Source organism: Psychrobacter sp. NG27 (assembly GCF_016106655.1).
In the GTDB taxonomy this organism is placed as follows: domain Bacteria; phylum Pseudomonadota; class Gammaproteobacteria; order Pseudomonadales; family Moraxellaceae; genus Psychrobacter.
Genome location: NZ_JADGIN010000002.1, coordinates 576713 through 634383, shown reverse-complemented (window position 1 = coordinate 634383; position 57671 = coordinate 576713). Strand labels below are relative to the sequence as shown.

At 44.2% G+C, this 57671-nt stretch carries 45 protein-coding genes (2 of these 45 running past the window's edge); 25 read left to right on the top strand and 20 right to left on the bottom strand.

Going from position 1 to position 57671, the window contains the following annotated elements; all coding sequences use genetic code 11:
• Both IP485_RS06060 and IP485_RS06055 read right to left on the bottom strand, forming a co-directional pair.
• Positions 1 to 40, bottom strand: the 5' end (the start) of a protein-coding gene (locus tag IP485_RS06060) for a peptide chain release factor 3 (protein WP_194363721.1). The gene continues 1556 nt to the left of window position 1, outside the view; 40 of the gene's 1596 nt are visible here — the first part of the coding sequence; its start codon is at positions 38 to 40; the stop codon falls past the left edge of the window.
• Positions 41 to 256: 216 nt separating this feature from the next.
• A complete protein-coding gene (locus IP485_RS06055; RefSeq protein ID WP_198326441.1) occupies positions 257 to 1183 on the bottom strand; it encodes a hypothetical protein in 927 nt (308 codons plus the stop codon).
• Positions 1184 to 1667: 484 nt separating this feature from the next.
• On the opposite strand from IP485_RS06055, the gene IP485_RS06050 reads away from it, so the two are divergent.
• The 3 genes from IP485_RS06050 (at position 1668) to IP485_RS06040 (ending at position 6038) form a co-directional block, all read left to right on the top strand.
• Entirely contained in the window at positions 1668 to 2081 is a 414-nt protein-coding gene (locus IP485_RS06050; protein ID WP_198326440.1) for an organic hydroperoxide resistance protein, read from the top strand.
• Positions 2082 to 2312: 231 nt separating this feature from the next.
• Positions 2313 to 5297, top strand: coding sequence for a DNA polymerase I (gene polA, locus IP485_RS06045; protein ID WP_413787015.1), 2985 nt, complete (start codon positions 2313 to 2315; stop codon positions 5295 to 5297).
• 204 nt (positions 5298 to 5501) lie between these two features.
• Positions 5502 to 6038: a hypothetical protein gene (locus tag IP485_RS06040; protein ID WP_198326439.1), complete on the top strand. Its 537-nt coding sequence runs from the start codon at positions 5502 to 5504 to the stop codon at positions 6036 to 6038.
• 41 nt (positions 6039 to 6079) lie between these two features.
• Here the strand turns inward: IP485_RS06040 and IP485_RS06035 are convergent, their stop codons facing one another.
• Positions 6080 to 7330: a NosD domain-containing protein gene (locus tag IP485_RS06035; protein ID WP_198326438.1), complete on the bottom strand. Its 1251-nt coding sequence runs from the start codon at positions 7328 to 7330 to the stop codon at positions 6080 to 6082.
• A 192-nt stretch (positions 7331 to 7522) separates the two neighbouring features.
• Here IP485_RS06035 and IP485_RS06030 point away from each other — a divergent pair, with 192 nt between their 5' ends.
• Positions 7523 to 7873 carry a hypothetical protein gene (locus IP485_RS06030; protein WP_198326437.1) on the top strand — a complete coding sequence of 117 codons (351 nt, stop codon included), beginning with the start codon at positions 7523 to 7525 and terminating at the stop codon, positions 7871 to 7873.
• 130 nt (positions 7874 to 8003) lie between these two features.
• Here IP485_RS06030 and hemH read toward each other — a convergent pair whose 3' ends face one another.
• Entirely contained in the window at positions 8004 to 9023 is a 1020-nt protein-coding gene (gene hemH, locus IP485_RS06025; protein WP_198326436.1) for a ferrochelatase, read from the bottom strand.
• A gap of 431 nt (positions 9024 to 9454) precedes the next feature.
• On the opposite strand from hemH, the gene metX reads away from it, so the two are divergent.
• From metX to IP485_RS06005, 4 genes are all read left to right on the top strand, one after another.
• Complete coding sequence (gene metX, locus IP485_RS06020; RefSeq protein ID WP_198326480.1) at positions 9455 to 10819, top strand: homoserine O-acetyltransferase MetX; 1365 nt, start codon at positions 9455 to 9457, stop codon at positions 10817 to 10819.
• Complete coding sequence (gene metW / locus IP485_RS06015) at positions 10816 to 11433, top strand: methionine biosynthesis protein MetW (RefSeq protein ID WP_194363714.1); 618 nt, start codon at positions 10816 to 10818, stop codon at positions 11431 to 11433. Before metX ends, metW begins: the two co-directional genes overlap by 4 nt.
• Positions 11434 to 11818: 385 nt before the next feature.
• Positions 11819 to 12400 (top strand): tetratricopeptide repeat protein, encoded by a 582-nt coding sequence (locus tag IP485_RS06010; protein WP_198326435.1) that lies wholly within the window; start codon positions 11819 to 11821, stop codon positions 12398 to 12400.
• A 323-nt stretch (positions 12401 to 12723) separates the two neighbouring features.
• Positions 12724 to 13809: a rhodanese-related sulfurtransferase gene (locus IP485_RS06005; RefSeq protein WP_198326434.1), complete on the top strand. Its 1086-nt coding sequence runs from the start codon at positions 12724 to 12726 to the stop codon at positions 13807 to 13809.
• A gap of 103 nt (positions 13810 to 13912) precedes the next feature.
• Here the strand turns inward: IP485_RS06005 and serA are convergent, their stop codons facing one another.
• Positions 13913 to 15139 (bottom strand): phosphoglycerate dehydrogenase, encoded by a 1227-nt coding sequence (gene serA, locus IP485_RS06000; RefSeq protein WP_194363712.1) that lies wholly within the window; start codon positions 15137 to 15139, stop codon positions 13913 to 13915.
• 418 nt (positions 15140 to 15557) lie between these two features.
• Here serA and IP485_RS05995 point away from each other — a divergent pair, with 418 nt between their 5' ends.
• On the top strand, positions 15558 to 16934 hold the full coding sequence (locus IP485_RS05995) for an FAD-binding oxidoreductase (RefSeq protein WP_227686448.1): 1377 nt from the start codon (positions 15558 to 15560) through the stop codon (positions 16932 to 16934).
• A 101-nt stretch (positions 16935 to 17035) separates the two neighbouring features.
• On the opposite strand, the gene IP485_RS05990 is transcribed toward IP485_RS05995, so the two are convergent.
• Positions 17036 to 17665, bottom strand: coding sequence for a BLUF domain-containing protein (locus tag IP485_RS05990; RefSeq protein ID WP_194363711.1), 630 nt, complete (start codon positions 17663 to 17665; stop codon positions 17036 to 17038).
• 911 nt (positions 17666 to 18576) lie between these two features.
• Between IP485_RS05990 and IP485_RS05985 the strand changes: the two genes are divergently transcribed.
• The 4 genes from IP485_RS05985 (at position 18577) to lspA (ending at position 24850) form a co-directional block, all read left to right on the top strand.
• Positions 18577 to 20214: a carbon-nitrogen hydrolase family protein gene (locus IP485_RS05985; protein WP_198326432.1), complete on the top strand. Its 1638-nt coding sequence runs from the start codon at positions 18577 to 18579 to the stop codon at positions 20212 to 20214.
• 180 nt (positions 20215 to 20394) lie between these two features.
• Positions 20395 to 20934, top strand: coding sequence for a protein disulfide oxidoreductase (locus tag IP485_RS05980; protein WP_198326431.1), 540 nt, complete (start codon positions 20395 to 20397; stop codon positions 20932 to 20934).
• Positions 20935 to 21363: 429 nt separating this feature from the next.
• Positions 21364 to 24213 (top strand): isoleucine--tRNA ligase, encoded by a 2850-nt coding sequence (ileS, locus tag IP485_RS05975; RefSeq protein WP_198326430.1) that lies wholly within the window; start codon positions 21364 to 21366, stop codon positions 24211 to 24213.
• Complete coding sequence (gene lspA, locus IP485_RS05970) at positions 24206 to 24850, top strand: signal peptidase II (RefSeq protein ID WP_198326429.1); 645 nt, start codon at positions 24206 to 24208, stop codon at positions 24848 to 24850. Before ileS ends, lspA begins: the two co-directional genes overlap by 8 nt.
• 96 nt (positions 24851 to 24946) lie before the next feature.
• On the opposite strand, the gene IP485_RS13905 is transcribed toward lspA, so the two are convergent.
• Entirely contained in the window at positions 24947 to 25615 is a 669-nt protein-coding gene (locus tag IP485_RS13905; protein ID WP_320159117.1) for a DUF1294 domain-containing protein, read from the bottom strand.
• 167 nt (positions 25616 to 25782) lie between these two features.
• Here IP485_RS13905 and IP485_RS05960 point away from each other — a divergent pair, with 167 nt between their 5' ends.
• Both IP485_RS05960 and IP485_RS05955 read left to right on the top strand, forming a co-directional pair.
• Complete coding sequence (locus IP485_RS05960; RefSeq protein WP_198326427.1) at positions 25783 to 26280, top strand: FKBP-type peptidyl-prolyl cis-trans isomerase; 498 nt, start codon at positions 25783 to 25785, stop codon at positions 26278 to 26280.
• Positions 26281 to 26356: 76 nt separating this feature from the next.
• The gene (locus tag IP485_RS05955; protein ID WP_198326426.1) at positions 26357 to 27397 is read left to right on the top strand and encodes an aldo/keto reductase; all 1041 of its coding nucleotides are present in this window, start codon (positions 26357 to 26359) and stop codon (positions 27395 to 27397) included.
• 121 nt (positions 27398 to 27518) lie between these two features.
• Here IP485_RS05955 and IP485_RS05950 read toward each other — a convergent pair whose 3' ends face one another.
• Positions 27519 to 28319 (bottom strand): lysophospholipid acyltransferase family protein, encoded by an 801-nt coding sequence (locus IP485_RS05950; protein WP_198326425.1) that lies wholly within the window; start codon positions 28317 to 28319, stop codon positions 27519 to 27521.
• A gap of 306 nt (positions 28320 to 28625) precedes the next feature.
• Between IP485_RS05950 and hflX the strand changes: the two genes are divergently transcribed.
• The 4 genes from hflX to IP485_RS05930 all read left to right on the top strand — a co-directional run bounded on the left by hflX (position 28626) and on the right by IP485_RS05930 (position 32749).
• A complete protein-coding gene (gene hflX, locus IP485_RS05945; protein WP_198326424.1) occupies positions 28626 to 30053 on the top strand; it encodes a ribosome rescue GTPase HflX in 1428 nt (475 codons plus the stop codon).
• 350 nt (positions 30054 to 30403) lie between these two features.
• Positions 30404 to 30853: a CidA/LrgA family protein gene (locus IP485_RS05940; RefSeq protein ID WP_198326423.1), complete on the top strand. Its 450-nt coding sequence runs from the start codon at positions 30404 to 30406 to the stop codon at positions 30851 to 30853.
• A 16-nt stretch (positions 30854 to 30869) separates the two neighbouring features.
• The gene (locus IP485_RS05935) at positions 30870 to 31559 is read left to right on the top strand and encodes an LrgB family protein (protein ID WP_198326422.1); all 690 of its coding nucleotides are present in this window, start codon (positions 30870 to 30872) and stop codon (positions 31557 to 31559) included.
• 389 nt (positions 31560 to 31948) lie between these two features.
• Entirely contained in the window at positions 31949 to 32749 is an 801-nt protein-coding gene (locus IP485_RS05930; RefSeq protein WP_198326421.1) for a lytic transglycosylase domain-containing protein, read from the top strand.
• 215 nt (positions 32750 to 32964) lie between these two features.
• Here IP485_RS05930 and tsf read toward each other — a convergent pair whose 3' ends face one another.
• The 10 genes from tsf to IP485_RS05880 all read right to left on the bottom strand — a co-directional run bounded on the left by tsf (position 32965) and on the right by IP485_RS05880 (position 46652).
• Positions 32965 to 33846, bottom strand: coding sequence for a translation elongation factor Ts (tsf, locus tag IP485_RS05925; RefSeq protein WP_198326420.1), 882 nt, complete (start codon positions 33844 to 33846; stop codon positions 32965 to 32967).
• A gap of 313 nt (positions 33847 to 34159) precedes the next feature.
• Entirely contained in the window at positions 34160 to 34954 is a 795-nt protein-coding gene (rpsB, locus tag IP485_RS05920) for a 30S ribosomal protein S2 (protein ID WP_194363697.1), read from the bottom strand.
• Positions 34955 to 35363: 409 nt separating this feature from the next.
• Positions 35364 to 35813 (bottom strand): chemotaxis protein CheX, encoded by a 450-nt coding sequence (locus IP485_RS05915; RefSeq protein ID WP_198326419.1) that lies wholly within the window; start codon positions 35811 to 35813, stop codon positions 35364 to 35366.
• A 41-nt stretch (positions 35814 to 35854) separates the two neighbouring features.
• A complete protein-coding gene (locus tag IP485_RS05910) occupies positions 35855 to 36304 on the bottom strand; it encodes a chemotaxis protein CheX (protein ID WP_198326418.1) in 450 nt (149 codons plus the stop codon).
• Between the two features lie 30 nt (positions 36305 to 36334).
• The gene (locus IP485_RS05905) at positions 36335 to 36697 is read right to left on the bottom strand and encodes a response regulator (RefSeq protein WP_194363694.1); all 363 of its coding nucleotides are present in this window, start codon (positions 36695 to 36697) and stop codon (positions 36335 to 36337) included.
• 62 nt (positions 36698 to 36759) lie between these two features.
• Positions 36760 to 38955 (bottom strand): ATP-binding protein, encoded by a 2196-nt coding sequence (locus IP485_RS05900; protein WP_198326417.1) that lies wholly within the window; start codon positions 38953 to 38955, stop codon positions 36760 to 36762.
• Between the two features lie 12 nt (positions 38956 to 38967).
• Positions 38968 to 39837 (bottom strand): transporter substrate-binding domain-containing protein, encoded by an 870-nt coding sequence (locus tag IP485_RS05895; protein WP_198326416.1) that lies wholly within the window; start codon positions 39835 to 39837, stop codon positions 38968 to 38970.
• Between the two features lie 530 nt (positions 39838 to 40367).
• Positions 40368 to 41627, bottom strand: coding sequence for a multidrug effflux MFS transporter (locus IP485_RS05890; RefSeq protein WP_198326415.1), 1260 nt, complete (start codon positions 41625 to 41627; stop codon positions 40368 to 40370).
• 382 nt (positions 41628 to 42009) lie between these two features.
• Complete coding sequence (locus IP485_RS05885) at positions 42010 to 42822, bottom strand: crotonase/enoyl-CoA hydratase family protein (protein WP_198326414.1); 813 nt, start codon at positions 42820 to 42822, stop codon at positions 42010 to 42012.
• A 308-nt stretch (positions 42823 to 43130) separates the two neighbouring features.
• Entirely contained in the window at positions 43131 to 46652 is a 3522-nt protein-coding gene (locus tag IP485_RS05880; RefSeq protein ID WP_198326413.1) for an ATP-binding protein, read from the bottom strand.
• A 505-nt stretch (positions 46653 to 47157) separates the two neighbouring features.
• Here IP485_RS05880 and cysM point away from each other — a divergent pair.
• The 6 genes from cysM (at position 47158) to IP485_RS05850 (ending at position 55495) form a co-directional block, all read left to right on the top strand.
• A complete protein-coding gene (gene cysM / locus IP485_RS05875) occupies positions 47158 to 48117 on the top strand; it encodes a cysteine synthase CysM (RefSeq protein ID WP_198326412.1) in 960 nt (319 codons plus the stop codon).
• Between the two features lie 198 nt (positions 48118 to 48315).
• A complete protein-coding gene (locus tag IP485_RS05870; RefSeq protein ID WP_198326411.1) occupies positions 48316 to 49140 on the top strand; it encodes a 3'-5' exonuclease in 825 nt (274 codons plus the stop codon).
• A gap of 67 nt (positions 49141 to 49207) precedes the next feature.
• Complete coding sequence (gene rlmD / locus IP485_RS05865; RefSeq protein ID WP_198326410.1) at positions 49208 to 50749, top strand: 23S rRNA (uracil(1939)-C(5))-methyltransferase RlmD; 1542 nt, start codon at positions 49208 to 49210, stop codon at positions 50747 to 50749.
• A 423-nt stretch (positions 50750 to 51172) separates the two neighbouring features.
• On the top strand, positions 51173 to 53716 hold the full coding sequence (locus IP485_RS05860) for a RelA/SpoT family protein (protein ID WP_198326409.1): 2544 nt from the start codon (positions 51173 to 51175) through the stop codon (positions 53714 to 53716).
• 53 nt (positions 53717 to 53769) lie between these two features.
• Complete coding sequence (gene mutM, locus IP485_RS05855) at positions 53770 to 54711, top strand: bifunctional DNA-formamidopyrimidine glycosylase/DNA-(apurinic or apyrimidinic site) lyase (RefSeq protein WP_198326408.1); 942 nt, start codon at positions 53770 to 53772, stop codon at positions 54709 to 54711.
• 343 nt (positions 54712 to 55054) lie between these two features.
• A complete protein-coding gene (locus tag IP485_RS05850) occupies positions 55055 to 55495 on the top strand; it encodes a hypothetical protein (protein ID WP_194363683.1) in 441 nt (146 codons plus the stop codon).
• 79 nt (positions 55496 to 55574) lie between these two features.
• Here IP485_RS05850 and mscL read toward each other — a convergent pair whose 3' ends face one another.
• Both mscL and typA read right to left on the bottom strand, forming a co-directional pair.
• Positions 55575 to 56030 (bottom strand): large conductance mechanosensitive channel protein MscL, encoded by a 456-nt coding sequence (mscL, locus tag IP485_RS05845; protein WP_197174580.1) that lies wholly within the window; start codon positions 56028 to 56030, stop codon positions 55575 to 55577.
• Positions 56031 to 56309: 279 nt separating this feature from the next.
• A protein-coding gene (gene typA / locus IP485_RS05840) for a translational GTPase TypA (protein ID WP_198326407.1) crosses the window boundary here: on the bottom strand, positions 56310 to 57671 show its 3' portion. 489 nt of this gene lie beyond the right edge of the window; only the last 1362 of its 1851 coding nucleotides appear in the window; the start codon falls outside the window, past its right edge; its stop codon occupies positions 56310 to 56312.

The window sequence follows — 57671 nt, the reverse complement described above, 5'->3', positions numbered from 1 at the left end:
TGGCCACTTCTTTGTTCAGTTTCTTTGGATCTACACTCATAATTTTTGGCTTCAACCTTAACTTCAAAAAGGCTGTCTTTTAGACAGTAATCTAAATAAATAGAATAAATAATGGGCGTATTGTAGCCGATTTAGCATCAGGGTGCAGAATTAGCACACAAAAAACACGCTCTCTCGTTCGCGCGGAACGCGTCAGTATAGTTTCTAACACGCAGCGTGACACTTAGCTTGCATTGCAAATAATGCTTGATAACGCTCAATAATAGCGCTCAATTTGTGCTTCTAAAAAGTCTCCAGCCACCTCATTGACGAGGGTGCAATTTACCACGCCGCGTTGACTGTCAGTATTTGGAGCAGTGTTGCCTTTAGCCACATAGTTGGCTTCATAGATATTTTTTGCATATTCAAGGCCGCTGTATTCATAAGCGGGCTCATCGTCATATTCAAAAAACATGACTTGGGCGGCTTTATGCTCATTGCCTACGCCAACGGCAAACTGCGAGGTGCGGTGGTCTCTATCGTCACTAAAGCGCTGTCTGGCAGCATCAATCCAATTATCTAACGAGGCATAGCCTGTTTTGTTTTTATCGTTGAATGCCAAAAACGAGCGCTCGCTTGTGACCACAGGGATATAGCAGACCGAGCCTTCTGGAAAGGCAATATCTGTTGGAATCTCAGGATAGTTGTTCAAGTCGGTAAGGATACCGCGACTATCACTAGTCATGCCAGCACTGACGTTTGTATTCGTGCCAACATTATAACTATTGGCACGAACCCCTGATAAATCGAGTGTCTTATAAATTGTTTTATACTCTAGCTTATTATTGCTATTTTTCTCATAAATAGGACGTTTGACGGTACGGCCATCGACCTCGATGTCTTTATTTTCGAGTCGACCTTCAAAGTTATCTGCCAGCACTTTTCTGTCCAAATCATTGAGACTCTGATTGCTGTAACTGTTGATAATATTGGCCGTTTTGATGTTGCGGGCACCCGTGCGGTAGGTTTCATCGATTCGTGCAATAGCGCTGGCATTGGCATTACTGTCATAGCTATTGGCAAAGCTTGTCAGCATAATCTTACTGCTACCAGAACCATACTGGCCATCGTCTTCTTGGCAACCCAAAAGAGTCACCATCGTCAACAAGCAAACACTCGGTATCGCAATCATTCTCTTCATCAAACACTGTCCTTATGATTCAGATTGTCATCATCTATCTGGATGATACTGTCTAACCAACTATATTATTCATTCTCTTTTTTCTGTCTATGCACACTACTAACTTTAGCAGCCAGTCATTGGCACTAGACTGATACTGGATGACACTATTAGTACTCATTAGCTGAACATAATGAAACTCTACTTCTGCATCCGGTACTCATAAAGCCTCATTAAAAGCCTACTTACAAACTTGTTGCAAATATTTACTACTCACGCACTAACCTATACAGATAATTTGCTATGCTGTGTTGTGCGTTCATTCTTATGTATAAAGCCTAGATGTACATGGATGCACATGAAAAAATAGCAAGGAAATACACACTGTCTGAAGTACAGATTATCTACTATATAAAATGTAAATTACTTAAAATATAAGTCATTTAAAATATAAGTCATTTAAAATATAAATTATTCAAATACAAAAACGCAAAATAAAGGACCTATTATGAAAACGCTATATTCTACCAAAGCAACTGTTACTGGCGGCCGTGCAGGTACAGCCAGCTTAAGCGATAACGATCTTAGCATCAACATGGTACCACCAGGTTCTGGCAAAGAAGGCAACAATCCAGAGCAAATGTTTGCAATAGGCTACAGCGCCTGCTTTGATGGTGCTCTTGGTGCTGTCAAACAAATGGAAAAAGCAAAATTTGACTCAACCACCCAGATAGAAGTCGATCTCTTGCAAGGTGAAGGCCACGACTATAACATTGCGGCCAGAATCCATGTGATCGGTGAAAACACTGAACTGTCTGCCGATGAGTTTCAAGCATTGGTCGAAAAAGCACATCAAGTATGCCCATACTCTAAAGCCACACGCGGCAATATCGATGTTAGCGTAACGTCAGAAGTCAAATAACCTACTTATCGACCCACTATCCAATAGACAGCTATCAAGTAGATAACGATTAAAGTGATAGTAGGTTAATTATAAAAGAACTCAGCTGGTCTGGGTTCTTTTTTTGTTTGAAATTTTGGTGAAAAAATATTATCGCTACAACATCTCGTAACGCTTAAGCAGTTCGGCATATCCTGATTTTATCGTTATAATAACCGTATATTTTTATCTAATAGCTGATAAGTGACCTTTATGACTGATCCTATGACCAACTCCAACACAGACAGTGACCATAACTCCCATCAAGCGCTCGACCCAAAGGCCATGCCAAATTTTGACACCATGCCCAATGTGGCGACCATGGACACCAGTCATGTGGACAAAGATCAGCCGCCATTCATCTTGGTTGATGGCTCGTACTATCTGTTTCGCACTTATCATGCCCTACCAAAAACCATGCAAAACTCACAAGGCCTGATAACCAATGCCATTCGCGGCACATTGAACGCACTACTCAAGCTGATGCGTCGTTATCACCCCACTCATATGGCGGTTTGCTTTGATACCAAGTCACCAACGTTTCGTCATCACATGTCGACCGACTATAAAGCCGCGCGTCCACCCATCGATATTGAGCTAGTAGAGCAGATTCCTTATATTCATCGCTTGGTCACGGCACTGGGGATTCCGCTGTTACGTATCGAGGGCGCAGAAGCCGATGACATCATCGGCACGTTGGCCCATCGCGCCGTCGAGCAAGGTCATCACGTCGTCATCTCAACCGGTGATAAAGACATGATGCAACTGGTCAATGACTGCGTGATATTGGAAGACAGCTTTACGGGAAAAGTGACGGACACTCAGGCCGTCGTCGACAAACTTGGTATTAACCCTAATCAAATGATTGATTTTTTGACCTTGATGGGTGATGCATCAGATGGTATTAAAGGTGTGCCTGGCATCGGCAAAAAAACCGCCAAAGATTTACTCGTTGAGTATGGTGATATCGGTAACATGTTAAAGCATATTGGCTTCATCAAAGGTCGCGGTGCAAAAGGCTTGATCGAGCACGCTGATGATATTCCGTTCAATCGAAAACTGGCCACTATCGTGACAGATCTGGCCATCGGCCAAGACTGGAATGACCTTAAAGTCAATACTGACCCTCGCGCTCATATAGACGAGTTACGTGCGCTCTATAATGAGCTTGAGTTTAGAAATGAGCTGGCATCTCTTGATCACCCAAATCATCCCGCGAATGGGAACGGCGCACAAAGTGGCGCTGACAGTCGCGCCGAGGCCGAATCGCAAGCACAAATCGCCAAATCTCTACAATCGACCAATAGTGGACACATCACAGACCGCAAACATCAGGATAAGGCGTGGCACACTATCTTGGATATGCCTGCCTTTGATAGTTTGCTGACGTCATTAGAGGCGGCGCCGCACTTTGTTATCGATACCGAAACCACCAGTGTTCATTGGCGTGAGGCACAAATAGTCGGCCTGTCTTTTGCCATGCAAGCCCACGAAGCCTACTACATTCCGCTGACGCACAGTCTAGAAGGTGATGAGCTAACCGCAAAGCAGATCGACCGCGATACGGTACTGGCACGCTTAAAACCTGTATTAGAAAATCCAAATATCGGTAAAATTGGTCAGCATCTAAAATACGATGCCCACATTCTCAGTCATTATGATATCGATTTGGTCGGCACAATACACGAGCAACCGAACAACTGGGCCATGGACACCATGCTTGCCAGCTATGTGATTAATGCAGCGGCCACTCGCCACGGCATGGATGATTTGGCGCGTCATTATCTACAAACACAGACCATCAGCTTTGAGGAAGTGGCTGGTAAAGGCGCTAAACAAGTCACCTTTGACCAAGTGGCCATCGATATCGCTAGCGACTACGCTTGTGAAGATGCCGATATTACCTATCAGTTGTTTGATGTGTTCAGTGTTGAGCTCGCTAACGATGACAATAATGCCAAATTGCTACACGAGTTAGAGATTCCAACAGCTGAGATTCTGTGCCAAATGGAAGCAAACGGTATCTTAATCAAGCGTCCGTTTTTAAACGAGTTATCAAAACGCTTTGATGAAGAAATCATTGCATTAGAAAAACGTGCCTATGAAGTGGCTGGTGAAGAATTCAATCTTGGCTCGCCAAAACAACTTGGCGAGATGCTGTTTGAAAAGCTTGGCGTACCGGGTGGCAAAAAAACCAAATCCGGTCAGTACTCGACTGGTGAAGCCGTATTGTCAAAAATTGATCACCCATTGGTCGATATCACGTTGGAATATCGCAGCCTATCTAAGCTCAAGAGCACTTATACCGACGCGCTAGACAATGTGGCAGATAGCAAGACCGATCGTGTACACACCAGCTATCATCAAGCACTGACCAGCACTGGACGTTTATCTTCGACTGATCCCAATTTACAAAACATCCCGATTCGTACGGCAACTGGTCGCTTGATTCGTCAGGCCTTTATTGCACCAGAAGGTCGCGTTATCCTCGCAGCGGATTATTCGCAAATCGAGCTTCGATTGATGGCGTATTTCTCAGGCGATCACGCGCTTACTCATGCTTTTAACGAAGGGTTAGATATTCATGCTGCCACCGCTGCTGAAGTGCTGGGCAAGGATGTCGCTGACGTCACCTCGACTGAACGTCGCAATGCTAAGGCCATTAACTTTGGCCTGCTATATGGTATGAGTGCATTTGGTCTAGCCAAACAGCTGCAAATGAGCCGTAACGAGGCGCAAGACTATATCGATATGTACTTTGAGCGCTATCCAGGCGTCAAAAACTATATGATCAATACGCGCGCCAGTGCGTACGAGCAAGGCTATGTAGAGACGATATTGGGCCGTAAGCTCTACACGCCTGATATCAATCACAGCAACCGTATGGTCAAGCAAGGCGCTGAACGCGCAGCCATTAATGCACCTCTACAGGGTTCAGCCGCTGATTTGATTAAGCTTGCCATGATCGCGGTCGATAAAGTTCTGCCTAAAGAGCATGCCAAAATGCTACTGCAAGTCCATGATGAACTGGTGTTCGAAGTCGATGCAGATAAAGTAGATGAGGTGAGCCAGTTGATTACTGATGCGATGCAAGATGTCTTAACGACAACCGCTATCAATAAAGGCTGGCATGTAGACTTTGCCGTACCGTTACTGGTTGAGACAGATAGCGGTCAGAACTGGGATGAAGCGCACTAATCATTGATTTGGGTAAATGAGATAGAGTGTGGGTTGTTTTTTTTATACTTGGCACCACTAAAGTTGCTATTCAGCCCACCATCAGTATTACAACATTGCTGATGGCACGGATGATATTAACCCCATATACGCATTACACAGTGTTCGGTCTAGAGTGAGCCTTTGAGCTCACTTTTTTGCCCTTAAAATCAGGAGTGTTTTATTTTGAATACAGATGGCATTATCGAAGCGCCTGGTATTATCCTGTTGATAGCCTGCCTGCTGCGCAGCTTACAGTACGTCATGCAGAGTCACATTAAACAGATTCAGGCTTTTTGGCTGGCAACTGTACTCGCGTTCATCGCTGTGATTCGCCGCGAGCTGAACTACTTACCAGACTTATTGGTTCCAAACGACTTCTCCTTTCTCAGTCAGTCTTATGACTGGTGGGAAGACATCGTTCTGACCGTTATTTACCTTGTCGCCCTTGGTTTATTTGCTTATTCAAGACGCTACCTATGGGCCGTATTAAAAAGCGTTCATGTTTCTGTCTATCTTAGTGTCACTGCACTCGCTATCGTACAATATATGGGAGAGAACGCGATCGGGTTTCCTCATACGCTGGGCGGTATCGTTGAAGAACTGGCTGAAACCGCGATTTATGCCATTGCCTTAACTTATATTTGGTGCTTCAATTTGACAGAATCTGCAGCAGGTTTTGGCTATCCCTCAGACTATGCGCTAAACCACAGCAGTAAATAACACTCGTCAATGTTTTATAAGTATTAAAGAAATATTTACGGCTACTCGATATGGGTAGCCGTTTTGCTTGCAGCGCGGATATGAATCGCTTGCTCGATAGATTTATCGATAAAAATATTGCTTTTAATCCGTGTGTTTTTAATCGCGCCTGCCGTGCTTTCTTCACGAATCTCAGAACCCACAGCGATAGGCATACCTACCGTCGCTGCAAACCTATTCCCCTCAATCAGTGTGCCGTCATCTTCTACGATAACGCCCTTCTCTACCTGCTCAAAACGGTTATCAACAATTTGATTGTTTTTGGCACTGTCCAAATGGTAGCTAGCAAATGGTGTTTGCTTGACTAAATAAGCACCGCATTCAAAACCTTTGAGATTGCGGGACTGTCTTGATGCTACCCAAACACCAACTGGCTCGTCTTCAAAGACATTATTGGCAATAATATTGTCTCGGCTCGATTCAGTACGTTTAAAATGATTGCCCCGCGTTGGATCATCGGCATGCTCGAAGCAATTGCGATATAGCAGTACACTGCCTGCGCCATTATGAATAAAGTGATTGTTTTCGATACGGTTGTTGCTCGATGAATCGACAGCAATGGCTTCACGATTGGGCTTAAATGTACGAAAACCATTGCCGACAAACACAGAGTTTTTGATCACATTATCGCGGCTACCGAATTCTAAATACAATCCCACTGTGCCTGCGTTTTGGATACGTACTTTGTCAAAAGTGATGTCATGTACATGATCACCGATGAACATGCCACTATTGATACTATTGCGACTGCTAACATTAATGATGCGAATACCATTTGGAGCAAGGGCGCGATTGGCAGCAGGATTGATAAAGCCGCGTGCGTAACGCTGATTTGGGTTGCTATATTGGCGAATGTGTAGTGCATGACCATAGCCCGTCACATGACAATTTGCAACGGCAATATTTTTTATAGCCTTATCTGTTTTAGGCTTAATCATAATCGCGCTGGCCTTTGAGTTATCATCACTCATCGTGCTGAGCAACGTACCACCACAGTCGAGTGAGCTGTTTGATTGGTTCAGCTCAAAACGTATCGATTGCCCTGTCAAATCACAGCCATTACTAAGTGTGCTATGGCCTTTTACCACAACCGTTTGCTTGAGTTCTAGTTGTGCGCAGTCGATTATCGTTGTGGCTGTCGGCAGTTTGCCATCAATAACAAGCGGCGGCTGTGAACCGACAGTACCTTCAGTGCTATCTGAATGGGTCACAGGCAGGCGCTTGCATGCTGTTAAACCAATGGCAACGCTCATTAAAGATACTGCTATTAGACTATTAGCGCTCACTATCATTGTGCATCTCATTTTTATTGTTTGTCTTACATTTTTTGAACATCCTGTGACACCTTACTACTATCAGTGATAATCATAACCCGTCAAACTTACCTTAATAAATGAAATTAACAACAACCATCAATAATAATCGTAAATAATAAGGAAGCTATCATGGAAAACTCAAAAAACCCGTTACCAGAAGAAATGGATCATATTGACGGTAATGGCCGCAATAATAATGACAGCACAGATGAACAAGACAACCAACTTGTCGATTTAGACAACCCCATGCTACACACTATCGACAACGATGATGTGATTGATAACAGCGTAGGGTTTAATAATTCAGAAGTCGGTACAGATGCTATCCAAGGTCTGACACCTGCACATCGTCAAAACATAGATGAGTCACGTGTTGATGAGATTTTGGTGCAAGACAACTTGGATGATCGTGATTATCCAGATTCGATGGATATCGTGGACAGAGAAGCCGCCGAACGCAGTAACGATGATGACTTCTAGAAATCATTGCTATTGTTAATACAGCCTTTTAAAAGAAAAAGCACGCTTAACTATATTAAGCGTGCTTTTTTATGACGTACTCTTTCATCAATAAATTTTTTCATTAATAAAAAGATATATTTACCACAACCTAAGCCCAACCATCCAACGTGCCAGCCCAGCCTTTCACTAGTGGCAAACTCAATGCTTCTAGCAACTCAATGTGTGCCTCATCAAGGTTCAGTGCTGGGATATAGTGATACTCTTGCCCGCCTGCGTGCAGGAAGTTTTCACGGTTCTCAATTGCCAGTTCTTCTAGTGTCTCAAGACAATCGGCTGAAAATGCAGGGCTAATCACTTGCACCGAGCGCACGCCTGATTTGCCCCAGTCTTCTAATACCACGTCAGTATACGGCTTGACCCATTCCTGCTTACCAAAGCGCGATTGGAAACTGATAATCCATTCGTCATCGTTCAAACCAAGCGCATGTGCCACTTGCGCAGCCGTACACTTACACCGTTTAGGATACGGATCCCCTTTATCGGCATAAGGCTGCGGGATACCGTGAAAGCTAAACATCAACTTTTCAGGCTTGCCATGCTTTTCTTGGAAACGGCGAATAGAGTCAGCCAATGCCTGTATATATAGCGGATGGGCAAAGTAGTCTTTGACAATCGTATAATTTGGCAAGTTGCGCTGCTTGAGCGTCCACTTTGTCAGCGCATCATATACCGCACCGCCTGAAGAGGCTGAATACTGCGGAAACAATGGCAGAATGACAAAGTGATCGACCCCTTCGCCGCGCAGCGTGTCCATGACATCGGGCAAACCAGGATTGCCATAGCTCATCGCTGGATGCACAGAGACGCGAAATGGCGCCACACTATTCGCCAAACGGGGCTCTAACAGCTCAACTTGGCTCTTTAATATCTTACGAATCGGCGAATCACCCTCCCAAATACTAGCGTAAGCCTTTGCTACTCGCTTAGGGCGACTTGGTAAGACAAATAGATTCAGAATAATCGCCCATAGGAATTTTGGAATTTCAATCACTCGTGGGTCTGACAAAAACTGTTTAAGATAGCGACGTACGGCAGGTGCCGTTGGCTCATCTGGCGTACCGAGATTCACTAGCAAAACGGCAATACGTGGGGGCAATTTAGGTTTCATAGTGGCACTTTATTAGCAGTAAATGATTAAAGATGATTTCACCATTATAAGAGGTAAAACGGTTAAGACAAGATTGAATAGGTATCTCATTAGTGTCGCACTTTATATATTAGTGGCACGCGCGAAAAACGCACTCACTACGATTTGATTCACAGTGGCTATTTTTTAGATGTTTGTTCATTACTAGTTGTCTACGGCTCCTATACTTCCCCTCGTCCAAAAAACTGTACCTGAAAGGCTCGCATGACGGTTGTACTCCTACGCGCATCGCCATACAATAGGCAGGCTCAGTTTATAAAAACTGCGTAGGTAAAATAGTCTGTCAACATCTTGCCATTTTGCTTTTATTTTATTGATGATTGTTGTCTTGCGAGGTAGCTTTGAACGCACGCTCTGATAATACCAGTGACCAGCCCCTTAATTCTGAGGCCATGTCTGATAGCTCAGCCCATACTACGGCAGGTTCAGTGGGTATCGTTACGCCCCAAAACTTCCATTTCGCTGAGCCATTGACCTTGGAGTGTAACCGTACCCTGCCCTCGTTTGATTTGATGGTAGAAACTTACGGCACGCTCAATAGCGACAAATCAAATGCAATTCTGATTTGCCACGCGTTATCGGGCAATCATCATGCAGCGGGCTTTCATAGCAGCGATGAAAAAAAGGCAGGCTGGTGGGACAATATGATTGGGCCCAACAAAGCCATCGATACCAATCAGTTTTATGTGGTGTGCGTCAATAATATCGGTAGCTGCTTTGGCTCAACAGGGCCTACCACCATCAATCCTGATAGCGTTGGTGTGGATGACAGCGATGAGCCGCAGGTGTATGGCCCTGACTTTCCGCTGATCACAATCAAAGACTGGGTAAAAACCCAAGCCATGCTCTCAGACCGTCTAGGAATTGACGTTTGGCACGCTATCGTTGGCGGCTCGATGGGCGGTATGCAGGCGCTGCAATGGTCTGTTGATTATCCAGAGCGGCTAAAACGCTGTGTGGTTATTGCCAGTACCCCCAAGCTCTCTGCGCAAAACATTGCCTTTAACGAAGTCGCACGTCAGTCGATACTATCCGATCCTGATTTTAAAGATGGTCGCTATTTACAAGCAGGCACTTATCCGCGGCGTGGGCTCATCCTCGCACGCATGGTTGGTCATATCACTTATTTGACTGATGATGCGATGAAAGCCAAATTTGGTCGTGATTTAAAATCTGGCAAGTTTATGTATGGCTATGATGTTGAATTTCAAGTTGAGAGCTACTTACGCTATCAAGGCGAGCGCTTTAGTGAAAACTTCGATGCCAATACTTACCTGCTGATGACTAAAGCCTTAGACTATTTTGATCCGACGCGCGACTACTCTTCAGACCCATCAACTGTAACAAAAGAAAATATAGAATCAGAAGTGCAAATAGAAGACTCAATCGCAGCGTCTGTCGAGTCTAGCAAAGCGAATGCACAGAATGAATTAGAAGATGCAGTAACGACGATTGAAGATATTGAGTCTGATCGTCAGCAAGAGCTTTCTGCGCTCAAAGCAGCCTTTGCTCATACTCAATGCCAGTATCTGGTGGTGTCATTCACTACTGACTGGCGCTTTGCCCCTGAGCGCTCACAAGAAATCGTTGATGCACTGATGGCTACTGGCAAACCTGTCAGCTATATCAATATTGATGCACCGCACGGACATGATTCGTTTTTGTTCGATATTCCGCGTTATATGGGTGCCGTAAAAGGCTTTTTGACTGCCCCATCTATTACCCAAAGTCGCCCAGTAACAGGAGAGTGCTCATGAGAATGGACTATCAATTGGCGGAGCGCTGGATTGCACCGCAGGCACACATACTTGACTTGGGCTGCGGTAATGGCGAGCTGCTCGCGCATTTACAACAGAACCTAGGCGTCACTGGATATGGCCTCGAGATCGATGAAGATAAAATCAATGAAGCCATCGGCAAAGGATTATCCATCGTCGAACAAGACCTCAATGATGGCTTAGCGCGTTTTGCTGACAATAGCTTCGATACGGTGGTGATGGCACGCGCGCTACAGGCAGTCAAATCACCTGATGTCTTGCTGCTCGACATGCTACGAGTGGCACGCGAGGCCGTCATCACATTCCCCAACTTTGCTCATTGGCAAAACCGTGTTCATCTGGGTCTCAAGGGCATCATGCCTGTCTCTGAAGCACTGCCTTATGAGTGGTATAACACGCCAAACATTCATTTATGCACGTTCAAAGACTTTGAAAAACTGTGTGCGCAGCATGATATCGATATCATTAACCGCTTTGCTGTGAGTGATTCTGAAAAAGGTCACACGCCATTAATGAAAGCATTAATACGCCGAGCACCTAATTTGTTAGCAGATGTTGCCATCTATCGCGTGACTAAGAAAAGTATCAAGTAAAAGCTGATATCACTTTTTATCAGACAGCCAAAACTGATGTAAAAGTCATGTTTTTAGACTTAATAGAGTATTAATTCCTTGTCATTTTTAGTAACTGTATGATTTTGTTGGGGCAAATTAGGTATAAATGCCTAGGGTACTGTGTAATTAGTATTTGAGTTTCGTAAGTTTGGGTGTTAAGCTAGCAAAATATTGTCAGCTACCCCGCTATTACGACCGTTTGTCTAATCAGTTAAGGGTTTATCTACGATACAAATACACTAGATCAAATTGCTAACGATTGGGTACGTTCATGTTGCACGACTCTACCTAATGGTTATCACCGCCTAAAATCCTTTAGCGGTACAATTTTTTTGCTTACTCATTGCCTAATTTTGGAGCTGCTATGAAATTACTAAAAGCTGCGTTGTTTACTGCATTATTTTCTTGTGCTGGTTTGGCCAATGCTGAGTTGATATCTAACGTACCGCTTGATACCTCGCGTTTTGAGCTGATGCCTGTCAGCGAGCTATCTAGCCGTGCCAGCCAAGGTAACGACCACGCTCAGTTCTACTTAGCCAAACGTCTGCAAAAAGGCGAAGGCATTGCCCAAAATACCCAGCAAGCACTACAATGGTATACCAAAGCCGCTCAGCAAGGCGTTGCCCCTGCTCAGTTAAATCTGGCCATCATGTATTTGCGCGGTGAAGGCGTACAGCCGAACTTGCAACAAGCACGCGTTTGGTTAGAGAAAGCTGCGATGCGCGGTGATAACCGTGCCAGCTATACCCTTGCACTGCTCGATGAAAAGCAAAAGAACTTAGTTGATGCTTATAAATGGTATGACTTGGCTGCCCGCGATGGCATGCTTGATGAAAAAGTCCGTAACAAAGCACGTGGCAAAATTGGCGAATTGGCATTGAACTTATCAAGTGCAGATATCGCCAGCGCTCGCAGCAAAGCAGATACGTGGTTCCAGAGTAAATAATATCTGACCCTACGCATCAAATATCAAAAAGCTCAGTATCTTACTGGGCTTTTTTATTGGATTTTTTTCGTTACACTGCATAATCTTCAAATATCCTCTCAATTTTGCTACACTAAGCGCGCATTAGTTAATCCCACAATTAAGCTAGTGTTATAACCCATTTTGAACTGAGAAAGTCTATTTCAAATGAATGCGATATAAGGAAGCCGAGCGCAGATTGTACCCAGAGTACATCAAGCGAGGATGACACAATAGCGTGTTTATTTGAGCTAGACTGTTAACCCAACGCACTAGGTTTGCGACCTAGCCAGCAGGAGAAACACATGAGCACTACTCAAAACAGTAACGTCCAAGATAGCAATTCTAATAGTAACCTGACTGACAATAAATCAGCGCCTGTCTACGATAGCGTCACTAATAATATCGTGGTTGCAGCCCTTTATAAGTTCACCCGCTTTGCTGATTTTGAGCAATTCCGTGAGCCTATTTTAAATACCATGCTAAGCAATGACGTCAAAGGCACGCTGCTCATTGCTGCAGAAGGCATTAATGGAACGATCTCTGGCACACGCAAAGGTATTGACACTGTCCTCGACTACTTGCGCAGTATCGCAGCCATTGGTACTTTTACCTTTAAAGAGTCTTATACCAATGAGCAGCCGTTCTATCGCACCAAAGTTAAGCTGAAAAAAGAAATCGTCACCATGGGTGTCGAAAACATTGACCCATTACAGTCGGTTGGTCGCTATGTAAAACCAAGTGAGTGGAATGCGCTGATATCTGACCCTGATGTCATCCTTATTGATACCCGTAATGATTATGAAGTACAAATCGGTACCTTTAAAAATGCCGTAAACCCAAAAACTGACACCTTTCGTGAGTTTCCAGAATATGTGGCAAAAGAACTCGACCCAGCCAAGCACAAAAAAGTGGCCATGTTTTGCACGGGTGGCATCCGCTGCGAAAAATCGACGGCCTATATGCGTGAGCAAGGGTTTGAAGAGGTCTATCACTTAGAGGGTGGTATTTTAAAATACCTAGAAGAAGTCGATAGCAATGAGTCTATGTGGGAAGGTGACTGCTTTGTCTTTGATAACCGTGTATCAGTCAATCACAATTTAGAAAAAGGCAGCTACGAGCAATGTTTTGCGTGCCGTATGCCAATCACAGCTGATGACATGCAAAGCCCTGCTTATATCAAAGGCGAGTCATGCCCGCATTGTATTGATAAAGCGACTGACGAGCAAAAAGCCCGTTTCCGTGAGCGTGAGCATCAAATGCAGCTGGCGCAAAAGCGCGGTGAAGCGCATATCGGTAGCGACGTCATAGAGGTTATAGAAAAACGCAAAGCGGCTAAGGTTGAAGCACAGCGGGTCGCTGATGCCACTAATCAGGTCAAAAAGGGATAAAAAACCTTGTTTCTGACTAAATAAAAAAGAGAGGCTCTAATTAATAGAGCCTCTCTTTTTTATGAAAAACCGTCAGTGCCTATCAAAACAATCAGCGCTGATACTAGAACAAAATACGTACGCGGATAGTCTCTTCTACATCTTTTAACTGATCTAGTGCAGCGGTCGAATCATTGTAATCGACATCCATCACTAGATAACCAACATCACCTTCTGTCATCAGGCTCTGCGCTAGGATGTTAATGCCAGCTTCAGCAAACAAACGGTTGATCTGAGACAGTACGCCTGGTACGTTTTTGTGAATATGTAACAGACGATGCGAGTTTTCTTTAAACGGAATAGAAACCTCTGGGAAGTTGACAGCGGTCGCCGTATCACCTTGGTCAGAGTATCTAACAAATTTATCTGCTACTTCCAGTCCGATATTGGCCTGTGCTTCTTGGGTTGAGCCACCGATATGCGGGGTCAAAATCACATTATCAAACTTACGTAGTGGCGACTCAAACTCTTCGTCCGCTGATTTTGGCTCTTTTGGGAACACATCAATGGCCGCGCCCAAGATTTTGCCAGACTCTAGTGCTGCTGCCAAATCATCAATCTCGACACACGTACCACGTGCCGCATTGATAAAGTAGCTGCCGTCTTTCATTTGTGCAAACTGCTCAGCTTTCATCATGTAGCGGGTGCTTGCCACATCAGGCACATGCAACGTCACGATATCCGCCGTTGATAGCAGCTCTTCTAAGTTACTCACTTGCACCGCATTGCCCAGTGGCAATTTGGTCACAGCATCATGATAGATGACTTTCATGCCAAAGCTTTCGGCCAATACAGACAGCTGTGAGCCGATCGAGCCATAGCCGACAATACCGATGGTTTTGCCGCGCACTTCATGTGAGTTGGTCGCAGATTTGCCCCAACCGCCGCGATGTACGGTGGCGCTCTTTTCAGGAATACCGCGATACAGCATAATAGCTTCAGCGAGTACCAACTCAGCTACCGAACGGGTATTCGAGAATGGCGCGTTAAAGACAGGAATACCCAATTCACGAGCAGCCTCAAGGTCAACTTGGTTAGTACCAATACAAAAACAGCCAATACCAATCAGTTTATGCGCATGCGCAAGCACTTCACGTGTCAGCTGAGTGCGCGAACGAATACCGATAAAGTGAGCATCTTTGATTTTTTCGATCAGCTCGTCTTGATCTAAGGCGTGACTGATATTCTCGATGTTATGATAACCAGCTCCTTCCAATACTTTTAAGGCATTGTCATGTAGACCTTCAAGCAATAAAAACCGGATTTTGTCTTTTTGTAGTGATAACGCCATATGAGAACTGTCCTATAATTGTCTTATAAGATTACCTGTTGGATAATCTATGATGGATGAAACGAAAACAGTCCCGATATCTTACACAAAATTTGAGATCGATGTTAGCAGATTAGATGAATTATTGGTTATCAAGCCTGAAAAATTTTTATGCTATAGTGAATCATTCTGTTTGAAAGCTATCTAATCGCTTTGTTATTATCTACCGCTTCCTATATAAAAACCACCAACGACTTATTGCCACTACAAGCGGACTCATCACTGAATTTATATGCATTTCGCTATATAATAAGCAGTATCAACATTCCCAGCATTCCCAGCATAGTGCTTACGCCAATATTGAGATTTGACCATGACGCCACATCAAACCCAGCTCACACCCGAAGCCAACACCCTCGCTGTGCAAACCATCCTAAGCATGCTCGCTGATACCCATGCATTTGACGCCAGCCAAATCAAAACTGATGCTGAAAGCTTAGAGCATTGGGGCAAAGACTGGACCAAGCACTTCGCTCCAGCAGCCGCTGCTATCGTCTTTCCAAAAACCACCGAACAAGTACAATCCATTGTGCTACTTGCTAATGAGCACAACGTCGTCCTGACACCTAGTGGTGGCCGTACTGGTCTGTCTGCTGGTGCCGTGGCTGCTAATGGTGAGATAGTCGTTAGCATGGATAAGATGAACCATATCGGACAGTTCTATCCTTCCGATCGTATGGTCGAGATTGAAGCAGGTGTGGTCACCGAGCAGCTACAGCAGTTCGCTGAATCAAAAGACCTATACTACCCTGTCGACTTTGCCTCAGCAGGCTCTAGTCAGATAGGCGGCAACATCGGTACCAATGCAGGTGGTATCAAAGTCATTCGTTATGGTATGACCCGTCAATGGATTATGGGGCTAACTGTCGTCACAGGTAAAGGTGATATCTTGCATCTTAACCGCGGTATGGTAAAAAATGCCACCGGTTATGACCTGCGCCAACTATTCATCGGTAGCGAAGGTACGCTAGGGTTCGTCACGCATGCGCAAATCAAGCTGGAGCGTCAACCACAAGACTTAAATGTCATGGTGCTGGGTATGGACAGCTTTAACGATGTCATGAATGTACTGGCAGCGTTTCAAGCCAAGATTGATTTGACCGCCTTTGAGTTCTTTGATGATGTGGCCATTGATAAGCTCATGGCACATGGTCAAGTACAAGAACCATTTGAATCACGTACCAAGTTTTATACGCTATTAGAGTTTGAAGCACCTTATGAGCCCATCATGGACAAAGCCATGGCCATATTTGAGCACTGCATGGAACAAGGTTGGGTGGTTGATGGTGTCATGAGCCAAAATCTCACACAAGCGGCAGAGCTGTGGAAGCTGCGCGAGTATATCTCAGAGACTATCTCGGTATTCACGCCTTATAAAAACGATGTGTCTGTGCTTATCAGTCATGTGCCAGAGTTTATAGAGCAGATTGATTACATTGTCAGCAGTAACTATCCTGACTTTGAAGTGTGTTGGTTCGGTCATATCGGTGATGGTAACTTACATCTCAATATTCTAAAGCCTGAGAATATGAGCAAAGATGATTTCTTTGCCGAGTGTCAAGTTGTCAATAAACACGTGTTCGAGACGGTACAAAAATATGGCGGTTCAGTTTCTGCTGAGCATGGCGTGGGTATGACCAAAAAGCCTTATCTACAGTACAGCCGTAGCGAAACTGAAATTGATTATTTAAGAGACGTCAAAAAAGTATTCGATCCAAACAACATTATGAACCGCGGTAAGATTTTTGATATGTAATTGGTTATCAACGCATTGAACGACCAACTGAAATCGAATAAAAAAGACGCTAAGCCCAGAGGCTAGCGTCTTTTTTATTGCATAGCGACAAAGTCTACCGCTTATAGAAACAGCAATATCAGCGCCACAACCAGTAATATACTCAAAAACCCCTGAATGATGAGAAAGGCCTGATGCGGTGCCGCGATATGACGAAACATATTGCCCAGCGCATTATAAGTGATGCCAGCCGCTTTTATGTGTGGCGGGCTATCAAAGGTTTTGATAATTTGCAAAAACTGCTCAGTACGATCTGGCGACCAGCCATGCGGAGCAAATGGCAAAAACGGTGACAGTTGCGCAGCCTGCTTTTTGGTTGCAGGCGACCATAGCCAGCGCTCCAAAAACAGTAGACGCATTCGCCAATCAGCAAAGCTACGATGATCGATCACCTGTAGTAGCAACACTTCTACATTCTTATGGCGGCTATCGGCAAAGATACGTTTTTGTAAGTCAAAAACATACGCCTTTTCACCCTCGATACACTGTAAAAAGTGGCCACTACCGTAGCATAGTGTACCTGTGATGCCGTGCTGTTGATTATACTGTCGAGCATGGCCTTCGACTTCATCAAATATAGACGCACTCAAGCGCGAACCAAGCGTCAGCGTACTGACATAAACCAACTGAACCAGCGTCGTGTCTTCTATTTTGTCCCACTGACTAATTTTGTTGGTGCGATCTAAAGGCATAATACAGTAATCCTAAAAAGCCGATCAAACACGACGACTTGAAACAAGCAAATGCCTGAGTTGAATAAAAAAGAATGAGTCACAAAAACGTAGCAAATTTTTACCACGTAAGACTGTTATTGCTATGATAGCTTGCTATAGTCAATCGTATATAAGTTGAAGACGATATTAGGTTCATCTAATATACTAGCTGTGGCGTTCTTACGTGCCATACTCATTCACGTATACTCAAACTGTCTTGAGTAAACGCTATGATAACAAGCAAAACACAATCCACTGATACATATTATTTAGCTTGTATATTGGTAGAATAAATAGCGTCGATTTGCTTTTGAGCTGATTCATATTACAACCGATACGCCATGTCGTATAAAATGTGATGGCTATCGTTTGTTATTCAATCGCTGCTTTTACGCTGTATCAAGCAGAAGAAACTTTTGAATGCAGCAATCTGAACCGCGTAACATATCATCATAACTTATTGTAAATACGGCAATAAATCATTGTAACGGCTATACCTCACTATTGAAATATGTTTATTGAATTATTTGCTCAATAACGTACCCTCATCAGTACGACAATGCTCATGTATTTGGCATACATTCGTGCCTATATGAATCGGATGCGTTATCAGGCTTGTTCAGCCTAGGGCGTGTCATCAATTAGATTGTGAGGCTTAAAATGAGAAAAATTTTAGATAAACAAGGAAGAAATTGCCGTTAATATGAACATATTGACAAAATTACTGACGATGTTTAGCAAAGTTTAGCCATTTTAAGGCCACTAAATGAATTAATGTGCTAATTGATGACACGCCCTAGTACTGATAGGGTTTTACTTGCCCTTGTCGTATCCAAATGATATTGAATAGACTATAGTCAAATTTAGCAGACATTAAAAACAGGAATATTATGAGTAACATAGAAAAACTAGATGACCTTCATTTAACGATTGCTGAGATTAAGAAAAAAGACTATCCCCAACTAAAAGCATTGATGGATCGCGTCTATGTCAACTTGGGCGGTGCATGGTCAAAGACGACCATCCATACTTTGATTGATGCCTTCCCTGAAGGTCAGATTGCTTTGTTTGATCATGACCAGCTGATTGGTATCGTGCTCTCCATGCGTGTTGACTATGCAAAATTCTCTAACCCGCATACCTATGATGATCTCATTGGACAAAAGGAAATCATCAGAGACAACCCTGAAGGCGATGCTATTTATGGTTTGGATGCCCTGATCGATCCTGAGTATCGTGGCTATCGTCTAGGTCGTCGTCTTTATGACGCCCGTAAAGAGCTGTGTCGACAGTTGAACTTCCGCGCTATCTTGGCTGGTGGCCGTATTCCTAACTATCACAACCATCAAGACCTCACTCCTGGCGAGTACATTGATGCGGTTGAAAGCCGTGAGATTCATGATTCAGCCCTGTCTTTTCAATTATCAAACGGCTTCATCGTCAAACGTATCTTGACGGCATATTTGCCGGATGACAAGCAATCAAAAGGTTTTGCCACTTTGCTTGAATGGGCAAATATTTACTATGAGCCAAAAGACTATAAGCCGAATACTCGCAAGTCTGAAGTACGTATTGGTGGTATTCAGTGGCAGATGCGTGAAGTTGAATCCCCAGAAGAGCTGTTGCAACAAGTCGAGTTTTTCGTCGATATCATGGCAGATTACAACTCTGACTTTGCTTGCCTGCCAGAGTTTTTCAATGCGCCTTTGATGGGACTGTGCGAATCGACCGACCAAAATGTCGCGATTCGATTTTTGGCCGGTTATACCGAATGGTTCAAAACAGAAGTCTCGCATTTGGCCGTCAGCTACAACGTCAATGTCATTGTCGGTTCTATGCCTTTATTAGACGAAGACGATACCTTATATAATGTCAGCTACCTGTGTCGCCGTGATGGGACGGTTGAAGAACAACGCAAAATCCATATCACGCCGCATGAGCGCAGTGCGTGGGTCATCGAAGGCGGTGACGAAGTCAAAGTGTTCGACACGGATGCTGGTCGTATCGGCATACTGGTCTGCTATGATGTGGAGTTCCCTGAACTTGCACGCTTGATGGCCCTCGATGACATGGATATCTTGTTTGTGCCCTTTTGGACTGATACCAAAAATGGCTATCTACGGGTTCGTCACTGTGCTCAAGCGCGTGCCATCGAAAACGAATGCTATGTGATGATTTGCGGCTCAGTGGGTAACTTACCGCAAGTTGAGAGCTTGGATATTCAGTATGCTCAGTCATCTATTTTTTCACCATCAGACTTTGCGTTCCCACATGATGCGATCATGGCAGAGACCACTGCCAACACGGAGATGGTATTCTTCTCTGATGTGAACTTAGATAAGCTCACTCACGTGCGTCATGAAGGCTCAGTACATAACCTGATTGACCGCCGTGATGATTTGTTCAGCTTAAAGTGGAAGCGCAAAGCTAAAGTGCCAGCGAGCAAATTGAGTGACGAAGAGCGCCGCGAAAATTCAGGTAGCGTGCTCATTGGCAACCCCTTACAAAACCGTGCGCAAAAGCCATAGTTAATAAGAGTCGATTGACTTAAAACACTTGTAGTAGACTTTATAAATAATACGGCTGATTTTCAGCCGTTTATTTTTATCTACTGTCTAATTTTTATGTAATGACTATATAAACAATCACATAGAAAATAACTATAAGCCATCATTTGACAAAAATATGCAAACCAAAAAGCGGACGTCATGACGACTGATATTAAGCAAAAAGCAGTAAAATCAAAAATTCAGAGACTAGTTTCGATACTTAAAACGATAATATTATATGGTTTAATGTTTATAGTCATTTATACAGCGGTCAATTGGTGGCGACAGCCAGTGATGCCTGCCAACCCTCAGTTGCAACTGACTGATTATCAAGGGCAAGCCGTTGACTTAGCCGCGCTTAGTCATGAGCAGCCTACACTGGTATACTTTTGGGGAACATGGTGTTCAGTCTGTAGCTTCACCTCGCCTACCATCGATCAATTAGCCGCCGATGGCTATCCTGTTATTACGATCGCCATACAGTCAGGCTCTAATCAAGACTTACAGAGCTACCTGACTGAAAAGAACTTTAGCTTTAAAACAATAAATGATCAAGAAGGTGAGATATTTGATGACTGGCAAGGACAAGTGACGCCCTCGTATGTGGTATTAGAGAATGGGGAAATGTCTCAAGGACTAACGAGTATCCAGCCGTTATGGTCATTAAAACTGCGCTTGTGGCTAGCGTCTGTTTTCTAGTGCTTGAGCAGTGTTTTACGTTTTAGCGCGTTATCACTCAGATAAGTTATAGTGATGTTTTTATCGACGATATCTTCCGTAGATAAACGATTGGTAGTGGACAAAATAAGACCAATACTGCTCAGCTCTTTTTACCCCACCCGTTTTGTCATATAATGGCTGCCGATCTACCCATCTTTCTCATTATTTTTATCTGCACATTTTATGTTGCAATCGTCTCATTACCATTTATTATTGACGTCACTATTTATCGAAATGGTTATTTGTTGACATGACGGTTGATAAACCAACTATCATGAGCAATATACCTATTATATGAGCAATTAAGCAGTAATGACTCAGCATAAGTCCCAGTATTATATTGAACATTGAGCCTTGTATCCGGTTTTGAACCGACACACAAACCTACCCTTTAAAAAGATACCTTCTATGACTGATAAAAGCACTGACACACCAAGCCAACATTACAAAGACACGCTAAACCTTGCAGACACGCCATTTGCAATGCGCGCAAACCTTGCCAAACGCGAGCCAGATTGGCTAGCGGCGTGGGAAGCTGATGATGTCTACGGTAAAATTCGTCAGGCACGTACTGGCGCAACCAAGTATATTTTGCACGATGGCCCTCCTTACGCTAACGGTCAGATTCACTTGGGTCATGCTGTTAACAAAGTATTGAAAGACATTATTGTCAAATCAAAAACCTTGTCAGGATTTGATGCGCCTTATGTCCCAGGTTGGGATTGTCATGGTCTACCAATCGAACAAAAAGTCGAAGCCAAGGTCGGCAAAGTCGGTCAAAAAGTCTCTGCAACCGAATTCCGTGGTCTATGCCGCGAGTATGCGAGCACGCAGATTGAACTGCAAAAGGCAGACTTCAAGCGTCTAGGCGTGTTTGGTGATTGGGACAATCCTTATCTGACCATGAACTTCCATCAAGAAGCCAATATCGTGCGCGCGCTTGCCAAAATCTATGACAACGGTCATGTGACTCGTGGTATGAAGCCGGTCAACTGGTGCTTGGACTGTAGCTCTGCCCTAGCAGAAGCCGAAGTAGAATATCAAGACAAAGTGTCTGATGCGATCTATGTCAGCTTCGATGTGCTAGATACAGATAAAATAGCCGCCTTGGCAGAAGTAGCGGGCAATATCGCTGCTGTTATTTGGACAACTACGCCGTGGACATTGCCTGCTAACCAAGCTATCTCAGTACATCCTGAGCATAACTATAGCGTGGTTGCTACCGGAAAAGGAAACTTGCTATTAGCATCTGACCTTGTAGAAACTGCGTTGAGTGAGCTCAAACTAGACAATAATGGCATTCTAGCGACCGTATCAGGCAGCGAGCTTGAAGGGCTACTTGCCCAGCATCCACTGATTGAAGGCCGTCAAGTGCCGCTTATCTTAGGCGATCACGTGACCACCGATAGTGGTACTGGTCTGGTACATACCGCCCCTGGTCATGGTGTAGACGATTATATCGTTGGTCTAAAATACAACTTGCCGGTCGAAAACCCAGTAAGCGGCACGGGTGTCTATTTGGACAGCGCGGCCGTATTTGCAGGCGAGCACATCTATAAAGCCAATCCAAAAATCATCGCTGCACTGCATGACAATGGGCATTTAATCAGCCATACCAAAATCGAGCACAGCTATCCGCATTGCTGGCGTCATAAGTCGCCGATTATTTTCCGTGCCACGCCGCAGTGGTTTATCAGTATGGAAACCAAAGGCTTACGTGACCGTGCGCTTGCTGACATTCCGTCGGTTAGCTGGACGCCAGCATGGGGACAGAACCGTATCGAGGCGATGATGACAGGTCGTCCTGACTGGTGTATCTCGCGTCAGCGTACGTGGGGCGTGCCAATTACTTTCTTTACGCACAAAGAAACAGGCGAGCTGCATCCAAACACGCTTGAGCTGATGGAAACGGCTGCGCAAAAAATCAATGAAGGCGGCGTGGAAGCTTGGTTTGATGCTAGCTGTGAAGACTTCTTGGGCAGTGAGGCCGCTGACTATGACAAAGCGACTGACACCTTAGACGTTTGGTTTGACTCAGGCACGACGCATTTTGCGGTACTTGACCAGCGCGATGAATTGACCAACCCAGCGGACATATATCTAGAAGGCTCTGACCAACATCGCGGCTGGTTCCAGACGTCACTGCTGACGTCAGAAGCCATGTATGAGCGCCCACCGTTCAAGCAAGTATTGACCCATGGTTTTGTGGTCGATGAAAACGGTCGCAAAATGAGTAAGTCATTGGGCAACATCATCACGCCGCAAGAAGAGATCAACAAAACAGGCGCGGACATGCTGCGCCTGTGGATTGCCTCAAGTGACTATCGTTACGAGATGAGCGCGGGCAAAACGGTCTTTAAAGGTGCGATCGATATGTATCGCCGTATCCGTAACACCTTACGCTTCTTGCTTGCCAATACCGATGACTTTAATCCAGCGACTGACAGCATTGACATCAATGAATTGGTCAGCCTTGATAAATTCATCATTGAGCGTGCCCAGACGGTACAAGCGCAAATCATCAGCGCCTATGATGCGATGGATTTCCACCAAGTCACTCAGCACGTGACGGCGTTTTGCTCGCAAGACTTGGGTAGCTTCTATCTAGATATCATTAAAGACCGTCAGTACACCACGCAGGCGGATGGTCAGCCTCGTCGCTCTGCGCAGACGGCTATTTACCATATTACTCATGCGCTGATTCGCTGGATCACTCCAATCTTGTCATTCACCGCGCAAGAGGCGTGGGAAGTACTGAACCAACATGATGCGGATAAAGGCGGCTATGTGTTCACTCAAGAATGGTACGAATTCCCAGCATTTGAGCTAAGTGCCATCAGTAACGATGATTGGCAGCACATCATGCTAGCAAAGGACATGGTGAACAAGCATATCGAAACCGCACGTGGCGAAAAAATCATCAATGCCAACTTATCTGCCGATGCGAATCTATATGCTGACGGCGCAATGTTTGAAAGCCTAGCTAAGCTGGGTGAAGAGCTGCGCTTTGTACTGATTACCAGCAGTGCCACCTTAAAACCAATGAGCGAAGCCCCTGCAAATGCAGAAACTCAAGCTAATAGCAGTACAGAAGAGTCTGTCGATCTAGTCGTCGCAATCAGTGCTGCCACTGGCACTAAGTGCGTACGCTGCTGGCACATCCGTGATGATATCGGTACAGATAGTGCACACCCTGAGCTATGCGCGCGCTGCGTGACCAATGTCAGTGGCGATGGCGAGGTGCGCCACTATGCCTAGCCCAACGAATTCATCTGATAGCCAACACGATCAGCAGCCACAAGCTGAGGTCGATCAGTCGCCTAAGCCCGCTCATGCAACCACTGGTAGCTCGACCACGCCTAGAAGCCGTCTGAATAAAACGCCAAAGATAGTGGCCAATGGCAGCCGTGCTTTTAGGTGGTATATTTTGGCGCTGGTTATCGTCATCATTGATCAGTGGACCAAATGGTTGGCTGAAACTAATCTGACTTTTCATGATCCAGTACCAGTGATTGAGCCGTTTCTTAATTGGACCTTGGCTTATAACTATGGCGCGGCTTTTAGCTTTTTGGCGGATGCTGGCGGTTGGCAAAAGTGGTTTTTTTCAGGATTGGCACTCGTCATGTCGCTATTTTTAATTGTCTATCTGATTAAAGCACCACGTAAAGCCACGCTACTCTCGCTTGGACTGGCCATGGTATTGGGCGGTGCAGTGGGTAACCTAATTGACCGCTTGTTACATGGTCATGTGATTGACTTTATCCATGTGCATTATGCCGATGTGTGGCATTATCCGATTTTTAATATCGCTGATGTTGGTATCTCTCTCGGTGTGTTATTGATTGTCATTGATATGCTGTTTTTGGAAAAAAAGCGTGAAATGCCACGGTCATAATCGTATGTAGGTAGCTAAAGATATTAATTCAATTTATAAATTAAAAAGGTGGGTTACGCAGTCGTAACCCACCTTTTTTTATTTGTTAGACATTTTTTACATCAAAGAATCAAGTAATTCTTTCAAAGTCTCTAACCCACCACCTGCCAATAAAAACAACAACCCTGCCATATTAACAATGACGGTCAAATAATACGTGATACGAAACTCAGGCTTTTGTGATTTATGGCGCAGATACGTCTGAGCGAGCAACGCGCCTACCCAGCCACCTAGTGCACTCAGCACGTGCAGCGTAGACTCAGGCGTACGCCAATCACCACTTTGGGCAGCAGCTTTGTCTTTGGCATACATCCCATAAGTGATCATTCCTAATACTATATACCATCCTATCACTAGCCAGCTCAGTTTATCCATCGCTGCTAATAAAACCAAGACGCCATAAAAAGCCATACCTAACAGTGAGCGTTTTTTTTGTCCAGCTTCAAAGTCCGCTTGATGACTGCGTGTCTGGTTACGCTGACGAATTTGCTTATTTTTTTGTGCCATTTTTTGCTGTATAAAGCCAAGCTCTTGTACTTGCTTGGCCTGCCTGCGCCCTTGTGAGTCTTGTCCAATGCTAAAGATAACTTGTTCACCGATAGCAGGACGGCGCTGCGCTCTGAACTCACTCGCATGAAAGAATACCGAATGGCCTGCTTCGGTTTCGATAAAGCCAAATCCTTTGTCATCCTGCCATTTTTTGACAGTGCCTTGTTGTTTATTCACCACCGATACCTCATATCCTTTAGAATCGTCAACTATAGTACACCATCTGCGTTACATTATTGACGCTTACAGATGCCCTTAGATGGCTTATCATTTCTCACACTATAATACTTTATCCATACTCTTTATCTTTTATTCTTTTATCTCAGCAACAGATGGCTTTTATTATGACTCAATCTCAATTTATCAATCCAAACGAAGACACTCGCATCGCTTATGGTAGTCTCGTTAAGCTACATTTTGAAGTCTCACTCGAAAATGGCACGATTATCGACTCGACCTTTAGCCGTGATGCGCCCGTGTCTTTGACCATCGGTGATGAGAGCTTATTACCGGGTTTTGAGCAAGTACTGATGAACTTGCGTGCCGGTGACACTCGCAGTGCCCACCTTGATCCAGAGCAAGCATTTGGTGAATGGAATCCTGAAAACATTCAACATTTTAGCCGCCCTCAATTCGCGCTAGTCGCTGACCATCCAGAGATCGGAATGATGGTTGAGTTCGAAGACAAAGGCAAAAACACCCTGCCGGGTACAATTAGCGCCCTCGATGATGACCAAGTCGAAGTAGATTTTAACCATCCCCTTGCAGGACAAGCAGTACTGTTCAAAGTAAAAATCTTCAAAGTCACCCCTCCGGGTGTCACTGGTATCAAACTGATGTAGCCAGCACTAGCTCAGTGCTAACTCATTACTACCCAAAAATTACTATAAATAAAACACCGTTAAAAAGGAGACTAGCATGCAATACAATATGCTGCCGCAGCTCGATGAAAAAGTATCTAAAATCTGCCTCGGTACGATGACATGGGGACAGCAAAACACGGAAGCTCAAGCACATGAGCAAATGGACATGGCACTCTCTGAGGGTGTGAACTTTTGGGATACCGCCGAGATGTACCCCTCACCGCCAGATAAAGACAAACAAGGCGATACCGAGCGCTTTATGGGTACATGGTTTAACAAGACCAAGCAGCGTGACAAAGTCATTCTGGCCAGTAAAATCTCACCGATGGACTTTTTGCGTGATGGGCAAACGCGCTTCAACGCTGAGCACATCAGTGGTGCCATTGATGACAATCTAAAGCGTCTACAGACCGATTATATCGATATCTATCAGCTGCATTGGCCTGAGCGTCAGACCAACTTTTTTAGTCAGCTTGGTTATACTGAAGAGATGGCATCACAACCGCTAGAGGATTTGACCCCATTTTTAGAGACCATTCAAGCACTGAATGATGAGATTAAAAAAGGTCGTATCCGGTCTTATGGTCTATCGAACGATACTGCTTGGGGACTGATGCGCTACCTCTGGGAGGCGGATAAAAATGGCTTAATACCACCTGTTACTGTGCAAAACCCTTACAGTTTGCTGAACCGTTTATATGAGATCAATATGGCAGAGATTGCTCATCGTGAGAATGTTGGCTTACTCGCCTATTCTCCGCTCGGCTTCGGTGTACTGTCTGGTAAATATCTGGATGGCAAGCGTCCAACTGGCGCGCGCCTAACGATGTACGATCGCTTTGCCCGCTATACCAATGAAGAGGCCATATCAGCCACGGAACAATATGCCGAAATAGCCGCTGATACAGGGCTAGACATGGCGCAGATGTCACTAGCATTCGTCAACTCTCGTCACTTTGTCGCCAGTAATATCATAGGTGCGACGACGCTCGAGCAGCTCAAATCAAACATTGATAGTGTCAATGTAGTACTGACAGCAGATGTATTAGAAGCTATTGAGGCGGTGCATACACAGCATCCCAATCCATCGCCATAATCCAACTTTGACTAGGGCGTGTTGCATCAAACACGCTTTATGAAAACTCTCCATAATAAAAGGGCGCAAATCGAATCGATTTGCGCCCTTTTATTATCTACACTAGCTCAACTATAAATAATCAATTGCCAGCTGGAACGGTTAGTACTCTTGAATGCAGCTCAGTCAATCCCTCTTGCATACGTGCTTGCAATAGATTGGTCAGCTCACTCTTATTCCGACCCTCTGGGTCTATCGGCACGAGTGGCAATACGTAAGCTGTGACATTCTTGCTATCGAGCACTTTTTTCATGCTGTCCTTCATCGTCATCTTGCCATAGTATGGCAGTGCATCGCTTAGTGTACCGTCTTTATTGACATAAGCGATGACAATTGGCCTGATAGGTACATCAGCATTGATGGCGGCTTGGAGCAGTGTGCCATGAATCCGCTTCACTTTCTGACCACTGGTAGTCGTCGCTTCAGGGAAGAAGATAATCGAAAAGCCTTTGGCTAAAAAGTCAGCAATCTGTGCAGATACTGAACTTGCATCACCAGAGCCACGCTCGATAAACAGTGTCCCTGCCGCCTGGGCAAGTTTGCCAAATACAGGCCACTCACCAATCTCAGCCTTGGACAAAAAGAATGCTGGACTCACCGTGCCAACGACAGGAATGTCCATCCATGACACATGATTTGATACCCATAGGCCATGAAACTGTTCTACAGGCTCCACTTCTACCACCTTTACTCCAAAAGAGCCTGCCATTTTACGGCAAAACGTCTGGATATAGCGTGGTAGCGTTTCGCGTGGTGGCTGTTTAAATGCCCCGATACGCTTTGCTGCGCGTATACCGCCGACCATGGTCGTGGTCATACCAGCCACTTGCCTGCCGCGGCTTAACTGTCGTCTGAGTGAAAAGCTTGATCTAGCGTGGCTCATCTTCGCCCTCATGATTAAATATCAGATGTTTAATTATTAAAAAACGAGCCCAGTATAACAAAGTTCTGTGACTCAGTGATAGCTTGTTCACTCAGTGCGTGTTTAGTTTTATACAAATGAGTAATAAAGCAGATTTATAAAAACTTATCGGCAGCAAACGCTGTAACATAAAACCATCGCTAATTGTGCTCATACCCTTTAATATCAAGTGATAAGACCTTATATATACAATCAGATGAACGCTATGTCAAAGTATACTGAACTGATAATAGCGATATATTTACTTTATTAAATAGGTGATACTCTTTGGATTATTTTGAAAGACATGAAGGTGGCGAACGCGCCATTATTGTACATTTAGACATTCGCCACATTCAGGATCCTGATGATCTTGGCGAGTTTGAACTACTAGCAGACTCAGCCGGTGCCGATCGCTTGGCACTGGTCACAGGGTCACGTGCACGCCCTGATGCTAGATATTTCGTTGGTAGTGGCAAAGCAGAAGAAATCGCAGAATTGGTGCGTGAGCATGATGCGGATATCGTACTGTTTAACCACAACTTATCACCCTCACAAGAGCGTAACATCGAAGCGCTAGTGAAGTGCCGAGTACTGGATCGTACCGGTTTGATTTTGGATATTTTTGCCCAGCGTGCCCGTACTTACGAAGGTAAGCTACAAGTAGAGCTGGCACAGCTTAACCATTTATCAACGCGCCTGGTTCGTGGTTGGACGCATTTAGAACGTCAAAAAGGCGGTATCGGTCTACGTGGACCCGGTGAGACCCAGCTTGAGACGGATCGTCGCTTGTTACAAGTGCGCGTTATGCAGCTCAAAAGTAGAATTGAGAAAGTCAGACAGACCCGTGCGCAAGGTAGAGCCCGCCGCCAAAAGTCAGACGTACCGACCATCTCACTTGTCGGTTACACCAATGCCGGTAAATCAACTTTGTTCAATCGCTTGGTCGATGAAAATATCTATGCCGCTGACAAACTGTTTGCAACCCTTGACCCGACGCTTCGCCGCTTAGATTGGCAAGGTGTGGGACGAGTCGTTTTGGTTGATACGGTAGGTTTTGTCCGTCATTTGCCACATGAATTGGTCGAATCTTTCCATGCCACATTAGAAGAGACGCTAGAGGCAGACTTATTATTACATGTTATCGATTCTTCTAGTGAAGACATGCATGAGCAAATTCAAGCGGTCAAAGATGTATTGGCTGAAATTGATAACGATGTGCCAGTCCTCAACGTCTATAACAAGATTGATTTGACTGACGAGCCTGCACGTATTGGCTATGCCAGTGAAGGTCAACCCAACCGCGTCTATGTGTCTTCTAGAGAGAACGTAGGCATGGAAGCGTTATCATTAGCCGTGCAGCAGTTGCTAACTGGTACCTTGACCACCTTTGATTTGACGCTACCCTACCATGCAGGCCAATTAAAAAATACTTTGTATGAGCTTGGTGTTATTCAAGAAGAAAGCTATGACGACAGCGGTCATGAATGCTTAACGATTCGCTTGCCAAGCGACAGACTCAGACAGCTACTTGGTCAAGCCGATCTAAAGCCTGCGGACGTGTTGCCGCTTGCTCAAGCTACTCTACTGATGCCTGTACTTGAAGAGTTCGAACAGCCTGACGAAGACGAAGAACTAACCATGACAGCAGAAGAAGAAAAAGCATTTGACGAATTCGATGCGATGAATGCTGATGTGCTTGATTCAGAAAAATAAAAACGGCTATCAATAATTGCTTATCACATACGGTTAAGCAGTTATTTGAATAAACTAATTTAGGTAAGTAATGCCGGTACAGATAGACGATATCCATTGATATCGTCTATTTTTTTGGATGTGAATTGTCATTCTGACGTTTTCACCCTCTATAGGGTTTATTAGTTGACCCACTCGCTATATAATCGGCTGTGATACATTGAACAAATATTGGCTGATAGCGTTGAGCCTTCTGTGATTGATTAGTACTATCAGCATCCATAGCACTATATCCTACACAATATTTATGGTGATACAACCACCCCATCTATTAAACTCAACTCTCCATACTTGACTTGGCAAAACGATTTATGAAGCCTACTCACTCTTCTCATATCCCATTATGGCTTGCCATTATCATGACGCTAGCCATGATTATCTTCGTTCGCGAATCAGCGGTTGTTGTGTGCCAAATAATAGGCATTGAAAAAGCCGCCAATATCGTTGGTCTAGTAGCCATGTTTATTATTTTGATGACGTGGCGACTCCTAAAAGGTTTGCCTAGCTGGGTCACCCAAGCCAGCAATACCTTGCTAGTCGATAGTGGCTTTGCTTTTTTGCCAGTATCTGCTGGCGCAGGTTTATTGTTATTTGCGCTAGGCGATGAGCTATGGGGTGTGATGGCAACGATGCTCATTAGCACGCTGATACCACTATGGGGTCTTGCGATACTGGCCAACCGCTGGTTGAATCATAATACAAGTACCGATACCGCAGCTACCCATAGTGTGGGTACGCATAATACAAAGGAGCAGCCTTAAGCTGCGGAGATAAGTCATGGTTTTTGATAGCGTATTAATGGCTACCCTTGCAGCAATACTATTGACCTTATCGGCACATGTCATCGCACGTGTATTGGCGCGTAAGCTGTCGTGGTTACCGATGGTCATTACGGCACTTGTTTTGGTTCTTGCCTTTTTGTTTGTTTTGCGATGGGATTACAACGATTACTACCGTGCAGCAAAACCTGTATTTGATCATTTGTTGGGATACGTCACGGTACTATTGGCAGTACCGCTCGCAGCGATGAACTTTAAGGGATTACCGGTCAAAAAGCTCACGCTGATTGTCACCATTGCCAGTGTGGTTGGTGCATTATTACCGATGTCATTGGCGTATTTATTTTCACTCAGCCACGACACCATACTGGCATTTGCCACTCGCTCTGTCACCACACCGATTGGTCTTAGTGTGGCAGACTTGATAAAAGCACCTTTAGCCATGGCCAATCTCATTATCATCGTCTCAGGTCTGATTGGTGGTGCTTTAGCTCGCTTTTTGTTCCGAGGTATCGATGATGATCGTGCCAAAGGTCTAGCACTTGGACTGGCAGCTCACGCATTCGGTACAGTAGAGGCATGGCAGATTAGCCATACGGCTGGACGATATGCAGCATTTGGACTGGCGGTTAATGGCTTAGTGACGGCTATCTGGGTGCCGATCTTTATCAGTGCGCTAGTTGCATAAGTTGTGGTTCTATTTGACACAGCTTGGCAAAGATTTAGCACCCTTTAATCCATTCAAAACCTAATGCTCAGATTGAAGACATACGCTAATAGGCATAATGTATCGACCGTTTGAAACAATATAGTATGTTGATTTATTTAACAAAAATAATCAGCGTTTACTCGTTATCTTATTAATCTGATACGGCACAAAGTTATTATATGTTATAGTAAGCAACTATTATTTTTTGTATCTATTGCAAGCGGTTTATTGTCAGATGAGATAATTGCTAAGCCACTTTACTCGCGATTGTCTATAAATCATATGCGTCTAGTGACCGCCTAAGCGCATAAAACAACGCGTTTGTAGGCAAAATAATTTGCTATTATTCGATAAAAAGTGATAACACTATGATGAATACTGCTACTTTGATGGCTCGCTGCTTATCCCCTATTTTATTAAGTGCCATTGCCCTCACCGCTTTCTCTGCAGCTCATGCAGGCAATATGTATATCTACAAAGACAAGGGTGGACAAGTACTACTGACCAATGTCAATCCTAGTGGAAATTTTGATAAGTTTACCAAAAAAGTAAAAGTGACTTATTATAAAGACTCTAAGATGTATGATGGCAGCAGTGACAGCTATGGCAGCAGCGCTGCTAGTAACAGTGGTAGCCGAAATGCTTATGACAGCTATATTCGTGCATCGGCTGAACGTCACGGTGTGGATCCTGGGCTAATGAAAGCGATGATGCATACAGAGTCTGCATTCAATCCAAATGCACGCTCACCTGTCGGCGCACAAGGTCTTATGCAGTTAATGCCAGCCACTGCTCGCCGCTTCAATGTGAGCAACCCTTGGAATCCTGCTGATAATATCGAAGGCTCAGCCAAATATATCGCTTGGCTGATGCGCCGTTTTGACAATAAAGTTGAGTATGCTGTTGCAGGCTATAATGCAGGCGAAGGTAACGTCGATAAGTACGGTGGTATCCCGCCATTTAAAGAAACTCGTAACTATGTTCAAAAAGTCATGAGTCGCTATCACAGCTTGTATAAGAATGATTCAGGACTGTCCGGCGCTAGCATGAATGCCAGTAACCAAACCGCAAGCAACAATAATGGTGCTATGCAGAATGTCAGCTACGGTACGAGTAGTAATGTCAATAGTGCGAGCTACTCCAACTCTGCTTACGATGCGCTGCGCTAAGTCGAACTTGGCTTAGGTTTAATTACACCAATTAATCCCTACACTAAATTCAATAACTAATCGCTCATCTAAAAACCAGACACAAAAAAGCCCGCTAAGAGATTAACGGGCTTTTTTATGTCTGAAAACTCTATATCGCTTTACAACTGCAATGATAAAGCCAAACTATGCGAATTACATAAACCCGCACAGCCTTTTTCTAGACAATTCAATACTTACTTGTTAGCAGCCTGAGTAGCAGCAACTTCAGCAGCGAAGTCTTCTTGCTTTTTCTCAATGCCTTCACCAACTTCTAAACGTTTGAAACCTAGTACTTTTACGCCTTCAGCTTTTAGTACGTCACCAACTTTCTTTTCGTTGTCCATAACGTATGGCTGACGCAATAAAGTAACTTCTTCTAGATACTTACGTAGGCCACCTTCGATCATTTTTTCAACGATGTTATCAGGCTTGCCAGACTCACGAGCTTTTGCTTCGATGATGTCTTTTTCACGCGCTAATAAATCAGCAGCAACGTCTTCGTCATCTACTGCAACAGGGTTGAATGCAGCGATGTGCATCGCAAGGTTTTTACCAGTTTCAGCACTGCCACCTTCGAAAGAAACCACTACACCGATACGTAGACCATGACGGTATGCAGCGATGTTTGCGCCTTCAAGTACTTCAACACGGCGGATCTGAATGTTTTCACCGATTTTTTGTACCAAAGATACACGAGCTTCTTCGATGCTTTGGCCGTTACCATATGGTAATTCAGCGATAGCAGCAACATTAGTCTCGTTGTTTTCTAGAGCGATGTTAGCCACTTGCTCTGCAAAGGCACCAAAGTTTTCATCTTTTGCAACAAAGTCAGTCTGACAGTTAACTTCTAACAAGAATGCTTTGTTTTCGCCTTGAGCGATGATGATAGCGCCATCAGCTGCGATGTTACCCGCTTTCTTAGCTGCTTTAGCTTGACCAGATTTACGTAGATTATCAATGGCAGTTTCAACATCACCGTTTGATTCTTCTAACGCTTTTTTACATTCCATCATGCCAAGACCAGTACGGTCGCGCAATTCTTTTACCATTTTGGCAGATACTTTTACTTCTGACATAAGAGTCACCTTAGTATTGTTATGTGTTGAGGTACTTAACTTTTGCTAGTTTCTGATTGGCCGGCTGCTGCCAGATATTGCTTTTCTGTGATAGTGGCGCTCATTATGGCATTTCATAACAGGCATTATCTATAAGGAGAAAAGCATAGACGATAATACTCGCCCGCTAACGAGCTATCTAACAACAATAAGGCATGACGAGTAAAACTACATCATGCCTATTGCGAGCTTATATGCTGTTAGACATTATATGGATACTGATAGAGTTACTATCAAGGCACCCTTACAACATTAAACATTTTATGTCAGCCACTTATTCTGCTGGAGTTGCTGCTTCTTCTGCTTGCGCTTCAGCTGGTGCTTCTTCAGTAGTAGCCGCTTGCTCAGCTTTGCCGCCAGCTTGAGTTTGTGCGTATTCTTTACCAGCGATGATCGCATCAGCCATAGAAGTTACATACAAAGTCACAGCACGGATAGCATCATCATTAGCTGGGATGATGTAATCAACGTTGTCTGGGCTAGAGTTAGTATCAACGATACCGATAACTGGGATACCCAAGTTTTTGGCTTCTTTGATAGCGATGGCTTCGTGATCTACGTCAACTACGAAGATTGCGTCAGGTAGGCCGCCCATGTCTTTGATACCGCCTAGTGAACGCTCAAGTTTTTCCATATCGCGAGTACGCTCTAACGCTTCACGCTTGGTTAGCTTAGCGAAAGTACCGTCTTCTGCTTGCTTCTCAAGCTCTTTTAGACGGTTGATTGACTGGCGTAGTGTTTTCCAGTTAGTCAACATACCACCTAACCAGCGATGGTCAACGTAAGGCATGCCAGCGCGTGCTGCTTGCTCACGGATGATGCCGCTTGCAGCGCGTTTAGTACCAACAAACAATACTTTGTTTTTCTTAGCAGCTAGGCCATTTACGTAAGTCAATGCTTCGTTGAACGACTTTACAGTATGCTCTAAGTTGATGATATGGATCTTGTTACGTGCACCAAAAATATAAGGACCCATTTTTGGGTTCCAAAAACGTGTTTGGTGACCAAAGTGAGCGCCGGCTTGTAGTAAGTCGCGCATTTCGATTTTGGTTGGATTCTTTGTAGCCATGTGAAAATATCCTATTGGTTGGGTTATGCCTCCACATCACAAAAACAGCCTATCTAGCAACACGCATTTGCTATCAGTCAATCGCTACTCATAGAGCACGGACTGCGCGCAAATTAATCAAGTTGCCAGACACCCAGCCATTTTTTGCCATGATGTGTGTGTCATTGGTTGGTTTAAAAAAGAAGCTATGATCAGATTTCAGAAATATTCTCAAACCTAAACTATAACGCAAATTATAAAATAGCTGCGCCGTATTTTATCACATAACTTACTGTAACCTCCAGCAGTTTATTAGCAGCATATCAATAAGATAAAAACAAAACATAGCCCTATTAAAATAAAAAAAGCGACACAGTTGCATCGCTTTTTTGGTTATTGCTTTGGCTTTATATCAATGCCCTACATTCAGCTATGCAATACAAATCCCAATCACAGCCTTATAGCCATGCCATGTAAATGGGGTGATATAGCTTTGGCGGTCTTTTGGCAAATATGACACGCTTGGCGCACTTTCTACGATATGCGGCGGTGAGATAATAAACTCTGAGCCAAACTCTGTACGCGCATTACCAGAGATAGTGTTGGCCATTTCACCAAGCAAGTCTTTCATCATAGTGATGGAAGAGTCAGGCTCACCCATCACTTTTATCACCTCTCGCAACATCGCGCTTGGTGCACTGACGTAGACGCATCCTTCGATTGGCCCTGATATCTTGATCACGCCACTATAGTCATACCCAATAGCGCTTTTATTGTCATTCAAATAAGGGGTGTCAAGAGCCACTTTTGAGCCATCGATTTGTGCAAAAAACGCATTGATCGAGCTTAAAAACACACCCAGTTTTTCTACTTTAACCATAATATATTAATATCCATCTGTATTACGTGGCAGCAGTGTCATTAATCCTGCAAGCAAACCACAATCTCGCCAACTTGCGAGTTCCAAGTGATGGGAATGATAAAAGAGCGCTCATCGTTCGGCAGCACAATACTTTGCGGTGCACCTTTGAACACAAATGGCACAGAAATATGAAACTCTGAACCAAACTCTTTGCGGGCATTTCCTGCGATTGTATTGGCCACTTCACCAGCCAAATCTATATAGTTTTCATCGCTTTTGTCCGTTTCACCCATGCTGTCCAATATAGAGGATAGCAGCTGACGAGTGGCCGAAAAATACACCACGCCCTTTTGTCCTCCAGATATACCGATGACGCCCGTATAATCATGGACTTTTGGCTGCTTGTTCTCTAACAAGTAAGGGGTGTCAGCAACAAGCTCTTCTCCACCAAACTGGTCAAAATAATTACTGATGATGCTCAAAAAAATCTGTAGCTTTTGTTCTTTCATAATAACATCTGCTTTAGTCGATGAATGGTATTAGTCTTGCATCAGCTCATACAAAGACTCTACAAGCTCCTCTTCTGAAAAAGGCTTGCACAAAAATCCGCTGGCACCCAGTGACAGGGCTTCAATACCAGTGGCTTTGTCAGACAATGCTGATACCACTAAAATACGGACTTCTGGGTCGATAGCAATGATTTTTTCAATACACTCCAGTCCATCCATTTGTGGCATGGTCAAATCCATCGTGATCACATTGGGACGATGAACATTGAATTTTTCAATGGCCTGAACGCCGCTGGTCGCTGTCGCAACCAGCATAAACTGCCCTGAATCGTAGGCGCGCTGAATACGGTTTCTAATAATATTTGAATCATCAACAATCATTAACTTATGCATAACTTACCTATTACCTTTAATGAAGTGCTTGTCGTCCCTGACAATATATTTACTGTTTTTAATTAAGCTTTAGGCAATGTGATCATAAACCGCGTCATCTGACCCAGTTCACTATTGACGTTAAGCTTGCCACCATACTCTTTTACTTGAGCCTTGATAATATCAAGACCAACGCCGCGCCCACCATCTTCATCTGCGTGCTCTTTGGTTGAGAACCCAGAAGAAAATAGCTGCTTGAGTAAATCACCTTGACTGAGCTGGCTGGCCTCTTCTGTACTGAAACGACCTTCTTTGCTGAGCTTATTGCGGATGCTGTCATAGTCAATACCTTGACCATCATCTTGCACAATCAGCATGATATCTGAGCCGTTTTCTTGCACTTCTAGATCTATCGTACCAGTGTCAGCTTTACCAGCCGCTTGACGGACACTTGGCGTCTCAACACCATGTACCACCGCATTACGCAGTAGCTGGATACTGATGTCTTTGATTGGTTTTGCCAAATGTGCTGGAATATTTGCCTGTGTCAGCGTCTTGCTGTTTAGCTGTACTTGCTTGCCTTGTCTTGCAGCAATCTCGTGTGCAAACTCATTATAAAAAGACAAGGCATCATCGTCAGCTTCATTATCCAAGTCGATATCTAAACCACCATCAGTATTGAAACCACCCATTGACGTCTGTTTTGGCTGAGTACTCAAAGTGGCTGGTTTTTCATTCGTTGAGACAGGCGCTACTGCTGCCTTGCTCGCTGCTGGCGCTGATCGGTTGATACGCTCACCCAACGTCGCAATCGTGTTCGATAAGCTAAGCAAATCATCCAAATGTACCGCTAATGGCAAGAAATCATTACCAGAGAGCTGGCCTTGGTTTTGTAAGGCATGTAGCTTGTCTTCTGCATCTGAGGCAATTTTTGTGAAGCTGTGCAGTTTCAGCGCAGATGCCTCGCCTTTTAAGCTATGCATTTCACGATAGATGGCTTTTAGCTTACCCTCAAGCTCGTACTGCGAGCTGCCAGGATTTTTCAGAATGTTGTTCATTTTTTCGATGTGCGCTTGCGTATTATCAATAAACTCGTTAATAATCTTTGGATTTACATTCAAGATCGTGGTGAGCATCTCAATCTGCATGTCGTTTTGCGAACGCTCTTTCTCTAGACGCTGTTCTAAGTAGACAGCATCTGACACATCGTTGACGTTGACCAAAATACGGGCAATGTCTTTGTTGTCATAGACACGTGAAAATTTGAAATCCAAGAAGCGATTATCAAGATTTTTGTTGTCAGAGATATTGTGTAGCATGACTTTGTTGAGTGGGTTAAGCGAGTCCACCAGTTTTTCTTTGACGCGTGGGTTATAGAGCTGTTCAATAAACTGCTGTGTGGTTTTGAGGTCTTTATCAGAGATACGGCCACGCAACACGTTGGTAAAGTTCTCCCCTGCCAGCCTGTCAGAGCCTATGATATTGTTCAGAGCGCGAGAATGCTGTTGACCAATATTTAGGTCTTTATCAAGTAGAAATAGACCGGTGTTTACCGTTTCCATAATCTCTTGGGTTTCTTGACGAGCCGCCAACGCTTCTGCATCCGTCTCACGCAGACGACGCACAAAGAAGAATACGAAGATTAGGAAGTAGGTAAAGATTGCAATAACACCCAGTACCTGAATCAGACGAATGGTGGTCGCTTGGCGTTCTGCACTATTAAATACATCTTTTGTCAGACTATCTAAAGAATCGTTAATAAACAAACTTGATGTTTTAGCCTGCTCAACTGCTTGAGTCAATTCATCAGCAGAAGGCACCATGACGTTATCAGCATCTTTTAAGTATGCTTGAATTTTGGGCTCTAGCGCTTTCCATTGCTCATTGGCAGCAGCAATGTTGGTTTGTGCATTGCTATCAATTTTTGGTAAATCGTAGCTATTACCTTCTTCATCTGTGATCGTGCCACCTTGCTCAATCGCTGCAATAGAGGTGGTAATCAACGTGGTGTTTTGCTCTAAACGACTCAATGCTCGTTGTATGTGGGGAGACTTAGTATCCTCACCATAACTGCTGTCCAAGTCGAAAAGATCTTTAATTACCGCCTGTGCACTATTCGCAACTTGGTTGGTTTGGTCAATTAAAGCTGTGTTTCTTTCTAATAAGTTTGATGTATAAAACGTGAACGCCAGCAAAGCACCGATTAGAGATAAAAATAGTGCAATTGAAATAATCAGACCTTGATAGCGCTTATTGTCGACATTAGGTACGGTTGCCATCTTCAGAATTCCTTAGTTCACTTGCTTAGTATTAGTATCAGAATCACTCTTTTCAGCAGACTCTGCTGCGCCCAACCAACGATTCTCAATCTCTTTAAACGTTCCTTTTTGTTTAAGCTTTGCAATACCTTTATCTACTTTACTAATTAAGTCATTATTGCCTTTCGCCATCAGAATAACCTGCTGGGCTGACGGGTTATCTTCACCCTCATAAGCAACGATAGTGACGTCATACTCTGGATGGTTTTTTGCCGTAAACTGTAGAATAGGTAAATCATGCAAAATGACATCGACCTTGTCCTGCATCAAATCTTCAAATAATAGATAAGCAGTACTTCGAGTCGTCAGTTCGCTATATTTACCCATCGCTCTGAGCTGGTCCTCTTGCTTTGAGCCTTCCATTGCCGCAACATGCATGCCTTGCAAATCATCTAAGCGATTGATTTTCAAGTCAGCATTCTTGTACATAATTGAGGATGGATTAAAGAAATAAGGAGTAGAAAGACCATATCTGACGGCTCGGTCATCTTTGTAAGAGATACCTGAGATTGCTAGATCACGTCCACCAGACTCTACTGTATCAAACATGTCCTGCCAAGTTTCCTTGTAGAACTCGACTTTGAAACCTTGTTCTTCACCGATCGCACGGATTGAATCAATATCAATACCTTGCATATTGCCATAATCATCTTGAAACGAGAACGGTGGCATCGTACCTGTTGTAGCCACCTTTATGGTTGGCGCCGAAGCAGGCAGTTTGCTCACAAAGCTATCTGTGTTTTCCGTTACTGTTGCGCTTGCATTTTCTTGAGTAGAAGAGTTGCCACAGCCCAATAGGCCAACACTCAATAGAATTGGTAACGCTCGATATAACTGCATCATAATCTATCCTTGAAACCTAACGTTGTTTTACATCTTAGTGAATGACAATCTAGCAATATTAAGTAATGTCTATACATATCTGCTTACAGAAAGTTACGTAGATAATACTTACCTAATTTTGTGATTGCAACACCAATGCAAGCTATTATTTACAAGGGTTTATATGCAATATCATGCATATAAACTGTCAGCATTTACTTCTGTCAGAAAACCTTCGTTTTATAATAAAAATAGATTTCTTGCTCTGTTTCATTAATTAAAACTAAGGCGTGTTCTTTTTTCGAAAATGATAATAAAACTGAGATAAATTGAAACCAAGCAAGCAATGAATGAACTAGGCAAAACGACACCGATACTATTGGGACATTAGCAAATTATTTGATGGAATTTGGCAAAGATTTAGTATTTTTAGCCCATTCAAAATGTCATGCTCACATTGAGGACACGCCCTAATAGACAAAAAAAGCACCCACATGTACAAGACATATGAATGCTTTTTCACACCATTTAACGGTGGTAAAACCTATTGTTTAATCTGCATCGTCTAAATTGAGGTTACGATCTATCTTCCAAATCAAAAAAGAACCCAAACTCATAAGAGAAAACATCGCAATACCTACTTTGAGTACTGGATTGACTGGAAATAGATTCAGTAATAACCCACCGAAAATACCAACGGAAAACATCAGCGAACCTTGCAGCGCACTGGCCATACCAGCACGGCGTTTTTGAAAGGCGAGCGCAATGGCCGAGGCATTAGGCTGAGTGAGACCAAGCCCTGCAATACAAAAGAAAATACAAGCGAGTACCAGTGGCAGCCAAGCATCAGTACCTAACAGTAAGCCTATGACAAATAGCACCCCTGCCGACACAACCTGCATCATCGCGCCGAAACGTAAAATACTCAATATACGAAAGCGGTTGGTGAGCCACTGGTTCAATTGGGTCAAGCCCACAAACCCTGCCGCGTTCATACCAAACAGCCAAGCAAAATGGGTCGCCGAAACACCATACGTGTCCATGATTAGCTCAGAAGCCGAGCTGATATAAACAAACATCGCACCCATCAGTAACCCGCCCCCAATCGCTGGGTAGTTGAAAGTGGGGTCTTTGAGTAATTCCCAATACTGGCTGAGCACTTCTCTGGCTGGGCGTACTGTGCGATTTTCTTCAGTGAGTGTCTCAAAAAAGAAGAACTTGGTGAGTAATAAATTTAACGCACCAAACGCTGCTAAGAACCAAAATATAGAATGCCAATCAAAAAACTGTAGAAACAATGCACCAAGTGACGGCGCTAATATAGGGGCTAGGCCCATCACCAAAATCATAATGGAGAATGCTTTTGCCGTTTGTTTGGCAGTCAGGCGATCTCGAATCGCGGCACGGGTAACCACTGAGCCCACACAAGCACCTAACGCTTGCATCGTTCGCCCTGCAAACAAGACATACTCATTGTTGGTGGTGGCACAGAGAATTGAGGCAATGACATATAGCGTCATACCTATATATAGCGGTTTAACACGGCCAACACGGTCACTAAAGGGGCCATAGAAAAGCTGACCAAATACCAAACCCAAAAAATACGCTGGTACAGAGTTGGCCATAAAGGCAGTCGACACCCCAAAGTCATCTGCCATTGATGGCAATGCTGGCAGATACATATCAATAGACAATGGCCCTACTGCCACTATAAGCCCAAGCATCATAATCCATGCGATAGGCAAGTCAGCAGAACGTACTCGTTCAGAGGCAAGCGGTGTGTTTGAGTGAGGGGGTTTTAGGGCAGACATAGTAAGGCCGTTTTTTATAGTGATTATTTTATTGTTTAAACGTCATTGTACTAGGCTCTCAACATAAAGAGCGCCTATCCGCTATAAATAAGCCAATATATATTCAGGCTCATGTGCAGGCACTCATATACAGAAAGTAAAATTTTAACGACAATAGTGCATTCTTACGCGCAGCGATGCAAGTAAGAATGCTATATCGTGCTCTTCGCTTACATTTCAATAGCGAAATAACGTCTATAAAACATCCTCTAACCATTCAAAACGATCGTGGCAATACATCAAAATATGTCTGTAGCTATTGAGCTTGAACTTACTCAGTGTACTTACTAAGCCAAGCTTCTTTAGTCGCAGTCACTTGGCCAAACGTGATCACAAAAACCTGTTAGCGAAACTGACGTTTACCAAATGTGGTACTTGCTTGTTTGGCTTTTCTGAGGGCAAGTTTGCGATTATGACCAATCATCATCTTTAGCTGCCATACTTTTTCTTTGTATAGTGTGGTGGCAGGTTGCTCAAACATCGCGTTGATCACTCGTTTACTTGCCAGCACCGCATCAGGGGAGCGCTCTGCAAACTCAGCGGCAAGCTCAAGTGCCTTTTCAAGTGGCGTCTCACTGCAATGACTGATTAGACCCAAATTCTTACCTTCATTAGCATCGATCACACGGGCGCTCATGGCAAGCTCTTTTAGAATATCCTCTCGTACAACACCAAATGCCGATTGGGTCAGTCCCATATCAGGTACCAAGCCCCACTTAGCCTCCATAATAGACAACTGGCAGTCAGGATGGCTGATACGCACATCACAGGCCAAAGCCAATTGCAGCCCTGCACCAATACAATAGCCCTCTAGCACAGCGATGACGGGGACTGGCAGATCACGCCATACCAAACAGACACGTTGAAAAGCACTTTGACTAGGCTTAATCAGCTCCCAAAACGCATAGGCACGGTTTTTAGGATGGTTTAGATCACTCAAGTCAATGCCAGCGCAAAACGTCTCTTCTGCCCCATTTAAAATCACCGCCCGTATTGTTTTGTCTTTGCGGATGCGACCTGCCACTGCAATCAGCTCATTGATAACCTGAAAGCTCATGGCATTTTTTTTGTGTGGACGATTTATGGTGACCGTTAGTATGTTACTGGTGATACTAACTTGTAATGTCTCATACTGGTAACTTGCAATCGCGTTCATAACAATCCTTATTCATGAATAAAATAGATATAGCCCTCATACGCATAATATTAGCAGGCTTACCCCTATTCCGCCGTAGCAATAACTGACTGCTCTAGTCAGCGAACTGCTAAACCGCTACGGCGTTATCCTTCTTAGATGTACTATTTGTAGTCGGTTGCCTTGTACCCATTTTAGATTTCTTTGACTATAGGGTACGATAGACAACGTCTAATGTCGCATACACAAAATAGTCATCTAAAGAACGTTATCCAAATACCTCATGACTTTTTATATTACCGCCAGACAGCTATAAACCCTGTCATCCGTTAAATCATTTTCCACGTCATATCGTTTTCACTCAAACGATGATAATTAAGCTGAGAGTAAGAAGACAAATCCACGGCTTGCAAATTATTGAGTGCAGCTATCAGCGCCTCATAATAGGGTTCAATCATCGCAAACTGTACAGGTGTCGTATGCTGCACATTTAACAAGCACTTATCTTCTAGATCCTGACTGGCTTGGCGAAGCTGCGGCACCCCTGTATAGCGACTACCACCTAAGATACGGTGGGCTATTTGCGCCAACATATGACGGTCACCCGCCTCCCATGCTTGGGTGAGTGCCTGCTTCTCGTCATCAATTGTGTCGAGCATCATGGTAATCAATTTGGCAGCCAGTTCAGGCTTGTTCGCTGAGCGAGTCAGCGCATCTTGCCAATCTAAAATGTCAGAGGTGTCACTTTTACTGATATTGTCTTTACCTTGATCATTATTGACTTGCTCATATGCTTGTGAGTGAGTCGCATCGTCTCTATTGTCGCTTGCGCGAGCACTATCTGTTGGCTGCTTATGTAGACGCAGACTCTCATAGCGCGGCTGGGTCTCACGCGTCGTTTCTCGTCTGTAATCTTCACGAGGCTGGCTATCGCGCAAATAATCGTCACGGATTTTTTTCAATGATAGTGGACGGGTAATTTTGGTCTCATCTGACATATGAGAGGCCCGATGATGACCGCTGTTATTCCCTACTAGGACAGGATAACTGGCAGGTTTTTGACCGGATGACTTAGCTGTATCACTAGTGCTTGAGTCATTTTTTAATCCAGCAATGTCTTGCGAACCTATATCTTGCCCATCAGCATTATGTGACGCCGTACTTTGTAGATTAGCATTTTGTAGATCAGAGCCTTGTAGGCCATAACCTTGCAAATCACTGTTTGGTAAACTGGCATCAGACAATGTGGCCAGTGGCGACGTGGTGCTCTTGCGCCCTAGCCATTTTTGTAGCACTTGTAATAACTGCGGTTGGCTAATGGGTTTACCCACATAGTCGTTGATACCGCTAGCAATCAGCTTGTCACGTTCATCTGCCAACCCATGTGCGGTCAGAGCGATGATAGGGATATGGCTATCGGCAGTCTCAATGTTTCGGATTTGCTTGGCAGCCTCGTGACCCGACATACGCGGCATCTGAATGTCCATAAAGATCAGATCGATGCTGTTTTTATCTTGAGTAGCTAGCTTGTCGTCCGTACTGGCCTCTTCTGCATAAATCGTGTGGTTTGGTTTTTTATTCAGCTCATCACGTGCTTCGGCTTTAGACAACTGTGTCTTATTCGAGAGACTTTGCGTGTCATTTTTTGCAGGTTTGATATTTTTGGTTTGCTGCTTACTGATGATCTCTATCGCATCGAACCCACTGCTCGCGGTGATAACATGGATGCCAAGCTCGCTCAATAACGCATCGAGTACCAGTAGATTGGGCAGATGATCATCGACTGCCAGTACGGTCACCCCTTTCCAGCGCGGTTCTTGAATATTTTTGGGTTTGTTGCGGTTTTGGGTGTCGAGCATCGCGTAGAGTTGTCTTTTGTCTAGTGGCTCATACAATATGTTGGCATGATAACGGTTCAGTAGTGCTTGGTCAGCGGCTACTTGATAGCCAAACACCGCAAGCTTGCCTTGATAATGCAGACGAATCTGTTTGAGTAACGCCATCATATCGTCTTGAGTGTCATCATCCACAATGACCCAATCCCAATAGTTGCCGTACTCTTTTAGGGATTCAAGCACACCTGGTAACGAGTTAGCTTGCGTCAGCTTAATCGGCAAATATTGCAGACTGGCCTTGAGTACTTGTATTGAAGCGGTATGGTTGATCCATACCAAGACATTGAACTCATCTGTGTCACTTGCAAGTGGTGCTAAGACTGGTAGCTCAATCGTTTGACCCGTCGCAGCCTCTAGCACATCGACATGGGCTGGCATACGGAACCAAAACGTTGCACCTTGATTGGCGATATTTTCTTGAGCATTGTCATGAAACCCAATATCGCCGCCCATCAAGCGTATTAACTGCTTAGAGATTACCAGTCCCAGTCCCGTGCCACCGTATTGGCGTGTGATGGAAGGATCACCTTGGCTAAAACTCTGAAACAGCATTTTTTGATCGGCAAGAGAGATCCCTTTGCCACTATCCTGCACGCTAATCATCAGATGGTTGTCGCGGTGGTCGTCCAAACTGACACGTACCACCACATCGCCGCTATCGGTGAACTTTATCGCATTGCCCACGATATTGGTCAATACTTGCTTGAGGCGCAGCGCATCGCCATTGATACGCATGGGCACATCGTTGTAAAACAGCACCGCCATACGCAGACCTTTCTCAGAGGACACAGGCGAGAGCATATCAACCACATCATAAATGGTGTCATACAGATCGAACTCATGGCGATCTAGTACCAACTTGCCAGCCTCAATCTTAGAAAAATCTAACACATCGTTCACCAAAGCGAGCAAATGCGCAGAGGATTTGCGAATGGTCTGTACATACAAGTCTTGTTCGGGGTTGAGCTCACCATGACGCGCCAGCAAATTAATAAAACCATCAATACTGTTCAGCGGTGTGCGTAGCTCATGACTGATATTCGCCAAAAATGCTGACTTGGCTTGGCTGGTTGAGATTGCCGCATCACGCGCATTTCGAATAGAGATATTCTGCATCTCCATCTCATCAAATGCCAAACGCAGATCATCTTCCGTTTGTTCGGCATGGTCTTTGAGCTCCTGAAAACTCCGATGCAAACGGCGCAGCGTCCTGACCAAATCTTGTTGTAGCAAGTTAAGCTCACCATCCGACTCTACGGGCACAGGCTGGTATAGATTATCGACATGGGTACGCTGCAACTGCAAACGCAGCTCATAGATCGGGGCGATCCAACGTTTTGAGTAGATATTGAGGCTGAGCAATAAGATTAAGATGGTAAACAAACCTGTAATCACCAATGCCATCGCGATACGATAGCGGGCAATATACAGAGGCTCGTTGTCCATATCGACCAATAGCCATAGAGTCTCACCTTCAAATTCGCCAAGCACACTGCCATATGCGGTGCCCACAGGCGTTGGCTTCTGTGACAAAAACTGCTTTGAGTCACTGATTAAAGGCCACTCTTCATTGAGCCCATACCCTACTGTTGCCAGCACTTGATTGCTTTCATTGATGATAGCGATACGCTGTACATGCTGCTCAGACTGCATACGCCCAAGCTTGTCTTGAATACCCGTCAGCGTTGTCATCGCCGCTTGCGGCATGTTGCCGATATTACTTCCTGTTTGCTGTTGCTCTTGTTCTAATAGTTCAGGAATCAGTGCAGCAATGGCGGGTGTATAACGAATCAGCACCGCCTCAGCAAGCACCTCCTGCTCTGAATCGCTCGCACGCATGGTCTCATGAAATACTAGAATACCACCGACCGCGGCCAGTACACAGATAGGCAAAAACACCAGTATTATCAACTGACCATAAGCACTACTGGTATCAAAACGTTTTTTATATGCCATGCGAGCGTTACTCTCTACTAAGGGTGGTGCCGTGGATGTTGAGCATTGTTATCAGACGTCATTCAAAACTATCGAATGTGATGCAAAACTGACTGGGTATCTCATCGTATTTTGATGCTCTCAATGTACAGTACATGATGTATGGCGTGCAATGTGCAATTGTCTTAACAGTATCCTAGCCAGCCTATCTATCAGACATCAGCAAATATAGTGACCATTCATCCTTGATGCGATAAGCGCAGCTGACAACAAAATGATATAATGACGCAACTTTTTATTTGCCACCATAAATCACTCATAATCATACCATCATGACATATGAGAGGGTGTTATAGCGCCTATATGTTTTGCGTCACTTATCACCATAAACCAATATACAAAGTGGCTGACTCAAATTATGATCAAACAATAAAAACCGTGATCAGCCTCAATGCTTCACTTAAATATCGTCACTTGAATACTGCCACTTAAAAAGAGTCTCTCTAAAAATAGATAAGGATACCTTATGTCTGCTACGGCCACGTCAAATGCCAACTTCATCACACAGACTACCACCCTCGCCGACTGTGTTGGTCAAACGCCGCTGGTCAGACTGCAGCGTCTACCTGAGCAAGAGCGCATCGAAAACGGTGCAATGCTACTCGCCAAGCTTGAAGGTAACAACCCAGCAGGTTCTGTAAAAGATCGCCCTGCCTTTAACATGATCTACCAAGCAGAACAGCGCGGTGATATCAAGCCTGGCGATATGCTTATTGAGGCCACCAGTGGCAATACAGGTATTGCGCTAGCGATGGTCGCGGCGATGCGCGGCTATCCTATCACGCTATTGATGCCAACCAATTCGACTCAAGAACGCAAAGATGCCATGATTGCCTATGGTGCGACGTTGATCGAAGTGGACGAGGGCATGGAAGCGGCTCGTGATTTGGCATTACAGATGCAAGCGGACGGCAAAGGAGTGGTATTGGATCAGTTCAATAACCCTGATAATAGCCAAGCACATTATCTAACCACAGGGCCTGAACTATGGGCTCAAACTGGTGGTAAAATCACCCATTTTATTAGCTCAATGGGTACGACAGGCACTATTACAGGTGTCTCTCGTTACTTGAAAGAGCAAAACGCAGCGGTCAAAATTATCGGTCTACAGCCTGATGAAGAGGCTTCTATCGCTGGTATCCGCCGCTGGCCTGCCGCTTATATGCCGGGTATATATGATGCAGATTTAATCGATGAAGTGATGGATATCGATCAGCGTATTGCTGAAGTTTATATGCGTAAACTGGCCAAAACAGAAGGTATCTTTGCAGGTGTGTCTTCAGGTGCAGCCGCATGGGCAGCGACCCAAGTGGCCAAAAACAACCCCAATGCCGTCATCGCTTTTATTGTTTGCGATCGCGGCGATCGTTATTTGTCGACAGGTTTATACAATGTCGATGATAGCGCAGATAATACAGCGCTGTAACTTTATAAAGGGTGGTTTTATCAGCAACTTTATAAAACGGCCCTCTATAAAAGCCATTTATCACAAGTATAGTTGAGTTCAAATAAGTTCGATACAAGGAAGCTGAGTGCAAGCTATACATTAGTATGGTTAGCGAGGATGACGATGTAGCGGATTTATATGGATTTGAATATAGCTTATAAATAGTCAGGATTATCTATGTCACAAGCCTTACCCTCTGATCCTATATTGGTCTTTGATATTGAGACGGTTGCCGATGTCGATGCGGCGCGCCGTATCTATCCGCAACTGGCTGAGCTCAATGATGCAGATGCCCTAAGCGCGCTGACAGCTATACGCACGCAAGAGGCAGGACATGATTTTATGCGCTTGCCGCTACAGCGTATTGTCTGTATCTCTGCCTTATATATAAAAGATGGTAAGCTGTCCATATTTTCGTTGACTGCCGATAAGCTCAGTGAACAAGAAATGCTTGCCAAGTTTTTTCGGGCGTTTAATGATACCAAAACCCTGCCGCAGCTGATTAGCTGGAATGGTTCAGGCTTTGACATTCCTGTGCTGATATATCGTGCGATGCAATATGATTTATCAGCGCCATGGCTGTTTGAGGAAGGCGAACGTATCAAAAACATGCGTTTTGACAACTATGTCAACCGCTTCCACACGCGCCACCTTGACCTGATGGATCGGTTTAGCCAGTATGGTGCTAGCCGCCGCGAAGCCATGGATATTGTCGCAAGTTTATACGGATTACCGGGTAAAACAGACATTGATGGCAGTATGGTTGGCGCACTGGTCGATCATGATGATTGGCAGACACTATCCATATACTGCGAATCTAATGTCATGAATACTTGGCTTATTTATCTGCGCTGGTTACGTTTGACAGGACAGCTATCCTCACAGGACTTTGAAGCGTGGCAGCAGCAGAGCCTTGACTATCTTGCTACCTACATTCAAGTAGACAACGTACCGCGTCATAAAGCATTTATCGCTGACTGGTCATCGGCACCCAAATTGTAAAACAGCACTATTGGTCATCTTTATCCCCTATTTTTAGTTATTTATCATTTATTATTGAGGCAGGTTTATGCAACCCACTGATTCAAACACAGCGACAGTATCTGATGCGACGTCACCCGCCAACGATAGCCAAACTATCATTGTTCCACCAAGTAAGAAAAAATCTAAGCCTTCATCAAAAACACGTCGTCGTCTAAAAGATGCAGAACCGATTCCTTTTACCATTGAGAGATTGTCGCATGATGGTCGCGGTGTTGCCATCTATGGCAATGGCTTTGGGGTTGACGATGGTCATGCTGAAGACAAGCATGGCAAAACAACCTTTGTCAGTTTTGCGCTGCCAGGTGAAAGCGCATTGGTCAAAATAACCAATAGCCGTGCCAGTTTTGAGGAAGGCGATGCGATCAGCATCACTGCCAACCCAAATCCTGAACGTACTGTACCGCCCTGCCCTCATTTTGGCGTTTGTGGTGGCTGTAACTTGCAGCATTGGCAGCCAGACAGTCAAATCAACTTTAAACAATCTGTATTGGCCGAAATGCTGATTCATCAAGCCAATGTCGAGCCTGACAACTGGCTTGCCCCTGTGATTGGTGATCGACTCGGCTATCGTACTAAGGCGCGCTTGGGCGTGCGCTATGTCGTCAAAAAAGAAACCGCGCTGGTTGGCTTTCGTGAGCGCTCAAGTAACTTTTTGGCAGAGCTAAATGAGTGCCATATCCTAGACCCGCGTATTGGTTTTGAGATTGAAAACCTAAAAATGCTCATCAGCACATTAGAGAGCCGTGACAAAATTGCCCAGCTTGAGCTGGCAATGGGCGAGCAAATGCCTGAGCTACCTGATGGCAATCAGCCGGTTGCTCTGATCGTGCGTAACTTGGAGCCGCTATCAGATGCTGACATAGATAAGTTAAAAGTATTTTTTGCCGCGCGCAATTGGCAGCTGTATCTGCAGTCTAAAGGCGTCGATAGCATCCAACGTATTGCCTTGACGGATGCTGATGATTTGAGCGAGCAATTTGGTCGTCTTTATTATCAACTGCCAGAATATGATCTGACCTTTGAGTTTATCCCTACGGATTTTACCCAAGTCAATCTATCGGTCAACCGTCAGATGACTAAGCTGGCTTGTGACTTGCTGGACCTAAAAGCAGGCGAGCGAGTACTGGATCTATTCAGCGGTCTAGGCAACTTTAGCTTACCACTCGCCCGTTTGGTTGGCGAGACCGGTTCAGTGATTGGCGTCGAAGGCAGTGAAGCGATGACTGAGCGTGCCGCTACCAACGCGCGTCGCAATGGCATCAACAACACTGAGTTTTATAGCCAAGATTTGACGCAGGACTGTACTGACAAGCCATGGGCCAATCAGGGTTTTGATGCATTATTGATTGATCCACCGCGTTCGGGCGCTTGGGACATCATGCAGTATTTACCAAAATTCAATGCTGAGCGCATCGTTTATGTCTCTTGTAATCCAGCAACCCTCGCACGTGATACCAAAGCCCTGTTAGAGCAAGGCTATCGTCTGACGCATGCTGGCGTAATGGACATGTTCTGCCACACAGGTCATGTCGAATCTATCGCTCGCTTTGAAAAAGTAGCGGTTTAATATGGACTGTTATCGCTTGACTGATATGAATTGATTTTGGCTTAAGTAGTGTTGGTTAGATTGCTATAAAGGTGTCAGAATAGCCATCTTTATATTGATACAGCTCTAATCGAAATATGTCAGAATTTTTATCAATAAATAGCGATTATCTAGCCTAATTAACGGCAGTCATTACAGAGCCTTGCTTGATTTGTCGTTTCAAAGTGAGATAATAGTAAACAATCTTCTTATATTTTAAAGAAGGTTTTCAGAAGTATTTGCACCCGTAGCTTTATATATTTTACGCGCATCTTATGGCTGCTAAAAATGACATTTTTAGCAGTTGTATTGGTTTATAGCTAGCACTTTATGAATCGTCAATTCAAAGTGTGTGCATAGTAGATGAGGTTATAATCAATTCAAAATAGCTAAGAGGAGTCGGCTATGGTAAAAATTCGTGAAGGATTACCACTCGTGGATGGACAGACCACACAGGCCGATAGTGCGACACTTGCCGCGCAACTGGTGGCGAGCCAACGCTCTCAGCAGTCTGCCAATAGTTACGCCCAAATTCCCCTCGATATCAAATACCAGTTGGCCACTCATAAGCTACATACAACTTTTGATCGCTCAGCAGCGCACCATTATGATGGTTTAGACCCTACATTCGATGATGGGTATTTAGACAACACCGATGCAGGCGCAAACGCAAACGAAAGCACAGAAACGATTGACTTAGACCAAGCCAATATCGATGTGCCTACTTGGCTAAACAATGTCGCTAAGCGTATCGGACAAGAGTCTGTGCCTGAGCTGAGTGCTGCCTGCGAGTTTATCCGCAGTCATATGAATACGAGTGAGTCTGAGCGTTCAGGTGCGTATGTCACTGGTATTGGCATGACCGACATATTGACCTATCTCTATCAAGACGAAGATGCGCTGGTCGCCGCGATGCTCTATCGTAGTGCGCGTAAATCCATCATTAGTCTCTCTGAGATCGAAAAAAACTTTGGCCCAGACATTTTAACGCTCGTCAAAGATACGCTCGCGATGGGTAAACTGTCGGAGATTATTGAAAGTAATAAGCGTCTAGAGGATCATTTCGCCAATAACCAGCGCGATCAGCTATCCAATATCTACAGCATGCTCATCTCTGTTACTAATGATGTGCGCGTGGTGCTCATCAAGCTGGCTGAGCGCACTTTTGCAATGCGTGAATTGACATTTTCTAATCAAGAGCGCCAAACTCGTGTTGCCCGTGAAGTCATGACTATTTATGCGCCATTAGCGCATCGGTTAGGCATCGCACAACTCAAGTGGGAACTTGAAGACTTGGCCTTTCGTTATCTGGCTCCTGATAGATACAAAGAGATTGCCAAACTATTGTCAGAAAAACGTAGCGAGCGTGAGGCTTATATTCAGCGTGTGGAAGAAAAGCTTAACGAATCATTGGCCAATGCCAATATCGAAGGCGAAGTGTCTGGACGTGTCAAACATATCTACTCTATCTATCGCAAAATGAAGCTCAAAGGCTTGTCGTTTGATCAGCTTTACGATATCCGCGCATTACGCGTATTGGTCACCAATCCGTCAGACTGTTACCATGTGCTAGGTTTGGTACATGGTCTATGGCGCTATATTCCCGAACAGTTTGACGACTATATTACCAATCCCAAGTCCAATGGCTATCGCTCGCTACACACGGCAGTCATTGCAAAAAACAAGTCGCTTGAAGTACAGATTCGTACCCACGAAATGCACTTCGAAGCTGAGCTTGGTATGTGCGCGCACGTCAATTACAAAGAAGGTCTAAAAAATAAGAAAGACAACTACCTAAACCAGAGAATCAGCTCGCTGCGTCAGCTGCTTTCTATCAATAACGACACTCGCAACCAGCCACGCTCTGCTTTACTGACAGGTGAAGAGATAGATGACACAGAGTTTGATGAAGAAGAGCAACTGGTAGATTTTGATGAGCTTGAACGCATCTATATCTTTAGTCGTGATGGTGATATCACTGAGCTGCCAAAGGGCGCAACGGTTCTTGATTTTGCCTACTATGTGCATACCCAGGTTGGTAATCGCGCGCAAGCAGCTCGCGTCAATCAGCGCTATGTGCCGCTGACCTATCAGCTAAAAACGGGTGAGCAAGTTGAAATTATCACCAAGGCCTCACGTGAGCCTAATCGGGATTGGCTGGTCGCGTCATTGGGTTATATACACACCAATCGCGCGCGCTCAAAACTGCGTCAATGGTTCAATAAACAAGACCGTGATAAAAATATTGAGATAGGTCGCCAAATGCTAAGCAAAGAGCTTGAGCGTTTATCCGTCCATCCCAATAGTATCGACTTGAATGACTATATTCAGCATTTTCATGTCCATACAACAGACGATATTATCGTTGGACTCGTCACAGGTGAGATTGGTCTCAATCAGCTGACCAGTCATATTTCTCGGCAATTACATCTAGAACCTGAAAGTCCTCCAGAAGACTTTGTACTGAATATAGATAACAAAGACACAGGCAAACCTGGTGCCTACAAAATCCATATCGATGGACTCGATAATATCGAGATGCATTTGGCAGGCTGTTGTCATCCGGTACATGGTGAGCCTATTACGGGTTATATCACCTTGTCACGAGGTGTCAGTATTCACAACCGTGGCTGCCCAGAATATCTACGTTTAATTGAGCGTGATCCTGAGCGTAAAATAGAAGCCGCTTGGCAAGTACAAACTGGTCGTTATCAGCCCGTTGATATACATGTGGAAGCGTACGACAGACGCGGTCTATTGCGAGATTTGACACAGATTATTGACAAAGAAAACGTCAATATCCGTCAAGTTCAAACACTGAGCAACGATGACAATATTGCCTTTTTAAAGTTTCATATTGAGGTCTCAGGGCTGGCTCACTTATCTAAACTACTGGCAAAACTAGAGCAGCAACATGGTATCTTGCATGCGCGCCGTGCGGTTATTTAACATGAGACCTGCACGCTCAGTCATCCACTTTATAATACAGTTGTCATAAAACCATGCCTGAATTACCAGAAGTAGAAACCACAAAAACCAGCCTTGCACCGCTTTTAGGGCAACAAGTAGTTGAGGTGCAGATCTTTCAGCCAAAACTGCGTTGGGCAATGCCAGATGACTTGAATACCTTAATCAATTACACATTAGAGAGTGTGGAGCGCCGAGCAAAGTACCTGATACTTAATTTTTTGCCCGTAGTCATCAATGATCATGCATCAGTTTTGACTGATATGGTCGCAGCGCGACAATTGCTGATACATTTAGGCATGTCAGGCAGCTTACAACAGCACAGCGATGGTACTGATAAACGCAAGCATGATCACCTAGTGATTACCTTTGCTGATACGGCTCATACCAAATCGCAACTACACTACTATGATCCCAGACGTTTTGGCTCAGTGCTGTGGCATGAAGAATACGGTCCTAAATTATTAGACCATTTAGGTCCTGAACCCCTATCTGATGTGTTTACCGCAGATTATCTGTATGGTTTGATTCAACGTATTACTGTACTTGATGGAAATGAGCTCGATAGCAAAGCCGATAATACTCTGCCCAATAAACGACGACAGCCTATTGCTCGAGCGATAAAATCTGTCATCATGGAACAGCAAGTGGTGGTTGGTGTTGGCAATATCTATGCAACAGAAAGCTTATATTTATCAGGTATCCATCCTGCCACTCCTGCCAACCAAATCTCTTATGAGCAAATGGTGATTTTGGTTGACCATATAAAAGATATTTTGAAAAAAGCGATCAAACTTGGTGGTTCAACTCTACGAGACTTTACTGTGGCAAGTGGTCAAACGGGATATTTTCAGCAAACCTTGAATGTTTATGGCAGACAAGGTGAGCCGTGTTTGGCCTGTGATACTGTGCTTGAAAACATCAAGCTCAATGGCAGAGCCAGTGTTTATTGTCCACATTGCCAACCGATAAGCTAGGATATATCTTCAACTTACTCGATGGCACTCTAAATAGGTTGAAAATAAAGTACCCAAAAAATCGTCAGTACCCTTAGCAGATAGTGCAGTCGAATTACTTCGCATCTGTACTGTCATTAGGCCATTTTGAACAGCCATATATTTATCGCGCGCATTTTTGTTGCTTATTAATCCACATCTTGCTTTAATAGAGCTAACGCTTACATAAATAGTATTTACCGTTTATGTAGCTGTAATATTAGACCTGCTTATCGTTGCCGCATTGTTTGTATAGGGAAGTTGTCTCTGTGTGAAAATAGCAGCAGCCACTAATCATACTACTGATGAGTTTTAGGATATCGTTATGACTGTTAAAGCCAAGACCCGACGCACTGTTAAGCAGAAATTCTTTACAGTGTTTGCAACAGTAGGTTTGGTCGTTGCCACTATGCAACCGACCTTTGCAGCGATAGAAATTGATGAAGCTGACTTTGGACCTTCTTATGGAACCATGGTTGCTGATACTGTTGTTGGCAAGCCTTTACAGCTTGTCAATGCGGTGGCTGGTACGGCAGCTTATCTTGTAAGTTTACCTTTTTCACTGATCGGAGGTAATGCCGACCAAGCACAGCAAAAGCTATTTGTTGAGCCTTGGGATGCGATGGGACGATGCCTAGGCTGTACCGTTGCTGAAGATAATTACTACAAATCACAGGTTATTGACAATAATACGGTGCGTATTATCGTTGACCAACCTTCAGAGATTTTAATTAATACCAATGACTACGTGATTGTTACGCCATAATATTTATTATAAAACAGTCATAAAACAATAAAAGAGGCCAACATAATGTTGGCCTCTTTTATTATTTTATGGTGTCATACTATTTGATCATGTTAGATTTGCTTAATTTGGCACTGATTTCACGAAGCAATTTGACTTCTTCTGAAGGCTCTTCTACCGCTTCTTCTATAATCTCTTCTACTTCATCAGCACGGCGCATTTTATTGACCATTCTGACCATCATAAAGATAATAAAGGCTAAAATTAGAAAGTTAATAAGTACCGTGATAAAACTGCCGTATGCCAGCACAGGAACACCCGCTTCTTTGAGTGCATCATAAGTCATGGCAATCCCATCCGGCGCATCACCTAGGACAAAAAACATATTCTTAAAGTTAATCTCGCCGCCGAAGATAAACGCGACGATTGGCATGATAATGTCATCTACCAAGGATTTTGTAATGGTAGCAAAAGCCCCACCGATGATCACACCGACTGCTAAATCCATTACATTGCCTTTTAAAGCAAATTCTTTAAACTCTGATACCATACTCATCATTTTCTCCTAAAAATTTATTTACCAATAGACCACTGTCTAAAAATTACTTCAACTTTAGCTTTTATAACAAAAAATGAATACTTTGCTACTGCTTATTATTCTGTCTGTATTTCTCAACAATTACAACACAAAAAAAAGCAGCATAAAGTGAACGATAATTTGCTCACTCTATACTGCTTTTTTTACTTGCTCGATACTCACGCTCATCCCCTACTGGAGCTCGTGCGAGTATCAAACATAAACAATGAGAATTACTGAATAATTCCCTCGCTTATATTAAGCACCTTTCTTGGCACGGCCGTGACGCTTACGCTCACTTTCAGTCAGATGACGCTTACGGAGACGAATCGCTTTAGGTGTTACTTCAACCAACTCATCATCTTGAATGAATTCAAGTGCTTGCTCAAGGGTGAACTTAACCGCTGGCGTCAACGTCAATGCTTCGTCAGTACCACTAGCACGTACGTTAGTTAGCTGTTTAGCCGTCGTTGGGTTAACTGTCATGTCATCGTTACGAGAATTCAGACCAACGATCATACCTTCATAAACTTCAAGCTGTGGCTCAGCAAATAACTTACCACGTTTTTGCAGGTTAAACAGTGCGAAGCCTAGGCAAACACCTTTAGCCATAGAAACCAATACACCGTTAGAGCGACCACCAACATCACCGATCTTTTGTGGACCGTAATGTGAGAAGCTAGAAGTCATGATGCCGCTACCTGAAGTCAATGTTAAGAACTCAGAACGGAAACCAATCAGACCACGAGCAGGTATAGTCGCTTCAATACGCATGCGACCTTTACCATCAAGCTCCATGTTAGTCATCTCGCCTTTGCGTAGACCAACTTGTTCCATGATAGAGCCTTGATGCCCGTCTTCAATATCGAACACAACATTTTCATACGGCTCTTGTAGTTTACCATCAACTTCTTTAACGATAACTTCTGGGCCTGAAACACCCATCTCAAAACCTTCACGGCGCATGTTTTCGATAAGCACAGATAAGTGAAGCTCACCGCGACCTGATACTTTGAACTTGTCTGGAGATTCAGTGTCTTCTACACGTAGTGCTACGTTATGAATCAGCTCACGCTCAAGACGCTCACGGATGTTACGTGACGTCACAAACTTACCATCACGACCAGCAAATGGTGAGTTATTTACTTGGAAGTTCATTGAAACTGTTGGCTCATCAACCGTTAGTGCTGGTAATGCTTCAACATTAGCTGGATCACAAATCGTATCTGAGATATTAAGTGCATCAATACCAGTGATACAAACAATATCACCCGCTTGTGCATCTTCAACATCAATACGATCAAGACCATGATAGCCCATGATTTTTAGAATACGGCCGTTACGTGTATTGCCATGCTTGTCAATAACTGTAACTTGCGTGTTCAATTTGACTTTACCACGTTGGATACGGCCAATACCGATAACACCAACAAAGCTGTTGTAGTCTAGGCTTGAGATTTGCATGCGGAACGGCGCATCAGCATCAACCTGTGGAGCCTGTACAACATCAACGATTGTTTTGAATAGTGGGGTCATATCGTCAGCTAAATTGTCAGCTTCTAGACCAGCAATACCATTCAACGCTGATGCGTAAACAACTGGAAAATCTAACTGCTCGTC

Bases quoted from the DNA above. Each gene is read 5' to 3' on its own strand.
- IP485_RS05955 (WP_198326426.1), top strand. From the start codon at position 26,357: ATGCAATACAATATGCTGCCGCAGCTCGATGAAAAAGTATCTAAAATC.
- tsf (WP_198326420.1), bottom strand. From the start codon at position 33,846: ATGTCAGAAGTAAAAGTATCTGCCAAAATGGTAAAAGAATTGCGCGAC.
- IP485_RS05935 (WP_198326422.1), top strand. From the start codon at position 30,870: ATGGTTTTTGATAGCGTATTAATGGCTACCCTTGCAGCAATACTATTG.
- IP485_RS05985 (WP_198326432.1), top strand. From the start codon at position 18,577: ATGAGTAACATAGAAAAACTAGATGACCTTCATTTAACGATTGCTGAG.
- rpsB (WP_194363697.1), bottom strand. From the start codon at position 34,954: ATGGCTACAAAGAATCCAACCAAAATCGAAATGCGCGACTTACTACAA.
- lspA (WP_198326429.1), top strand. From the start codon at position 24,206: ATGCCTAGCCCAACGAATTCATCTGATAGCCAACACGATCAGCAGCCA.
- IP485_RS06050 (WP_198326440.1), top strand. From the start codon at position 1,668: ATGAAAACGCTATATTCTACCAAAGCAACTGTTACTGGCGGCCGTGCA.
- IP485_RS06005 (WP_198326434.1), top strand. From the start codon at position 12,724: ATGAGCACTACTCAAAACAGTAACGTCCAAGATAGCAATTCTAATAGT.
- IP485_RS06035 (WP_198326438.1), bottom strand. From the start codon at position 7,330: ATGAGCGTTGCCATTGGTTTAACAGCATGCAAGCGCCTGCCTGTGACC.
- IP485_RS05995 (WP_227686448.1), top strand. From the start codon at position 15,558: ATGCTCGCTGATACCCATGCATTTGACGCCAGCCAAATCAAAACTGAT.
- IP485_RS05930 (WP_198326421.1), top strand. From the start codon at position 31,949: ATGATGAATACTGCTACTTTGATGGCTCGCTGCTTATCCCCTATTTTA.
- IP485_RS05885 (WP_198326414.1), bottom strand. From the start codon at position 42,822: ATGAACGCGATTGCAAGTTACCAGTATGAGACATTACAAGTTAGTATC.
- IP485_RS05950 (WP_198326425.1), bottom strand. From the start codon at position 28,319: ATGAGCCACGCTAGATCAAGCTTTTCACTCAGACGACAGTTAAGCCGC.
- IP485_RS05910 (WP_198326418.1), bottom strand. From the start codon at position 36,304: ATGAAAGAACAAAAGCTACAGATTTTTTTGAGCATCATCAGTAATTAT.
- IP485_RS05915 (WP_198326419.1), bottom strand. From the start codon at position 35,813: ATGGTTAAAGTAGAAAAACTGGGTGTGTTTTTAAGCTCGATCAATGCG.
- serA (WP_194363712.1), bottom strand. From the start codon at position 15,139: ATGGCGTTATCACTACAAAAAGACAAAATCCGGTTTTTATTGCTTGAA.
- polA (WP_413787015.1), top strand. From the start codon at position 2,313: ATGACTGATCCTATGACCAACTCCAACACAGACAGTGACCATAACTCC.
- IP485_RS05850 (WP_194363683.1), top strand. From the start codon at position 55,055: ATGACTGTTAAAGCCAAGACCCGACGCACTGTTAAGCAGAAATTCTTT.
- mutM (WP_198326408.1), top strand. From the start codon at position 53,770: ATGCCTGAATTACCAGAAGTAGAAACCACAAAAACCAGCCTTGCACCG.
- IP485_RS06010 (WP_198326435.1), top strand. From the start codon at position 11,819: ATGAAATTACTAAAAGCTGCGTTGTTTACTGCATTATTTTCTTGTGCT.
- hemH (WP_198326436.1), bottom strand. From the start codon at position 9,023: ATGAAACCTAAATTGCCCCCACGTATTGCCGTTTTGCTAGTGAATCTC.
- IP485_RS05860 (WP_198326409.1), top strand. From the start codon at position 51,173: ATGGTAAAAATTCGTGAAGGATTACCACTCGTGGATGGACAGACCACA.
- cysM (WP_198326412.1), top strand. From the start codon at position 47,158: ATGTCTGCTACGGCCACGTCAAATGCCAACTTCATCACACAGACTACC.
- IP485_RS05870 (WP_198326411.1), top strand. From the start codon at position 48,316: ATGTCACAAGCCTTACCCTCTGATCCTATATTGGTCTTTGATATTGAG.
- metX (WP_198326480.1), top strand. From the start codon at position 9,455: ATGTCTGATAGCTCAGCCCATACTACGGCAGGTTCAGTGGGTATCGTT.
- IP485_RS05960 (WP_198326427.1), top strand. From the start codon at position 25,783: ATGACTCAATCTCAATTTATCAATCCAAACGAAGACACTCGCATCGCT.
- rlmD (WP_198326410.1), top strand. From the start codon at position 49,208: ATGCAACCCACTGATTCAAACACAGCGACAGTATCTGATGCGACGTCA.
- IP485_RS05900 (WP_198326417.1), bottom strand. From the start codon at position 38,955: ATGGCAACCGTACCTAATGTCGACAATAAGCGCTATCAAGGTCTGATT.
- IP485_RS05890 (WP_198326415.1), bottom strand. From the start codon at position 41,627: ATGTCTGCCCTAAAACCCCCTCACTCAAACACACCGCTTGCCTCTGAA.
- IP485_RS05990 (WP_194363711.1), bottom strand. From the start codon at position 17,665: ATGCCTTTAGATCGCACCAACAAAATTAGTCAGTGGGACAAAATAGAA.
- IP485_RS05905 (WP_194363694.1), bottom strand. From the start codon at position 36,697: ATGCATAAGTTAATGATTGTTGATGATTCAAATATTATTAGAAACCGT.
- IP485_RS05895 (WP_198326416.1), bottom strand. From the start codon at position 39,837: ATGATGCAGTTATATCGAGCGTTACCAATTCTATTGAGTGTTGGCCTA.
- IP485_RS05940 (WP_198326423.1), top strand. From the start codon at position 30,404: ATGAAGCCTACTCACTCTTCTCATATCCCATTATGGCTTGCCATTATC.
- IP485_RS05980 (WP_198326431.1), top strand. From the start codon at position 20,395: ATGACGACTGATATTAAGCAAAAAGCAGTAAAATCAAAAATTCAGAGA.
- mscL (WP_197174580.1), bottom strand. From the start codon at position 56,030: ATGAGTATGGTATCAGAGTTTAAAGAATTTGCTTTAAAAGGCAATGTA.
- ileS (WP_198326430.1), top strand. From the start codon at position 21,364: ATGACTGATAAAAGCACTGACACACCAAGCCAACATTACAAAGACACG.
- IP485_RS05880 (WP_198326413.1), bottom strand. From the start codon at position 46,652: ATGGCATATAAAAAACGTTTTGATACCAGTAGTGCTTATGGTCAGTTG.
- IP485_RS06030 (WP_198326437.1), top strand. From the start codon at position 7,523: ATGGAAAACTCAAAAAACCCGTTACCAGAAGAAATGGATCATATTGAC.
- metW (WP_194363714.1), top strand. From the start codon at position 10,816: ATGAGAATGGACTATCAATTGGCGGAGCGCTGGATTGCACCGCAGGCA.